Below are 57,543 nucleotides of genomic sequence, written 5' to 3'. Positions count from 1 at the left end.
ACGCTGGACACCGGCACCGGCCAGTTCGTCCACAACAACCAGACCTCGGTCGGCCGTGGTCTGAACGACATGGCCGGCTTGAACGGCACCGTCAGCTACAACCTGAACCAGACCGACACCCTGACCGGCAGCGCCTCGTACAACAAGCGCACCAACGACCAGCAGTCCAGCGACCATTACGTCAATGGCGCCACCAGCCTGATTCCGGCGGCCGACTACGTGCGCAGCACCTCCCGCACCGGCGACAGCAACAACTTCGGCTGGGGCGCGCGCTACGACCACAAGGGCGACCTGCCGAACGAAACGCTGAAAATCGACCTGCGCGTGTCGGCTTCGGAAAACGACAACGTCAACAACTACGCCAACGCCTACGCCACGCCGGGATGGATCGACACCCGCGCCAATCAGCGCAACCACAATGACACCCGCATCGTCGACTTCACCGGCGATTACGAGCGTCCACTGTGGGGCGGCACCGCCAAGACCGGCTACAAGATCGCCACCAACGACAACAACGTCAACACGCTGTACACCGACATCAATCCGATCAGCGGCGCGGCCACCGTCAACAACGGCCGCACCAATGCCTATGAGCTGGATGAAACCGTGTATGCGCTGTACGGCACCTACCAGATGCGCCTGAACGACCGCTGGGGTGCGCTGGCCGGCCTGCGCGCCGAGTATACCGACATGGACATCAACCAGATCACCGGCAGTGTCGAGGCGAAGAACCACTACATCAACTACATCCCGAGCGCCTACGCCACTTACAAGGTCACGGACAACGCCAACCTGCGCTTCGCCTATGCGCGCCGGATTCGTCGCCCCAACGCCAATGACCTCAATCCGTATGTGACCTACCGCGATGAGTTCAACGTCTTCTCGGGCAACCCGAACCTGAAGCCGACCAAGACCGATTCCTTCGAAGTGGGTTACGAGACCAAGATCGCCGGCCTGGAAACCAATCTGCGCGGCTACTACCGCAAGGACACCGACTCCATCGTCGACTACCGCTACTTCGTCGCGCCGAACGTGCTGCTGACCACCCGCGCCAACGGCGAAGGCAGTCATTCGAGCGGCCTGGAATTCACCGTGAGCGGCAAGCTGACGCCATCGCTGACGCTGAACACCAGCGGCAACCTGGCGCGCTCGCAGCAAAGCTTCTACGACGACAGCGGCAATCTGATCACGCGCACCGCCAACTCGCTGAGCGGCCGCGCGCGACTGAACTACTCGTACGACGCCGCCAATCAGATTCAGATGGCGTTGCAAATGATGGGCAAGACCTTGTCCGGCCAAGGCTACCGTTCGGCCAACCACACCTTCAACATGAGCTGGCGCCACACGGTTACGCCGCAACTGACGCTGGTAGCCAACGTGACGGACCTGTTCAACACCAACAAGATGCAGACCATCATCGACAGCGACACGCTGCGCGAAACCAGCACCCGCCGCTTCGACGGCCGCGTGTTCTATGTCGGCCTGTCGTACCGCTTCGGCGGCACCGCATCGAGCGGTGAGCATCGCGAGGAAGGCTGGGGCCCGCGTCCCGGCGGCCCGGGCGGTCCTGGCCCTGGCGCCGGCGGCCCGCCACCCGGCGCGTAACCCAAAACAAAAGGGTCAGACCCCGTACGGGGTCTGACCCTGGCCGCAGCGGTGTGCGGGTGACAGCGGTGCCGCGAGGATTACTTGATCACTGCCAGCTTCTGGCGGTGCCCGCCTTTGAAGGTGTAGATGGTCAGCAGGCCATCCTGCACGTCGCCGTTGGCGTCGAACGAGATATTCCCCAGCAAGCCTTTATGCTTCAGCTTTGCCAGTTGCGGCAGGTATTTGGCCGGATCGGGCGAACCGGCTTTCTGCATCGCTTCCACCATCATCATCAGCGCATCGTAGGCATACGGTGCGTAAGTCTGCACTTCGATACCATAGCGCTTTTTGTAGGCAACGCGGAAGTCTTCCATGCCTTTTTCCTGCGCCGGCTCGACGCCGCCCGCTTCGGCGCAGATCACCTGGCCGTCGCTCATGCCGTCACCGGTCAGGCGCGGTACCGAGTCCGAACACATGCCGTCGCCGCCCATGAACTTGACCGGGAAGCCCAGTTGCTTCATCTGGCGCAGCATCGGCGCGGCCACCGCGTCCATACCGCCGAAGAAGACCATATCCGGCTTGGTGGCCTTGATGGCGGTCAGGATCGCCATCAGGTCAGTCGCCTTGTCGTTGGTGTACTGGGTCGAAACGATGGTTGTGCCGGTGGCGGCGCCAGTGCGTTTGACGGTCTTGCTGAATTCATCAGCCAGGCCTTTGCCGTAGGACGTACGATCATCCACCACGGCGATGCGCTTGACCTTCATGGTCTGCATCGCGTAACGCGCCAGCGCAGGGCCGAGCTGCTCGTCGTTGGCGATATTGCGGAAGGTAGTGTTATAACGCTGGTGCGTGTACTGCGGCGCGCTGGCCGACGGCGTAATCTGCGGAATGCCGGCGTCATAATACAGGCGCGAGGCCGGAATCGTGGTGCCGGAGGTCTCGTGACCGATCACGCCCAGCACCTTGGCATCCACCAGTTTCTGCGCCACGGTGGTGGCTTGTTTCGGATCGCCGGCGTCGTCTTCGGCCTGCAACACGATCTTGTATTTTTTGCCACCAATGACCAGCCCCTTGGCATTCAACTCATCGACCGCCATGCGCGCGCCGTTTTCATTGTCCTTGCCCAGGTGTGCGATCGGGCCGGAAGTGGCGGCCACGTGGCCGATCTTGATGGTGTCTTCCGCTTGCACGGAGGCGGCACCCGCAGCGCCGATAAAGGCCAGCGCCAGTGCGCGGCATACTGTTTTTGTTGTGAACTGCATAAAGTCCTCGTAGGTTAACAGCGTTAGAATACCAGACACCGGCAGACGTTTGCCAATTCCCCCTTGCACAAAGGGCAGATTACAGTAAGATAACTGCCCATGGCCTTCCTGCTCTTTCAGCTCAATAGTCTGCGCAGCAGGTTGATTCTCCTGGTGCTGCTGGCGATCGCACCCAGCGCGATCATGACCGTGATTAACGGTGTGCGCGAACGCGCCCACGCCGTCGAGGTGGCCGAGGACAACCTCCAGCGGCTGACCAATCTGGCGGCCGCCAACGAGGCCCAGTCCATCGCCGGCGCGCGCCAGATACTGCGCGATCTGGCCAGCATTCCCGACCTGATGGGCGACCAGGCGCAATGCAGCCGGCTGCTGGCCAACATCCAGCGCCAGAATCCCGATTACGTCAATTTCGGCCTGATCCAGTTGAACGGCGATGTCACCTGCAACGCCGTGCCCTCCACCAACCTGGTCAACCTGGCCGACCGCTCGCATTTCCGCCGCGCCGTGCATCTGAAGCGTTTTGTCGCCGGCGGCTACATCTTCGGCCGCGTGATCCAGAAGCATACCGTCAACCTGACTTATCCGGTGCTGAACGACGACGACAAGGTCAAGGCGGTTGTCTTCGCCGCGCTCGACCTGACCAAACTGGATCGCTTCGTGGCCGACATCCAGCTGCCGGCCGGCTCGCTGCTGCTGACCGCCGATTCCGAAGGCAAGGTGATCTCGCGCAAGCCCGATCCGGAAGCCTGGTTTGGCAAGCAGGTATCGCCGGAGATGCGCACCGCCATGGCGGCGGAGCCGGGCAAACCTGTGCTGCTGACAGGGCCGGACGGCGTCGAGCGGCTGCACCGCTTCGCGCGCGTCGGCAACAATGGGCTGTCCGACTACACCGTCACCATCGGCATTCCGGTCGACGCCATCACCGCCAATGCGCGCCACGACCAGATGCTGGACTTCCTGGCCCTGTCCGCGACCATCGCCCTGGCTCTGGTGGCGGCGTGGTTCGTCGGCGACGTGCTGGTGCTGCGGCGCGTAAAACGCCTGGCCAGCACCGCCAACAGCATCGCCTCCGGCACGCTGGAAGCACGCAGCGGCATCCGCTACGGCAAGGAGGAAATCAGCGAACTGGCGCGGGCGCTGGACGCCATGGCGGCAGCGCTACAGGAAAAGGAACGCCAGCATCTCAAGGCGCAGACCCAGCTGCGCGAGGCGGACCGCCGCAAGGATGAATTCCTGGCCATGCTGGCGCACGAGTTGCGCAACCCGCTGGCGCCAATCAGTGCCGGCGCGCAGCTGCTGCAAAGCGGCCACGCCACCGACGCCGCCGTACAGCGCACCGCCGGCATCATCGTGCGCCAGGTGCACCACATGACACGCCTGGTGGACGACCTGCTGGATGTATCGCGCGTGACGCGCGGGCTGGTGACCTTGACGCGCGTGCCGCTGGACATATCGACCATCGTCGCCGACGCGATGGAACAGGCGGATCCCCTGTTCAAGGCGCGCCAGCACCGCTTTGAAGTCGCGCTGCCGCCAGCGCCGCTGGTGGTGGTCGGCGATCACAAACGGCTGGTGCAGGTGCTGGTCAATGTGCTCAACAACGCCGCCAAGTACACGCCGGCCGGCGGCGCCATCAAGCTGGCCGTGCGCGCCGATGGCGGCAACGTCCAGCTGACCGTCAGCGACAACGGCATCGGCATGTCGCCCGAGCTGCGCGGCCGTGTGTTTGAATTATTTGCGCAGGCCGACCGCAGCGCCGACCGCTCGCAAGGCGGGTTGGGACTGGGACTGGCGCTGGTCAAGTCGCTGGTGGAGCTGCATGGCGGCTCGGTGTCCGTCGACAGCGGCGGCGAACATCAAGGCAGCACCTTCACCATCACGCTGCCGGGTACCGCCCAGCAGCAGCCGTCCACGCCGGCCGCAAGCCAGGCCGTAAAGCCGGCGCGCAGACTGCGCGTGCTGGTGGTAGACGATAACATCGACGCCGCGCAAACCCTACAACTGCTGCTTGAAGCCGGCGGCCACCAGGTCAGCGTCAGCCACACTGCGCTGGCGGCGCTGGACATGGCCGAAGCCACATCACCGGAATTGTGTCTGCTCGATATCGGCCTGCCCGACATCACCGGCTTCGAACTGGCACGCCGCCTGCGCGCGCTGCCGCAGACCGCGCGCGCCACACTGGTGGCGGTGACGGGCTACGGCCGCCGCGAGGACCGCGCGCAAGCCGATCAAGCCGGCTTCGATCACTACTTTGTCAAACCGGTGGACGTGGATGCGCTGTTGGCGCTGATCGCCCGCCTGCCCTAATCGGAGCTTCATGAAACAGCTGCTACTCGGCCTCGCCATCGCCGCCATCCTGCCAGCGCAGGCACAGGACAAGGCGCAAGAACAAGCCATGGCGCGCATCGCCGCGCAGCCGTCGGTCAAACAGGCATTGGCCTACATCGAGAAAAACGAACCGGCCACGCAGACCGCTATGTTGGCGATCAACGCCATCCCGGCGCCAACCTTCGCCGAAGCCGCGCGCGCCAGGGACTATGCAGCGCGCCTGAAAGCCGCCGGCCTGGCAGACGTGCGCATCGACGACGCGGGCAATGTCATCGGCGCCTGGCGCGGCAGCGGCAAGGGCCCGGTGATCGTGCTGGCCGCGCACCTGGACACCGTCTACCCCGCTGCCACCGATCTCACCGTGCATGAAAAAGACGGCCGCCTGTACGCGCCCGGCATCGCCGATAACGGCCGTTCGCTGGCCGCCATGCTGACCATTGTCCACGCCATGCGCGACGCGGGCGTACGCACCGAAGGCGACGTGCTGTTCGTCGCCAACGTCGGCGAGGAGGGACTGGGCGATCTGAAAGGCGTGAAGTATCTGTTCAGCCAGCGCAAGGACATCAAGGCTTTCGTCGGCCTGGAACCGGCGCTGGGCACGGACGGCGATCCGGTGACCTACATCGGCACCGGCAGCCGCCGTTTTAAAGTTACCCTGCACGGACCGGGAGGTCACAGCTACGAAGGCTTCGGTCTGCCGTCGGCCGTGCATGCGGCCGGCCGGGTGATTGCCCATATCGACGATGTGCGCGTCCCTTCGCAGCCGAAAGTGACTTTCAATGTGGGCGTGGTCCAGGGCGGCCAGTCGGTCAACAGCATTTCCGCCGAAGCCTCGATGCTGATCGATATCCGCTCGGCCGACGCGCCGCTGCTGGCCAAGGTGGAACAGCAGATCAAGGCCGCTATCCAGCAAGGCGTGGATGAAACCAACCAGCGCTGGAACAGCAAGGCCATCACCGCAGACGTGGTGCTGATCGGCGACCGTCCGGCAGGCCAGATGGCGGCTGATGCGCTGATCGTCCGCACCGCGCTGGCGGCGGCCAAGGTGCAAGGCCGCCCTGCACTGCTGGACGGACCACACTCCACCGACGCCAACCTGCCAATGAGCCTTGGCGTGCCGGCGATTACCATGTCCGGCGGCGGCAGCTCCGGCGGCTATCACTCCGAAAAACTGGAATGGTGGTCGGCACAGAACGCCCACACCGGGCCGCAGAACGTCTTGCTAACCATCCTCGGCCTGGCCGGCGTGCAGGGTGTGGCCGCCCCGTTGGTCAAATAAATTTACAGCGCAGCGCGCAGTGCTAGCGTGACGATGCTAATACCGCCGGCCACCCAGCCGACACGCACCATGACGCGCGCGGCGTAGCTGAGCACCAGCATTAGGCCGATCGCGGAAGCGGTCAGCATGCCGGCCCAGGCGAGCCAGCCCTGAGACAGTCCCCAGACGGAAAGACACACCAGCAGCGACACCAGCAAGCCGCCACTGCCCGCCCAGCGCAGCCGGCGGCGCGTCCGGTCGCTCGGCAGGTTGCCGCGGCCATGCAGGGCCTCCCAGTGACGGTCCATGGCCAGGCTCAGGGACGCAAAGCCGCCGGCGGCGCTGGACAGCGCGGCGATAATCGCCAAAGCATTCATCAACGCCATCATGCCGCCACCTTCGCCATCTTCATCTTGACGGGCGCCTTGGCGGTGCCCAGTCGCTTGCAGGCCCACAGCAACGTGCAGCCGAACAGCAACGCGACCAGGTCGAAGCCCGCCACCGGCCACAGTCCTTGCGCCATACTGGAAAACAGTCCGGCGCCGCCGGTCAGGGGATTCAGCACCGGCAGCAGCGCAAACAGCACGCCCGCTACCGCCAGCTGGATGCGCCACATCCAGCGCACCGGGAACGCCAGCGCCAATACGGCGGCAATGCCCCATGCGGTGAAGAAGCACTGGATTTCGAGATCCGGCCGTCCTTGCAATCCCACCGGCACCAGACGATTCGCCCAAAAGAACACACTCATCGCAATCAGCAGGCCGGCGATGCCGCCGAGGTTCAGGCCATCCACCAGCCGCAGGCCGAAACCGATGCTGCCATTGGCGCGCGCTTTCAGATGCTTGGGGCGTTCCTTGACGGCCCACAGCAGCACGCCGGTAGCCACCATCGCGCAACCAGCCAGGCCGGAAAGGAAGAACAGGCCGCGCAGCAGCGAGCTGGCGAAGCGGCCGATGTGCAAGCCATACAGTACGCCGCGCGTTTCCACCGCCGCCCCGCCGGGTTTGGTCATGTCGGTCAGCAGGCCGCCGCTGACGCCATCGAAGGTCAGCGTTGGCAGGTTGTTGCTGATGCCGTGCGCATCCTGCTGCGTCAAGGTGACGCTGGCCGCGCTGTCGCCTGCAAGATTGACGGTGATGCGGCCAACCGGCGCGCCGTCCCACAGCTTGCTGGCCTGCGCCACCAGCGGCGCCAAAGGCGTCAGCGGCGCGTGGATGCCGCTGGCTTTGGCGTCGGCTTGGGGGCCGCCATTCAGGTCGGCGTAGAAGGCGTCGCGTTCCGGATAGACCGCGTTCAAGCCTTGTGGCAGGTACATGAACATCAGCGTCACCAGGCCGGTGTAGGTGATCATCAGGTGGTATGGCAGCGCCAGTACGGCGGTGGCGTTATGCGCATCCAGCCACGAACGCTGGCCTTTGCCGGGCCGGAAAGTGAAGAAGTCCTTGAAGATGCGCTTGTGCGTGACGATGCCGGAGAAGATCGCCACCAGCATGAACATGGCGCAGATGCCGACGATCCAGCGTGCCCAGATCACCGGCATGTAATGCATGTCGAAGTGCATGCGGTAGAAGAAATCGCCGCCGCGCGTTTCGCGCGCCGTGCTCATTTCCTGACCGGTGACCGGATCGACGCTGACGTTTTCAAAACGGCGACGGCCACGCGGCTTGGCGCCATCCTTAGCCGGCGCCGGGGCCCAGCTGGCGCGCACGCTCGGTTCGCGCTCGCTCGGCAGCGTAATGAACCAGCGCGGGCTGGTTGACGCGCGCTGCTCCAGCAATTGCTGGATGCGGGTCGCAGCCACGCCCTGCTCTACCACGACGTGCGACGCCTGGTGTAGCTCGGGTTTCATCCACAGCGTGACCTCGTCGCGGAAATAGCTGATGGTGCCGCAGCAGAACACCATGAACAGCACCCAGCCTACCAGCAGGCCGGACCAGGTGTGCAGCCATGCCATCGATTGACGGAAGCCCTCTTTCATACGCCGCCTGCGAGCCAGATGATTGCGCCCAGCAAGAGGCCGGCAACCAGCAGGCCCAGCCAGGCTTTCAATGCGGTGCTGGCGGCAAAGCACCACATCACGGCGCAGGGCATCACCACCAGTCCGGTCAGCGTCGCGGCCACCACGCGGTCGACCGCATGGCCAGGAAGTATCAGTGCAAGGGCAGTAACCGCCAGCGAGGAGACAGCGTAGCCGCCGCCGATGGCTGCCAGTGCGCGCGAGGCGACGGCAAGCCGGTAGTGCATCAGGATTTGCATCATGAAGAGGGTGTTACCTGATTGCCGGCGGGGGAAGGTAAGCTTAAATGTAATTGATAATTATTCTCATTCTATTGAGATGATGACGAATTTGTCAAGTTTGCGAGTTCACAATCTAGTACTTTTAGTAGAACACAGCGGTTACAATAGGAATGATAATAGCAATCATTCTCAACACAACCACACTATCATGCCTCGCCTCTCACCTTTGACGCTTTGCGTCCTGTCCGCAATTTATACCCTTCCCGCCCGCGCACAAATCGCCGATGAACCGGTACAGTCGGTCGTCATCAGCGCCTCTGCCGACGCTTCAGCAGCCGGCTTGTCCAAGACTTTTGGTGGCGGCCAGGTTGCCAAGGGCGGCCGCGTCGGCCTGCTCGGCACCATGGATTTGATGGATACGCCGTTCAACAGCACCAATTTCACTCAGCAATTCATCCAAGACCAGCAGGCACACAGCGTGGCCGACGTGCTGCAAAGCGATCCCGGCGTGCGCGTGGCGCGCGGCTTCGGCAACTACCAGGAGGTGTACATCATCCGCGGATTTCCGGTCAACTCGGACGACCTCGCCTACAACGGCCTGAACGGCGTGCTGCCGCGCCAGTACATCGCCGCCGAATTGCTGGAGCGCGTGGAAGTCTTCCGTGGCGCCAATACCTTCCTGAACGGCGCGACGCCGGGCGGCGGCGGTATTGGTGGCGCAATCAATCTGCTGCCGAAACGCGCACCGAACGCCGACCTCAACGAAGTGTCGGCTGGCCTGCAAACCGGCAAGCAGACCTATCTGGCCACCGACATCGCGCGCCGCTTCGGCGATGAAAAACGGTTCGGCGTGCGCGTCAACGCCGTGCAGCGCAAAGGCGGCTCCGGCGTCGACAACGAAGACCGCGACCTGCAAATGGCCGCCATCGGCGCCGATTATCGCGGCCGTGGCTTCCGCCTGTCGGCTGATCTGGGCTGGCAGAACAGCAAGCTGTACAACGCCCGTCCGGCTGTCAACGTCGGCGCCGGCCTGGCCGTGCCTGCGGCGCCGGATGCCGCGGCCAACTACGGCCAGCCATGGGACTTTTCCAGTGAGCGCGACGTCTTCGGCACGCTGCGCGGCGAATGGGACATCAGCAAGGACGTGGTGGCCTGGGCTGCCTTCGGCGGCCGCCAGGGCAATGAATTGAACCGCCTGGGCAGCACCTTGAACCTGACCACCGCCGCCGGCGCGGGTCAGCTGCGCCGTTTCGACAATGCGCGTGAAGATCACATCAAGACCGGTGAACTGGGCGTCCGCGCAGAACTGCATACCGGTCCGGTCAGCCACAAGCTGGCGCTGACCACCACCGGCTTCGACCTGGATTCGCGTAACGCCTACGCCACCTCGGCCTACCAGAACACCAGCCTTTACAACCCGTCGGTGCTGACGCTGCCCACTCTGACCACCTTCGGCAACAGCATGGCCGACCCGCGCACCACCAACAAGGTGACGCTGGTGAGTGAGGCGGTGGTGGACAGCATGGGCCTCTTCAACGATACGCTGCTGGCCACGGTCGGTGTGCGCCATCAGAACATCAGGCAGCAAGGCTTTGCCTACAACACCGGCAAGCAAAACGCCTACTACAACGAAGGCGCCAATACGCCGATCGCCGCCATCGTCTACAAGATCACGCCGCAGGTATCGGTGTACGCCAACCGTGTGGAGAGCTTGCAGCAAGGCGCGATTGCCGGCTCTACCGCCGTCAACGTCGGCCAGATTTTCGCGCCTTACAAATCGGTGCAGAAGGAAGCCGGCGTCAAGTTCGATGGCGGCCGCTATGGCGCCACCGCTGCATTGTTCACCACCAGCCAGCCTATGAGTGTGCTGAATCCGACCACCAAAGTGGTCGGCATCGAAGGCGAACAGCGTAACCGTGGCATGGAACTGACGGCCTACGGTGAACCGCTGCGCGGCCTGCGCGTGCTGGGCGGCGCCACCTTGCTCGACGCCACACAGCAGCGTACCGCAGGCGGTCTCACCGACGGCAAGGACGTGATTGGCGTGCCGGATACGCAGATGAACGTGGGCGTGGATTGGGATGTGTCGGGCGTGCGCGGTTTTAGCGTTTCGGCGCGCGTGCTGCATACGTCGTCGCAGTGGGCCAATGCAGCCAATACGCAGCAACTGCCGTCGTGGAATCGCCTGGACCTGAGCACGCGCTATGAGCTCAAGGTGGCCGATCACAGCGTGGTGCTGCGCGCCCGCGTGGACAACGTCACCGACAAGAACTACTGGGCCTCGGCCGGCGGCTCGCAAGGCACCGGCTATCTGGTGCTCGGCGCACCGCGTACTTTCGGCCTGACCGCGTCCACCGAGTTCTGATCCGCCGTACGCTGGCTGAGCATCCGGGCCGCAAGCGCCCTGCCGCTCAGCCACGCATCGCCCTCATGATCGCCGCGCAGCCAGCCGCCACACACGCCGACTTGCACTGCGGGCAGCCAGATACAATGTTCTGCCGATGGTTCCATGGACGCCACTTGCATCGCCGTCGCCGGCAACAGTGGCGCGAGCAAGGCCGACGCTTGCGCAGCCGGCAACGCCAGCATCAGTGCGTCAAACCTCTCACCGAGTGCGCCAGTCTCCAGCGACGCCAGCCGCCAGCCGCCTTCATGCCAGATGTCGTAGATCGTCATGCCCTGACGAATAGTCAAGTCAACGCCGCCGGGACTGAGCCGCTTGGCATCGAACATCGTCACTTTATATAGATCGCTTTGCAGATGCCGGGCGCATGACATGCCTGCCAGACCGGCGCCCACTACCCCTACATTGAATATATTCGCCTTCATATTTGCAAGTATATCGGCGCTTATCGCCGGTGAGCGCATCAAGGCCGGTTCAATCCCGGTTCATGCTAGCATTTGGGTATGGAGGATCGCTAGAATGAACCAGAAAATGACGAAGGGCTATCGCAGCGGCGTAGCCGCCCGCCTGGCAGGACTGCCGGTGGAAACGCTGCGCGTGTGGGAACGCCGTTATGGCGTGTCCGATGTGGACCGTTCGCCGCAGGGCCAGCGCCTCTATTCTTCCGAACAGGTACACCGGCTTGGGCTGCTGAAGCGCGTGGTCGATCAGGGCCACGCCATCGGCACCGTCGCCAGGCTGGATGCCGCCGAACTGGCCGCCCTCGCTGGCGTGCAGCGGGCCAGCGGCGTGCAGTCGTTAAAATTGGCCGTGGTCGGCGCCGCGCTGGCCCAACGTCTCAGTGCCACGCGTACCACGCCGTTGCTGGACATCGTCGCCGTCTGCGCACAATTGGACGACGCAGAACAGGAACTGGCCGGCGCCAGCGCCGACGTGCTGCTGATCGAAGCGCCTGAAATGACGGCCGACGCCATGCCGCAAATACGCAGCTTGCGCCGCGCCGTGCCCGCCAAGGCCACCGTAGTGCTGTACAGGTTCTGCGACAGCGCCACTGTGCGGCGCCTGCGCGAACACGGCTGCCTGGTGGCGCGCTCACCGTCGGATGCTTCGGAAGTAGCGGTGCTGTGCAACACCGCCCTCACCGGCGCCGCGCTGCCGCCGCCAGGGCCGACCAAGCCGGCCGCGCCGCGCCGTCTGAACGATGAAGAACTGGCGGCGCTGGCAGCTGCCTCGTCCAGCATCAACTGCGAATGCCCGCGCCACCTGGCCGACATCCTGCTGATGCTGACCAGCTTTGAACGCTACAGCGCGCAGTGCGCAAACCGCAACGCGACCGACGCTGCCATGCACGATGACCTGGCCCGCAGCGCCGGTCACGCCCGCATGCTGATGGAAGACGCACTAGAACGACTGGCGTACGCGGAGGGATTGCCCATGCCAGCCAGATGACAGGAAACGATGAGACTCAAACTACTACTTGGAGACCAGCTCAATCATGCACACAGCTGGTTCACCCACCCGCAGGACGATCAAGTCTTCGTCATGATGGAAGTCCGGCAGGAAACCGACTACGTGCTGCATCACGCACAAAAAATCATCGCCATCTTCGCCGCCATGCGCGACTTTGCCCGGCGCCTGCGAGACGCCGGCCACCGCGTGCACTACCTCTCCATCGACGACACCAACAACCGTCAGTCTCTGCCCGACAATCTGGACTACCTGCTGGCGCATTACAAGGCTACAGAATTCCACTGGCAAGCGCCGGACGAATGGCGGCTGGACCGCCAGCTGGCCGACTACGCCGCCGCCCTGTCGATCCCCGCATGGATGGACGACACCGAGCATTTCTACACCGCGCGCGACGAAGCCGCCCGCATCTTCGAAGGCCGCAATAGCTGGCTGATGGAGCACTTTTACCGCCGCATGCGCAGCAAGCACGGCATACTGATGTCAGAAACCGGCAAACCTGCCGGCGGCCAGTGGAACTTCGACCACGACAACCGCGAAGCCTGGAAAGGCCTGCCGTGGGAACCTTCCGACTGGCGCGGCCGCCACGATCACAGCGCATTGTGGGACACCATCCAGGCTTCCGGCGCCAAAAGCTTCGGTGAACCCAATGCGCAAAACTTCGCCTGGCCGCTGAACCACGAGGAAGCCTTGCAGCAGCTCGACAACTTCGTTGAACAGGCTTTGCCCCACTTCGGTCGCTTCCAGGATGCGATGAGCGTCAAGGCCTGGCGCCTGTTTCACTCGCTGCTGTCGTTTGCGATGAACGTCAAGCTGCTGTCACCGCGCACCGTGGTGGAACGGGTGGAAGCCGCATGGCGCGACGGCGCGGTGCCGGTGGCGTCGGCCGAAGGCTACATCCGCCAGATCCTAGGCTGGCGCGAATACGTGCGCGGCGTCTACTGGCACCGCATGCCGGGCTACGACAAACTGAACGCCTTCGGCCACAATACCCCGCTGCCATGGTGGTTCTGGGATGGCAAAACGCGCATGCGCTGCGTGGCGGCGGCCGTCGGCCAGTCACTGGAGCATGCGCACACCCACCACATCAACCGCCTGATGGTGATCGGGAATTTCGCGCTGCTGGCCGGCCTGTCGCCGCAAGAGCTGCATCGCTGGTATCTGGGGATTTACATCGACGCCTTCGAATGGGTGGAACTGCCCAACACGCTGGGCATGAGCCAGTTCGCCGATGGCGGCCTGCTGGCCACCAAGCCTTACGTCTCCAGCGCTGCCTATATCGACCGCATGAGCGATTATTGCAAGGGCTGTCATTACGACAAAAAGGCGCGTCTCGGCGAACGCGCCTGTCCGTACAACGCCTTGTACTGGGATTTCTTCGACCGCAACCGGGACACGCTGGAAAACAACCAACGTCTTGGCATGGTCTACCAGCAGCTGCGGCGCATGGATGACGGCGCGCTGGCCGCACTGCGCGAACGAGCGGCCGACCTGCGCGCCGGGGTGGCAGAACTCTAGGTGCTGCCGCGCTGGATCAGTTCAAAGCCGGTGTTGACCACGCGCTCCGCCTGCGCTGATTCGGCGCCGCTGGTTAGCCGGTCCAGCAAGGCTTGCGCCGACAATGCGCCAATCTTGGCGCCATCCACCTTGACAGTGGACAGCGGCGGATTGGTGTACTCGGAAAAATTCAGATCGCCGAAGCCCATGATGGCCAGGTCTTGCGGCACGCGCAGGCCGCGGCTTTGCGCCTCGATCAGCACACCGTGCGCCAGCGTGTCCGAGCTACAAAAAATCGCGTCCAGTTCCGGATGCTCGTCCAGCAGCTTGATCGCGCCGAGACGGCCCTGCGGCAAAGCGCCCGGCGCCTGCACCACATGCGAGGCGATCACGCTGGCGCCATGCTTCGCAATCGCTACCTGGAAGCCCTGCGTGCGCTGGCCGGCGCGCGGGTCGTTCGCGGTCAGCATGGCGAAGCGGCGGTAGCCCTGCTTCAGCAAATGCTGCGCGCACATATGGCCCACTTCTTCGTGCGAAAAGCCGATTGCCATGTCGATCGGATGCGGTGTCAGATCCCACGCCTCCACCACCGGCGTACCGATTTGCAGCAGGCGCTGTCGCGTGCTGTCGGTGTGCAGTGAACCGGTGAGGATGATGCCGTCCGGCCGCCGGCTCAGAATCGTCTCGACCAGAATCTCTTCGCGCCAGGTTTCATAGCCGACGATCCCCAGCAGCAGCTGGTAGCCGGCGGCGGTCAGGCGGTCGGTCGCGCCCTGCACCATTTCAGCGAACGTCTGCGTCGAGATGGTCGGCAGCACCAGCGCCACCAGCTTGCTGCGGCTGGAAGCCAGACCGCCGGCCAGCATATTTTTTACGTAGCCGGTGAGCTTGACGGCTTGCTGCACCTTGGCCAAAGTCGCCGGCTTCACCAGATGCGGCTCATTCAATGCGCGCGATACCGTGATCGGCGAAACGCCCGCCGCCTTGGCGACATCGATCAGTGTGACGGGGGTGGCAGGCATCGGTTCTTTCGTGATTGTTGATAGCGGAATCATTCTATCCAATTGACTTCGCCCTCACAACTACCTACACTCCAAAATGATTGCGCTACCATAACCATAAAAAGGAGACATCTTGAGACCGCATCGTTACCTGGGCCTGACGCTGGCAGCCCTGCTGCCACTGACGTCGCTGGCCGCCGACCGCCACGCCATCAACGATGGCTGGCGTTTCCAGCGCGGCGATCCGCAAGGCTATGCAGACCAGCTGCAATACGATGTGCGGCCCGAGATCAAGCAAAGCGCCGACGGCAAAGTGGCAGATGCGCGTCCGGACGAGGCGGAAAAAGTGCAGCGCTCCAGCGACGGCCTGCTGAAGCCGTGGATACTCCCGAGCGGCAACGCCTTCGTCGCCGACCCCGCGCGCCGCGCGCAACGGCCGGCTGCCGATCCAGCCAGCTCCACCACAACGCCACCGCCACTGCTGGTCGCCGGCTTTGATGACCGCGATTGGCGCGCGGTGACGCTGCCGCACGACTGGGCCATCGAAGGCCCCTTCCTCGCCACTGGCCCGTACGGCGGCATGGGACGTTTGCAGACTTGGGGCCCGGCCTGGTATCGCAAGAAGCTGGACATTCCCGCGCGCGACAAAGGCAAGTCCATCTTCCTCGACATCGACGGCGCCATGTCCTATGCCACCGTGTGGCTCAACGGCCGGCTGGTGGGTGGCTGGCCTTACGGCTACAACTCCTTCCGCCTCGACCTGACGCCTTATGTCACGCCGGGCGGCGTCAATCAACTGGCGATCCGTCTCGACAACCCGGCCGAATCGGCACGCTGGTATCCGGGGGCGGGCCTGTACCGCAATGTGTGGCTGACGGTCGCCGATCCGGTGCATGTGGCCCACTGGGGCACGGTAGTGCGCACGCCGCAGGTGTCGGCCGAATCAGCGCACGTCGAACTGGCGGTCACCGTCGACAACGACGGCAAGGATGCGGCCACGCTGGACGTCGGCACGCAGCTGTACGCGCTGGACGACAACGGCAAGCGCACCGGCTCGGTGGTCGCCACGCTGCCGGTCCAGCGCGTCAGCGTCAATGCGCGCAGCAGCGCCACCGCCAACGCCAGCACGCGCGTGACGCAGCCACGCTTGTGGGGACCGCTGCCGCAACAGCGTCCCAACCGCTACCTCGCCGTGACCACCATCAGCCGCAACGGCAAAGTAGTGGATACGCAGGAAACGCCGTTCGGCATTCGCTCGCTGCGCTTTGACGCCAACCAGGGCATGTTCGTCAATGGCGAAAAGATCATGATCAATGGCGTCAACAACCACCACGATCTGGGTGCGCTGGGCGCGGCCTTCAACGTGCGCGCCGCCGAGCGGCAGCTGCAGATACTGCAGCAGATGGGCGCCAACACGGTCCGCATGAGCCACAATCCGCCGGCGCCGGAACTGCTGGAACTCACCGACCGCATGGGCATCCTGGTCATGGATGAAGTATTCGATTCGTGGGAACGCAAGAAAACGCCGCTCGACTTCCACCTGATTTTCCCTGACTGGCACGAACAGGATTTGCGCGCCATGCTGCGCCGCGACCGCAACCATCCGTCCATCATCATGTGGAGCGTGGGGAACGAAGTCGGTGAGCAGTATACCGGCGACGCCGGCGCGGCCATCGGCAAAAAGCTGGTGGACATCGCGCACGAAGAAGATCCGACCCGCCCAGTCACCGGCGCCATGAACTACGCCAAGGCCGACATGCCCTTGCCCGCAACGGTGGACGTCATCAGCCTCAATTATCAGGGCGCCGGCATTCGCAGCCTGCCCGGCCAGTTCCCCAACTTCCACCAGAAGTTCCCGGACAAGATGATGCTGTCGACCGAAAGCGCGTCGGCGCTGAGCAGCCGTGGCGAGTACCAGTTTCCAGTGCCGGGCGTGATCAGCGCGCCGGTGCGGCCTGGCGCCGGCGGTGATCCCAAGCGCCAGCAGGTGAGCGCCTATGAATTGTTTGCCGCCGATTTCGGCAGCTCGGCCGACCGTTCGTGGGCGGCGCAGGACCAGAACCCTTACGTGGCCGGCGAGTTTGTCTGGACCGGTTTCGATTATCTCGGCGAGCCGACGCCCTACTACGGCGCGCGCAGTTCCTACTCCGGCATCATCGATCTGGCAGGCTTCCCGAAAGACCGGTACTACCTGTACCAGTCACGCTGGCGGCCGGAGCTGCCGCTCGCGCACCTGCTGCCGCATTGGACCTGGCCGGAGCGCGTGGGCGAAGTGACGCCGGTGCACCTGTTCACGTCGGGCGACGAGGCGGAATTGTTCGTCAACGGTAAATCGCAGGGCCGCCGCAAGAAAGCGCCGTATGAGTACCGCCTGCGCTGGGACTATGTGGTGTATGAACCGGGCGAGATCAGCGTGGTCGCCTACAAGGACGGCAAGGAGTGGGCACGCGATACGGTGAAGACGGCGCAAGCGGCAGCGCAGCTGGAAGCAAAAGCCGACCGCAGCACCATCGCCGCCGATGGCCAGGACCTATCCTTCATCACCGTGCGCGTGACCGACGCCAATGGCGTCACCGCTCCGCGCGCGGACCAGCGCATCCGCTTCACAGTGGAAGGCGCCGGCGAACTGGTGGCGACCGATAACGGCGATCCCACCAACCTCGAATCATTCAAGTCGCCCGAGCGCGCGGCGTTCAACGGCCTGGCGCTAGCCATCGTGCGCGCCAGGCCGGGACAGAAAGGCGCCATCACGGTACGCGCCAGTGCAGAGGGTTTGCGCAGTGCGGAGGTACAATTGCGTAGCAAATAACAAATAAATAACCAACCGGGGAATCGATGAAGAAAGCCATGTATGCAGCGCTGCTGTTGGCGGCGCTGTCGCTCACCGCCCATGCACAGCCGGCGCCCCGCACCTGGACGCCGGATAACGGCAACGGCACCTTCACCAATCCCCTGTTCTACGACGAGTTCTCCGACCCGGACATCATCCGGGTCAACGACTGGTTCTACCTCACCGGCACCACCATGCACGCCATGCCCGGCCTGCCGGTGCTGCGCTCCAAGGATCTGGTGAACTGGGAGTTCCTCGGCTATGCGGCCGACCGGCTGGACTTCGGCCCTGCCTACCGCCTCGAAGACGGCAAGAACATCTACGGCCAGGGCATCTGGGCGCCAAGCCTGCGTTATCGCAACGGCGTGTTCTACATCTTCACCAACGTCAATGGACGCGCCACGCAGATTTACTCCGCCATCAATCCGCGTGGACCGTGGGCACACTGGGAGATGAAGCGCAGCCTGCACGACCTGTCGGTGTTGTTTGACGATGACGGCAAGGCTTATGCTGTCTGGGGCCATCAGGACCTGCACATCGCCCAGCTCACCGATGACCTGCTGGACATCGTGCCGGACACCGAACAGGTGCTGTTCTCGAAGACCGACGGCATGGGCGAAGGCGCGCACCTGTACAAGATCGCCGGCCGCTATTACATCCTGAGTTCCAACTACGCCGGCGGCTTCCGCATGCCAGCCGCGCGCGCAAACCGCGTATTTGGACCGTATGAAGTCAATCAGGCGATCAGCAAGGACGAAGGCTTCGGCATGGTGGGCGGCTATCGTTTGAAGAACAAGCAGTATCCGTTTGAAGTTACGCCGCCCAATCCCGCCGCGCGCGACATCACGGCCATGCACCAGGGCGGTATTGTGGTGACCGAGGCCGGCGAATGGTGGGGCTTCTCGATGATGGACTATAACTCGGTCGGCCGCCTGCTCAGTCTTGCGCCGGTAACGTGGCAGGATGGCTGGCCATATTTCGGCCTGCCGGGCAACCTGGGACGCAATCCGCGCACCTGGATCAAGCCGCGCGTGGCGGAGCCGCAGCAGGTCAGGACGCCGTTTACGCGCAGTGACGATTTTGCCGACGCCACGCTCAAGCCTATCTGGCAATGGAACCACGCGCCGGTGGACGACAAATGGTCGCTGACCGAACGTCCCGGCTTCCTGCGGCTGCATGCGCTGCCGGCGTCGTCGTTCTGGGAAGCGCGCAACACGCTGACCCAGCGCGCCATCGGCCCGCAGTCCTCGCCCACGGTGGCATTGGACGCGGCGCGCCTGCTGGAGAACGATGTCGCCGGACTCGGCCTGCTTAACCTGCCCTACGCCACGATGGGCGTGGAAAAGAAGCAAAACAAGCTCTCGCTAGTGTTATTTGACCAGGCGCGCAACATGAGTACCCGCGTCCCCCTCAATGCCAGCAAGGTCTGGCTGCGCGCTGACTGCGACTTCCTGACCGAGAAGGCGCGCTTCAGCTATTCGCTCGACGGCGAGAACTACCGGCCGATCGGCGACGAATTCACCATGATCTTCCAGCTGACGACGTTCCAGGGCGTGCGCTACGCGCTGTTCGCCTACAACACCGGCAACCAGAATGGCGGCATGGCGGATTTCGCCAGTATCGACATCGCGCAGCCCAATCCGCGTGGCTTGATGCGGCCTATCCCTTATGGCCAGCAGATCCGCCTTGGTTCCAGCGCCGGTTTGCAAACGCCGCTAACGGTGGTGGACATGGGCTATGGCCGCGCCGCCCTGCAATCCGGCCCGAGTTATGTGACGGTGGCGGCGGATAGCAGCGTGTCGTTCCAGCAGGTGCGGCCGGGTGTGGCGCAAAGCTTCCAGTGGATGGAGACGCCGACCGGTGAGTTGATCTTGATGTCGCTGGCGACCAACCGCTATTTACGCATCGATCCGCAAAATGGCGCGGTGAAGGCCGACAGCCCCGGTCCAGCACCAGATGGCAAGGACGGGGTACGCTTCATCTGGACGCTGGTGAAATAGGCTAAGCCACTACGACGCTATCGGCGCAGTGGCGCGTTGCAGGTCCGCCAGCGTGGCCGGTTTGGTCAGATGCAGGTCGAAGTTGGCCGCGTAGGCGCGCTCCACGTCTTCTTTCTGACCGTAGCCAGTCAACGCCACCAGCCGCACCGGCGTGCCGGCGGCCTGCTGGCGCATCGCGCGCGCCAGCGCGTAACCGTCCATGTCGGGCAGGCCGATATCGAGAATCGCTACCTCCGGCATCTGCTGCCGCAGCGCTTCCAGTGCGCCGGCGCCGTTGTGCGCCACGCGGACTTGATGGCCCATCAGCTCCAGCAGCGCCGCGCCAGTGGCGGCGGCGTCGATGTTATCGTCCACCAGCAGCACGCGCAGACCGCCGGGGCCACTGGCATGTGCCGGCGAAGGCGCGTTCACTGGCGCGGCCACCAGCGGCAGCGTCACTTCAAAGCGGCTGCCCTTCCCGGCGCCATCGCTGCTGGCCGTCACCTGGCCGCCATGCAGCGCGACGATCTTGCGCACGATAGCCAGGCCGAGACCCAGGCCGCCAGTACGCCGCGCCAGCGATTGCGGCGCCTGCTGGAACGGTTCGAACACGCGCGCCAGCAATTCGGCGCTCATGCCGATGCCGTTATCGGTGACCACCAGCCGCGCGTTGTCGCCGTCCTTGGACAGCGTCACTTCGGTTGCGGTGCTGCCAAAGCGCGCGGCGTTGGACAGCAGATTATTCAGCACCTGCGTCAGGCGGCTGTCATCGCCCTGCACCCACAGCGACTCCGGCGCCGACAGTGATAGCGATTGTTCCGGCGCCGCCGCCACCGCGTGCCGCACCACCTCGGCCAGATTCACCGGCTGGGCGTCGATCTCGAATTTGCCGGAGGTGATGCGCGAGACGTCCAGCAGGTCATCGACCAACCGGCGCAAATGGCTGACCTGGCGCCGCATCATGCCCCGCTCCTTGCGGCTGGCCGGTTCATCGCGGCGGTCGAGCAGATCGAGCGAAGTGACGATGGGACTCAACGGATTGCGCAGCTCATGGCCCAGCACCGCCAGGAATTCATCCTTGGCGCGGCCGGCCTGACGCGCTTCGTCCAGCGCCAGGTTGAGCGAATCGAGCAGCGACGTGCGTTCGCGTTCCCGGGCGCTGCGCTGCCGTTCGGCCTGTTCCAGCCCCTTGCCGATGTCGACGATCTCGGTAATCGATGATGGCGCTATCACCAGCGGCGCGCCGGAGGCAAGCGCCGCAGCGCCGGCCTGCAGGCCCTCAATGGCGGACACGATGCGGCGCGACAGCAGCGACGCCAGGCCGAAACACAGCAGCAGCGAGACCAGAATGCCGGCGCCGTACATGCCCAGACTCTGGAACGCCGCATCGTGCCCCTGGCCGACCGGCCGCGCCACCACCGCCGCCCAGCCATAGTGCGAGTTGGTGGTATAAGCGGCCGTCATATCCTGCCCTCGCGGGTACTGGCGAGACCGACCCCTTCCTCGCCGTGCGCGCGCATCAACTGCACCAGCGATGGGCTGGGCGCCAGCCCGACCGAACTTTCCTGGTTCTGCGAGCGTGCCACCACCGCCAGCGCGCCATCGCGGATCGCGGTAATCGCGCCGCCGGGCGCCTGCTGGCGCTCCACCAGCCGCGACATGCGGTCCGGGCGTATCACCGCCGTCAGGGTGTACAGCTTGCCGTCGGCGGCGGTTACCGGCACCCGCACAGGAAACGCAGCACGGCCGCGCACGCCCCGGGCGATGCGGCCGGCGACCGGCCGTTGCGACGACAGCGCCGCGCGCAGACTGTCCGGATCGACGATCGCCCCGGTCGGCGCGCCGTAGTCGTCCATGGTACGAAACAGGATTTTGCCGGCGCCATCGGTCAAGATGATGCCCACCCAGTCCGGTTGCGCTTTGACCTGGGTGGTCGCCACCTGATAGAAGGCCCGCAGGTCGCCGTCCTGCAGCGCAGGAGAATGACCGAGGCCGGTCAGCGTCGACACCACGCCGTCCAGTTCAGCATCGACAGCGCTGGAGACCGCGCGCGCCAGGTCCAGCATCAGCCGTTCCTGCTCGCGCTGCTGGTATCCGCTGGCGGTATGGATACCCCACGCCCCCAGCAGCGCCAACGGCAGCAGTCCGATCGCGGTCAGCATGATCAACAAGTACCGCAAAGGGAACAAAAACCGGGGCCGAGTGGGCATAGATGTAAAGAATCAGAAGAAAAAGAGCCGAACCGACGGCATAAGCTTTTGATTATATCCTTTCATGAGCAACGTTTATTGGAACACACATGAAACTTCTGCGCGACCGGCCTGTCGGCCGGCGATGCGGATGCGGTGGCCCGCGACGAGGGCTGCAATTAGCTGCGGAACAGGTGTGGATACTGCTCGGGCTGGCAACGCTGGTACTGATTCGCCGCCCGCACATGGCCGCCCAACTCGGCGGCCGCATGCCACGGCCAGCGCGGGTCGTACAGCACGGTGCGGGCCAGGGCGATCAAGTCGGCGTCGCCGGTGGCGATGATCGCTTCGGCCTGGGCCGGCTCGGTAATCAGGCCGACCGCCACCACCGGCACATTCACCACGCTGCGCACCGCGCGCGCCAGCGGCACCTGGTAGCTCGGCCCGACCGGAATCTGTTGGCTTGGATGCAGGCCACCACTGGACACGTGGATCGCATCGACGCCACGCGCTTCCAGCAACTGCGAAAACACCTGCGCCTGCTCGATGTCGAAGCCGCCTTCCACCCAGTCGGTGCCGGAAATGCGCATGCTGACCGGACGCTCGGCCGGAAACACCTCGCGCACCGCCTCAAACACTTCCAGCGGGAAGCGCACGCGGTTCTCCAGCGAGCCGCCGTATTCATCCGTGCGGTGGTTGGACAGCGGCGACAGGAACTGGTGCAGCAAATAGCCATGCGCGCCGTGCAGCTGGATCAGGTCGATGCCGATATCGGCGGCCCGGCGCGCGGCGGCCACAAAGGCTTCGCGCACTTCCCGCAGACCGTGCTTATCCAGCGCGACCGGCGGCACATAGTCGCCACGCCATGCCACGGCGGACGGCGCCATCGTCTGCCAGCCGCCCGGGTGGCCCGGTGGCACCTGCAAGCCACCCAGCCACGGCGCGCGCACCGAGGCCTTCCGCCCGGCATGGCTCAACTGCACGCCAACCGGCATGTTCGACCAGCGCCGCACCGATTCGATCACACTGCCCATGGCAAACGTGGTGGCGTCGTCATACAGGCCAACGTCGCCGTCGCTGATGCGGCCTTCCGCCAGCACCGCCGTCGCTTCGATGGTCAGCAGCGCGGCGCCCGATTGCGCCAGCTGGCCGAGGTGCATCTGGTGCCAGTCGTTCATGCAACCATCGACCGCCGAGTATTGGCACATCGGCGCGATAACGATGCGGTTTTCCAGCGTGAGACCGCGAATCTGCAGCGGCGTAAAGAGTTTTGGATGGGCCATGCTTGTTGCTCCTTGTAGTACCGATGTGGAAAGATCCGCCGCGCAGCGCAGAAACGCGCTCATGACGCCGACGCTGACCGCGATGATTGCGTAGACTGCATGCTTCTGCGAACCTTGATTGTCTGACCGGGCTGTAGTCTAGCCCGGTCAGGCGATGGACTCCACCACCGAATGGCCTATGTCTGCCGCAGCGGGTCGCGCCCCCTGAGCCTGGGGAGCGCCGGACTCGCCAAAGGACATAGCACCGCGCCTCCCCTATGCGAATATCGCAACGCAGCATCCGTCTCTATGATGGCAGTTGATCGTGCGGCAGGGCGTAACAGACGCCCGCCGCCCGACATCCATCAACGGCGACGTCGCCGCTCATGCCGGCACGGCGCATTGGGAGAATACTTATGTCAGGTTTTACGGCCCTGGACTTGGCCCGCATACAGTTCGGCTTCACGGTCTCCTTCCACATCATTTTTCCGGCCCTGTCGATCGGTCTGGCCAGCTACCTGGCGGTGCTGGAACTGTGCTGGCTACGCACCAAGCGCGAGGTGTACAGCGATTTATACCATTTCTGGCTGAAAATCTTCGCCGTCAACTTCGGCATCGGCGTGGTGTCCGGCATCGTGCTGGCGTACCAGTTCGGCACCAACTGGAACTTTTTCTCGCAGTTCGCCGGCGGCATCACCGGACCGCTGCTGACCGATGAAGTGCTGACCGCGTTCTTCCTCGAAGCCGGTTTCCTCGGCGTGATGCTGTTCGGCTGGAACCGCGTCGGCCCCGCCCTGCACTGCTTCGCCAGCGTCATGGTGGCGATCGGCACGCTGATTTCCACCACCTGGATCCTCGCCTCCAACAGCTTCATGCAGACACCGCGGGGCTACGCCATCGAAAACGGCGTGCTGGTGCCGGCCGACTGGCTGGAAGTGATCTTCAACCCATCGTTCCCGTTCCGCCTGCTGCACATGAGCGTGGGCGCCTTCCTCGCGACCGCAATGGTGGTGGCCGCCGTCGGCGCCTGGCACCTGCTGCGCAAGAACGATATACCGGCGGTGCGCACCATGTTCTCGATGGCGATGTGGATGCTGCTGGTGACCGCGCCGCTGCAAGCGCTGCTGGGCGACGCCCACGGCATCAACACGCTGGAACACCAGCCGGCCAAGATCGCCGGCGTGGAAGGCCACTGGCAAAACCAGGGCGACGAGCCGCTGCCGCTGATCGTGTTCGCCATTCCCGACATGGAAAACGAAACCAACCACTTCCAGATCGCCATTCCGCGCATGGGCAGCTGGATCCTGACCCATACCTGGGGCGGCCAGATCAAAGGCCTGAAGGACTTCCCCAAGGAAGATAGGCCTGACGCCACCATCATCTTCTTCACCTTTCGTGCGATGGTGGGGCTGGGCATGGCGATGATTGGGCTGGCATTGTGGGCCGCATGGCAGCGCCATCGCCATGCCATGTATTCATCGCCGTGGCTGCTACGCGCAACCACGGTGATGGGACCGGCCGGCCTGATCGCCATTCTGGCCGGCTGGTACACCACTGAAATCGGCCGCCAGCCGTGGGTGGTGTACGGCCTGCTGCGCACCAAGGATGCGGTCTCCGCCCATGCGGTGGGCACGCTGGCGCTGTCGCTCGGCCTGTTCATCGTGGTGTATGCGTTTGTGTTCGGCGTGGCGATTACCTACATCTTCCGTCTGATGCGCAGCGGCCCGGCGCGCTACGACGCCGCGCATGCCGCTACCGGCGGTCCCGGCCAGGCCCACACGCCGAGCCGGCCGCTGTCGGCCGTGCCGGACCAGATTTCCACCAATGGGAGTGCACAATAATGGGCATCGATCTTTCCAGCATTTGGGCGGTCATCATTTTCATCGGCGTCTTCATGTACGTGGTGATGGATGGCTTTGACCTGGGCATCGGCATGCTTTACCCCTTCGTGCCGGACCGCCACGAGCGCGATGTGATGATGAATACCGTGGCGCCGGTGTGGGACGGCAACGAGACCTGGCTGGTGCTGGGCGGCGCCGCGCTGTTCGCCGCCTTCCCGCGCGCCTATGCCATCGTGCTGAGCGCGTTGTACCTGCCGCTGATCTTCATGTTGCTGGGGCTGATCTTCCGTGGCATCGCCTTTGAATTCCGCTTCAAGGCGCTGGACCATGAGCGCCACATCTGGGACAAGGCCTTCATCGGCGGCTCGCTGACGGCGGCGTTCTTCCAGGGCGTGTCACTGGGCGTCTATGTGCACGGCATTGCCGTGGTCAGCACCCCGGCCGGGCCGCAATACGCCGGCGGCGCGCTGGACTGGCTGCAACCTTTCCCCATCATGTGCGGCCTGGGTGTGATGGTGGCCTATACGCTGCTGGGCTGCACCTGGTTAATCTTGCGCACCGAAGGCGCGCTGCAAAAACGCATGCTGACCACGGCGCGGCCGTTGGCGCTACTGCTGGTGGTGGCCATCATCGCGGTCAGCATCTGGACCCCGCTGGCCGATCCCGACGTGGCGGCGCGCTGGTTCACCATGCCGGGCATGCTGTGGTTTGCGCCGGTGCCGGTGCTGGTGGTGGTCGGCGTGGTGTTGCTGCTGCGCTCGCTGGCGGGCGACGCGCCGCTGCACGGGCCGTTCCTGGCGTCGCTGGGCCTGATCTTCCTCGGCTACACCGGGCTGGCGATCAGCATCTGGCCGAATATCGTGCCGCCGACCATCTCGATCTGGGCCGCCGCCTCGCCGCCGGCCAGTCAGGGCTTCACGCTGTTCGGCACGCTGGTGATCCTGCCCATCATCCTCGGCTACTCATGCTTCTCGTATTACGTCTTCCGCGGCAAGGTCAAGCTTGGCGAGGGTTATCACTGATGGCGGCGCGCCTGTGGATGGGCCGGCTGGGATGGCTGGCGCTGATCTGGACCCTCAGCGTGGCGGCGCTGGGCGTGGTCGCCACGCTGCTGCATTGGCTGATGCGCGCGGCCGGCATGCATTAAAGGAGCAATCATGACTACTACTATCGACATCACGTCGGACTTCATCTGCCCATGGTGCTGGATCGGCCACACCAACCTGAAGGCGGCGCTGGCGCTGGCCGGCCAGCCGCACGTGCAGCAGCGCTTTCTGCCGTTTGAACTCAATCCCGGCATGCCGCCGGAAGGCCTGAACCGCCAGGCCTACCGCACCGCCAAGTTCGGCAACTGGGCACGCTCGCAGAGCATGGACGAGGATGTTACGCAGGCCGGCAAGCAGATCGGCCTGGACTTCCACTACGACCGCATTACGCACACGCCCAATACCCGGCTGGCGCACAAGCTGATCGCCTACGCGCAACTGCAGGGTGACAGCGACAAGAGCGAACGCTTGTTCGAGGCGCTGTTCGTGGCCTACTTCTCGCACGGCCACAACATCGGCGACCCGGCGGTGCTGGCCGACCTGGCCGCCGCGCAGGGCCTGGATACGCAGGCGGCGCTGGCCTATCTGCACAGCGACACCGCCGATACCTTGCTGGACGCGGCACTGGAGCAGGCCCACGCGGCGCACCTCAACAGCGTGCCCAGCCTGCTGATCGGCAATCACCGCATCGTCGGCGCGCAGTCGGCGGAATCGATGGCCGCGATTCTCGTAAAGCTAAACCATCATGAATGATACCCAACGCCCTGCCCCGCCGCGCCACGCGATCATCATCGGCGGCTCCCTCGGCGGCCTGTTCACCGCCATCACGCTGCGGGCCATCGGCTGGACCTTTGAAATTTTCGAGCGCTCGCCTCACGAACTCGACAGCCGGGGTGGCGGCCTGGTGCTGCAGCCTGACGTATTGGCAGCGCTGCGCTTCGCCGGCATCCGCATTCCCGACAACATCGGCGTGCCCTCCGCCGACCGGATTTATCTCAATGAGCATGACGAGGTGGTCTACCGCAACTTCATGCCGCAGACGCAAACCTCGTGGGGCATGCTGTACACGCTGATGAAAGACACCATCCCCCCGAGCAGATCCACACCGGCGAAGAGTTTGTCGGCTACGAGCCGGGCAGCAAGGGCAAGGTGCGCGCCTTCTTCGCCAGCGGCCGCAGCGCCGAGGGCGATTTGCTGGTCGGCGCCGACGGCCCACACTCCACCCTGCGCGAACTGGTCCGCGCCGACAGCGCGCCGACCTATGCCGGCTACGTGGCCTGGCGCGGGCTGGCGCCGGAACTGCGGGTTGCGGAACGCGCGCGCCGCCTGCTGGAAGGGACCTTCGCGTTCCAGCAAGGCCCCGGCCACATGCTGCTGGAATACATGGTGCCCGGCGAGGACGGCTCGGTCAAACCGGGCGAGCGGCGCTGGAACTGGGCGTGGTACCGCAAGATCGATGCAGCGACGCTGAAAAACGTGCTGATCGACCGCAACGGACACCAGCACGGCTTCTCCCTGCCGCCCGGCACCGCCAGGAAGGAATACACCGACGCCTTGCGGGCCGACGGCCACGCCATGCTGGCGCCGGCATTCCAGGAACTGATGGCAGCCACCGACGACATCTTCATGCAAACCATCCAGGACTTGCAGATGGACCAAATGGTGTTTGGCCGCGCCATCCTGCTAGGCGACGCCGCCTTCATTCCGCGTCCGCATACGGCCGGCGGCTCGGCCAAGGCGGCCGCCAATGCCCTGGCCCTGGCGCTGGCCTTGCGTAACCATCAGGCCGGCATCGACGCCGGCTTGCAGGAGTGGCAACAGCAGCAACGGGACGCCGGGTACCGCATGACCGACTCCGGAATTTCTATGGGCCAACAGATCATGGGTCTGTAAGAGAGAGGCCAGGGGTGTGACGGTCGGCTACAATTGGCCAATCGTCAATCCGCGCCGCCGGCGCCCCTCCGGAATCTCTATGGAAGAACATGGTTTTCTGCTGCACGCAACGTTTTATCTGATCGCCGCCGTGGTGCTGGTGCCGCTCGCCAAGCGCGTCGGCATGGGTGCGGTACTTGGTTACCTGATCGCCGGCGCCCTGATCGGCCCCTGGGGGCTGAAGCTGATCGGCAACGTGGAAGATGTACTGAGCATTTCGGAATTCGGCGTGGTGCTGATGCTGTTCCTGATCGGTCTGGAGCTGGAACCGAAAAAGCTATGGGAATTGCGGCGGCCGATTTTCGGCTGGGGCGGCGCGCAGGTGCTGATCGTCAGCGCGACGCTCGCCGGCATTGGCGTCGCGTTTGGCGTGGACTGGAAAGTCGCGCTGGTCGCCGGCCTCGGCCTGTCGCTATCGTCGACCGCCATCGTCCTCGCCACGCTCGGCGAGCGCAAGCTGTTGTCCAGCCCTGCCGGCTCGGCCAGCTTCTCGATTTTGCTGCTGCAGGACATCGCCGCGATCCCGATGATCGCGCTGGTGCCCCTGCTGGCCGGCGTGGCCGCCGAACACGGCAGCGGTGGCTGGCTGCGCGTCATCAAACTGGTGGCGGTGTTCCTGACGCTGATTGCTTTCGGGCGCTGCCTGGTTAATCCCATCATGCGCTACCTGGCGCGCACCGGCCTGCGCGAATTGTTCACCGGCTTCGCGCTGCTGCTGATCATTGGCATCTGCCTGCTGATGGAATGGGTCGGCTTATCGCTGGCGCTGGGCACCTTCGCCGCCGGCGTGCTGCTGGCCGACTCGGAATACCGTCACCAGCTGGTGAGCGACCTGGAGCCGTTCAAAGGACTGCTGCTCGGGCTGTTCTTCATGGCGGTCGGCATGTCGGCCGACTTCGGCATTCTGCTTGCCCAGCCGCTGCTGATCATCGGCCTGACCTGCGGCCTGTTGCTGGTCAAGGGCGCCCTGCTCTACGGTATGGCCTACTGGTTCGAGATTCCGCGCAGCCAGCGCCTGTTTTTTGCGCTGCTGATGTCGCAAGGCGGTGAATTTGCGTTTGTGGTGTTCGGCACCGCCGCCGACACCAAGGTGCTGGCGCCGGAAACTTCGGCCATGCTGGTGATGGTGGTGACCTTGTCCATGGTGGCCACGCCGCTGCTGCTGTTACTGCACGACCGCCTGGTCGCGCCGCACCTGCGCGCCGCCAAAAAGCAGCGCCAGGCCGATACCATCGAGGTCGAGAATCCGGTAATCATCGCCGGCTTCGGCCGCTTCGGCCAGATCATCGGCCGCCTGCTGGCCGCCAACCGCATCGGCGTGACCGTGCTCGACCACGACCCGGATCAGATCGAATTGCTGCGCAAATTCGGCTATGAAGTGTTTTATGGCGACGCCACCCGCGTCGATTTGCTGGAAGCGGCCGGCATCGGCAAGGCGACCGCGCTGGTGATCGCCATCGACGACGTCGCCGATAGCCTGGCGCTGGTCGACGCGGTGCGCGAGCGCTATCCCGAGTTGACCATCCTGGCGCGCGCGCGCAACGTCAGCCACTACTACGACCTGCTGGATCGTGGCGTGACGCTGATTGAACGGGAAACCTTCGAGGCGGCGCTACAACTGGGCGGCAAGGTGCTACAACAGCTGGGCGTGAGCGCTGAACGCGCCGCGCACGCCACCAATATCTTCCGCACGCACAACCTGAAAACGCTGATGGAAGTCTATCCGCATCAGCAGGACCAGGAAAAAATGGCGTCGCTGGCCCGCAAGGGCCGGCTGGAGCTGGAAGAAATGATCGCCGGCGACGCCGAGGCGTTCAAGGATGTGGAGATACTGGCCGGCGATCGCGCCGACCCGGACTCAATCAGGCAGCCGCAGCAGCCTTAGGCTTGCGCGGGGCGCGGGGTTTCTTTGGCGTCTCGGCCACGTCCGCCTGGCCTTTGCCCTTGACCGATTCGATCAGCGCAGCAATGTAAGCGTTGCGGGCGGTCTGGGCAATCGCGACCTGCTGCTGCAAGCGCGCCAGTTCCGCATCCACCACCTGTACGTTCTGCGCCTGCATTTTTGCGGCGTCGCTCAGGTTTTCCGAAGCATACGAAGTGCCATTGATCGTGATGTATTGCGGCAGACTCATGATTTTCCTTATTTAAATATACTTTGCAGATCAGTAATAATCTGCGGCAGCATTATGGCTTTCAAGGTCGGCACTGTCAACGCAAGGCACCGGGCGGCGCGGATGCGCTAGAATACCCGCTGCTTTTAACGACGTAAAACTGATGAACGATATTGATACCTGCGCGTTATGGAACCGTCGCCGCACGGGACTGGCGGCGGCCTCGCTGGCGCTATTGTTGCATTCCGGAGTAACAGGGGCGCAAGCACCGAAGCCGGCGGAGGCGCCGCAGCCGGCCGCCGAGGTCAAGCTGGACACGGTCACGGTGCAGCGCGGCGATCTGCAGCAAACGGTCGAGGCCATCGGAAAATTGCAATTTCATCGATTTGCGGACGTCAATGTCCAGGTCGCGGGTCAGATCAAGGACGTGCCGGTGTCCATCGGCGATGCAGTACAGGAAGGCAAGCTGGTGATGGAGATGTCGCCGGCGGTCAAGGCCAATCAGGTCGAGAGCAACCGCGCGCAAATGGCGCGCTTGCAGGCCGAACTGGCGGACCAGCAGGCCCAGACCGATTTCGCCGAGTTGCAGTTCAAGCGCCAGACCCAGCTTAAGGCGCAAAATGCCACCCGCGAAGAAAGCTATGAGTCGAGCCGGATGACGCTGTCGTCCGCCCGCGCCCGCATGGACGCCATCAACGCGCAGATTCAGCTGCTCCAGGCGACGCTCAAATCCGACGAAGAAAGCCGGCAGCATACGCAAGTGCTGGCGCCGATCACCGGCACTGTGGTGGCGCTGAATGCGCATGCCGGCCAAACGGTCAGCATCGGCCAGGCCGGCGGGCCATTGATGCGCATTGCCGATCTGTCGCAAATGACGGTGCAGGCGCGCGTGGCGGAAGTCGACGTGACGCGCCTGCGGCGCGGCATGACGGCCAATTTCAAGACGCCCGGCTATCCCGACCGCACCTGGTCCGGCAAGCTGCGCCAGGTAATTCCGGTGCCGGCCGAGGGCACCGGTGAGCAAGGCAAGCAGACGTTTTATAATGTCCTGTTCGAGGTCGACAATCCGGAACAGGCGCTGATGAGCGGGATGACGGCCCAGGTGCAGTTCATCGTTGTGCAGGCCAAGGATGCGGTTCTGCTGCCGGTCGCCTTGCTGGGCAAGCGCAATGCGGACGGCACGTATGAAGTCCACGTCGTGACCGCCAACCGGCAGGTGGTGCCGCGCACGCTGAAAATCGGCGTCCGCACGCAGCAGCAGGCACAGGTGCTGTCTGGCCTGGAGGCCGGCGAACAAGTGCTGGCCGGCCCCGTGCCGGCGGTCGCATTGCGCGCCAAGCTGGCAGCGCCGATCATCAAAGCAGCGAACACGACGACGGGAACGCCATGAAACGACGCTCCCTGCCGGCGTTATGCCTCGCCGGCGCACTGCTGGCAGGCTGCGCGCACACGATTCCGGTGGAGCAACCGGTGCCAACAATGGACTTGCCGGCCGGCTGGTCGCAGGCAGCAAAACCAGCGGGTCAGGAATGGCCCGACGCCCAGTGGTGGCAACACTTTGGCAGCGCCGAGCTGAGCCAGCTAGTGCAGGACGGGCAAGCCAGCAACCTGGAACTGGCCGCCGCACTGTCACGGGTGCGTCAGGCCGAGTCCCAGGCCCGCATTGCCGGCGTTTCACTGCTGCCATCGGTCGATCTGTCAGCCGGCGCCAGCCGGGATCTGCCGCTGGCAGGCCATCGCAATGCCAATGTGTCGTCGAGCGGCGTGTTGCAGGTGTCGTACGAAGTCGATTTCTGGGGCAAGAACAAGGCTGGCGCCGCCGCAGCCGAAGCGTCGCTCAGGGCCAATGTCTATGATCGGCAGACCGTCGCCCTCACCGTGACAAGTGGCATCGTAGCGACCTATCTGCGCGTCCTGTCGCTGCACGACCGCCTCATCGTCGCGCGCGACAACACCAAAAACGCCGAGCGGGTATTGTCGCTGGTCGAGGCCCAGAGCAGCGTCGGCGCCGCCACCTCGGTCGATCTGGCGCGTCAGCGGTCCGCCGTGGCCAGCCAACGCGCTGCCATCCCCGATTTGCTGCAACAGCAGCGCGAGGCGCAATCCGCCCTGGCGATCCTGCTGGGCCGACCGCCGCAAACCTTCAGCCTGCCCGATAGCGGACTCGACACCATCAGCCTGCCGGAGGTCACGCCGGGCATGCCGTCGGAATTGCTGTCGCGGCGCCCCGATATCCGCCGCTCGGAAGCGATGCTGGCGGCCGCCAGCGCCAACGTCGACGCGGCGCGCGCGGCATTGTTTCCCAGCATCCGTCTGACCGGGTCGGCCGGCACGCAGAGCAGCGCCCTGGTGTCGCTGCTGAACGGTCAAAACTTGTTCGCCAATGTCGGCGCCTCGCTGGTGGCGCCGATTTTCGACGGCGGCCGCCTACGGACCGAGCGTGACCTGGCGATCGAACAAAAACAGGAACTGGTGCAGGCCTATCGCTCGACGGTGCTGTCGGCCTTGGCGGAAGTGGATACGGTACTGGGCGAAATTAAGAGTCTCGATGAACAGCGCCGCTTGAAGATGGTCGAAATGGAGCAGGCTCGGGTGGCCTTCAATTTGTCGGAGATCCGCTACAAGGCGGGGGCGGAAGACTTGATGACCGTGCTCGATACCCAGCGCAGCCTGGCGGATGTGCAAAATGAGTTGGGTATATTGAAGCTCAAACGGCTACAGGCCACGGTGTCGCTGTACAAAGCCCTCGGCGGCGGCTGGCAGGCCAGCTAATTTCTGCAAAGACTGGTGACGCGCATCCAGCAGCACTGCCTGCAATTAAATGAGATTTTGGTGGGGGACGGTGTGTCTCTGCCAACCATGGTGGGACGGGGAGTTTAGAAAGTGATGGTCCATTCGCCGGCAGCAGTTGCCTGGCGGATGGCGGCGGCTTGGGTCGTGGTGCTGTTGGCCGCAACGGCCTGGGTGCGGGTCATCGCGTACGGGCTTTTCAGCTGGCAGGCGACGGCCGGGGTGGTTTTGGTGGCAGCAGCGCTGGCTACAGCCGATCTCTGAACGTTGCAAGACTCTTTCACCTCAAAGCTGACTTGCATGGAAGCGGTCGAGACTTTCCCGGTGGCGCTGGCCAGCAGTGGCAGGCTAAACAGAACGATGGCAAATGCTTTAGTAAAAGTTTTCATTTTCACACAATTCGTTGGGGTGGATGTCATTCGCATGGCTTCGTTAATCGGGTAGCCAACAAGTTTCGAAGTGTTGATCTACGGGAAGAATTTTATCCCAAAGAAACAATCTATCGAATATTCACAATTCGAACAAAAATTTCCGTGTGGAAATTGGTGATTTTTGGTGAGTTTTCCGCGTCATTTTTTACTCTATTTATGAAGGAAAAGGCATGCCCTCATTGCGAGGTTTTCATAGGGAAAATCAGTGAAACCTTGGCGCAGTAGAGGCACCCGAATAGACACGTGAAAATACGCACATTGTCACAGCAGTCCCCTCACACTCAAAAGTCACACTTTCTTGCATCGAACATGCAAGTTACTCTACCTGAGGCAGAGTCACTTCAGGAATTTTGTAGCTTAAAGGCATAAGAAATTAAAAAAATGAAACGTACAGATAGAAGTGATCTATACCAATCGTTGCGAACGTGCAGACAACGCAGTGATATATCCACTTTCAGGTGGAAGCTCGGAGGACGGTGTTGGATAAGATGTAACAGCTTGTGATGAAGGAAATCACACCCAACAAAAAAGCCGATCTTTGAAGAGATCGGCTTTCTGTGTCGTGATTGAAATCACTTGGAATTCTGGTGGGAAGTGCAAGTTTCGAACTTGCGACCCCTGCAGTGTGAATGCAGTGCTCTACCCCTGAGCTAACCTCCCGTTGAGTGCGAGCATTATAGAGCTTGCCCGCACGAAGCGCAAGTCCAGTTTATGCCGGCACCGGCGGATTGAGCGAGGCGGTCCAGATGCACTGCCCCTTCACCGCCTTATCCAGCCCGGCCAGCGTGTCGGCGTGGGCCGCCAGTTCCTCTTCCGAGGCCGGCACAAAGATAATGTCGGCCATGGCCACCGGCTCCAGCATGTCGCCGATGTTGACCACTTCCTCTTCCACATCCATGCCCAGACTGTTCTGGCCGCGCGTCATGGCCAGGTAGACATCGGCCAGCAGTTCCGCATCCAGCAGCGCGCCGTGCAATTTACGGTGCGAGTTGGAGATGCCGTAGCGGTCGCATAGTGCGTCCAACGAGTTGCGCTTCCCTGGATGCAGTTCTTTGGCCTGCACCAGCGTGTCGATCACGCCGCCGATGTGGCTGGAGAAGTCCGGCAGGTTCAGCAGTTTGAATTCGTGATTCAGAAAGCCCAGGTCGAACGGCGCGTTATGGATGATGACTTCGGCGCCCTGGATGTACTCGCGCAGCTGCTCGACTACCTCATGGAACTTCGGCTTGTCGCGCAGGAACTCGGTGGTCAGGCCGTGGACGTTCAGCGCCCCCTCTTCCGAGTCACGTTCCGGATTGATGTAGAAGTGGAGATTATTCCCCGTCAGCATGCGGTTGTTCAGCTCAACGCAGCCAATTTCCAGGATGCGGTTGCCGAGCTTGGGGTTGATACCGGTCGTTTCAGTATCGAGGACGATTTGGCGCATAGTGTTCCGTAATGAATTTCAACGTGCAGTATATCAGCGGCCGCGCGCCACTTCCACGCCGCGGTTGGCCAGCATGTCGGCCCGCTCGTTGCCCGGATGGCCATTGTGGCCGCGCACCCAGCGCCATTCGACGTTGTGCATCTGCTGCGCGGCGTCCAGCGCCTTCCACAGGTCTTCGTTCTTGACCGGTTCCTTGCTGGCGGTTTTCCAGCCGCGCGCCTTCCAGCCGTGGATCCATTCGCTAATGCCTTTTTGTACATACTGGCTATCGGTATGCAGCACTACCGTGCACGGCCGCTTGAGCACGGTCAGCGCTTCGATCACCGCCTGCAACTCCATGCGGTTATTGGTGGTGTCGCGCGCGCCGCCGCAGATTTCCTTTTCGGCGTTGCCGGCCACCAGCAAGGCGCCCCAGCCGCCCAGGCCCGGGTTGCCCTTGCATGCACCATCGGTAAAAATTTCGACCTTATCTTCCATCCTGCTGTTCCCGTTGTTTGTTTGTAACCGGCACCGCCACCGGGGCGTTTGCCGTTTTCCGGCTCCAGGCCGGGCCGATCAGGCGCATGCCTTTGACGCGCTTGATGGCTTGTACGATGTAGACGCCGCCCAGGTAGGGCCACCAGCGCGACCCGGCATTATCCATGAAGGCGTAGCGGTTGAGCCATTTTTCTGTGCGGCAGGCCGGCGCGTAGCAGCCGAAGTGGCTTTGGCTGGCGCTCATATTCAATAATTTTAACCAGTCTTTCATGCGCGGCATAGAGATCAGTTCCTCCGTGCGCGGCAGGAACGAGGTGCCGCCGACGCGCCGCAGCACATGGCGCGCCCCCCACAGGCTGGCCGGATTGAAACCGCAGATGACCACCTGCCCTTCCGGAATCAGCACCCGCTCGACCTCGCGCAGCACTTGATGCGGGTCGGTGGAAAATTCCAGTACGTGCGGCAACACCACGAGGTCGATGCTTTGGGAGGCGAACGGCAACTCGGTGTAATCCAGCGTTACCGACACCGCCCGCGCCGGCTCATCCGCGCTGCGCACCTTGCGGTCGGCGAGGATTTTATAGGGCATGCGGCTAGCCGCCAACGCGTCCATTTGCGGCATGCCGATCTGCACGGCGTTGTAGCCGAAGATATCCGCTGTTAAATTATCGAGACAGCTTTGTTCCCACGCACGCAGGTACACGCCTGCAGGCGTTTGCAGCCAGCCTTCCAGCGCTATAATGGATTTCTCCGACCCCGCCTTATCCATGCTTAGCCTTTTGCAATCCAATGACCATATCTTCTACTCAAGCTCTCACTGTTCTAACGGTTCCAGCATTCCGCGATAACTACCTGTGGTTGATACATGATGGCACACATGCCGCGGTAGTCGACCCTGGCGACGCCAAACCGATCCTGGCGGCGCTGAAAGCGAACGGACTCAAGCTCACCGCCATTCTACTCACCCATCATCATGCTGACCACATTGGCGGCGTTCCTGAATTATTACAGCATTATCAGGTTCCTGTTTTCGGTCCGCGCAACGAGACCATCGCCACCGTCACGCTGCCGGTGGGTGAAGGCAAGACGTTCGACGTGCCGGGCCTGGCGCTCAAACTGACTGTGCTGGATGTGCCTGGCCACACCATGGGCCACATCGCCTACGTGCGCGAGGCATCTGCCGATGCGCCGACCTGGCTGTTCTGCGGCGACACGCTGTTTGCCGGTGGTTGCGGCCGTCTCTTTGAAGGCACGCCGGCGCAGATGATCAGCTCCCTGGGCAAGCTGGCCGCGTTGCCGGACGATACGCTGGTGTATTGCGCGCACGAGTACACGCTGTCCAACCTGCGCTTCGCGCGCGTGGTGGAGCCGGAGAATATGGCGTTGCAGGAACGGGTAAAGGTGGAAACCGACAAGCGCGAGCACGATGTGCCGACGGTGCCCAGCACCATCGCGCTGGAAAAGGCGACCAACCCGTTCCTGCGTTATCGCGAGCCGGCGATTGCGGAGCAGCTGGTGAAGGCCGGGCGTCTCGATCGCATCGACACGCCGCTGGCGACCTTCACCGCGCTACGTTTGTGGAAAAACGACTTCTAAAGAAAACGGCCCTTGCGGGCCGTGGTGCTTAGATTTCTTCGTACAGCGGCAGCGTCAGGAATTCTTCAAACGCCTCGGACGTCGACATCTGCTCGAAGATCTGCGCGGCGCGCGGATAGGTCGGACCGTCGCCGCCCGGCGCGGCGGCCTGCACCTTGGCCAGTTCCTCCGGAATCATCGCGCGCACCATGTCGGCGGTGACGTTGCGGCCGTCGTCCAGCACGCCCTTGTCGGACCGGATCCACTGCCACACTTGCGAACGGCTGATTTCCGCCGTGGCCGCATCTTCCATCAGATTATGGATCGGCACGCAGCCATTACCGGTCAGCCAGGCGCCCAGGTAGTGGATGCCGACGTTGATGTTGTAGCGCAGGCCGGCTTCGGTAATCGGCGCTTCCGGCTTGAAGTCCAGCAGTTGCGCGGCGGTGACGTCGATATCCGGACGCTGCTTTTCGATCTGGTTCGGCTTGTCGCCCAAGACCTTGGTGAATTCGGCCATGGCCAGGTCGACCAGGCCCGGGTGCGCCACCCAGCCGCCGTCGTAGCCGTCGGTGGCGTCGCGCGCCTTGTCGGTACGCACGCCGCCCATGGCGATGTCGTTTTTCTCCGGATCGTTCTTGATTGGAATCAGCGCCGCCATGCCGCCGATGGCCGGCGCGTTACGCTTGTGGCAGGTCTTCAACAGCAGCAAGGCGTAGGCGCGCATGAACGGGGCAGTCATGGTCACCTTGGCGCGGTCGGCCAGGCAGAAATCCTTGTCCAGCTTGAACTTCTTGATGCACGAGAAGATGTAATCCCAGCGGCCGGCGTTCAGGCCAGAGCTGTGTTCACGCAGTTCGTACAGGATTTCGTCCATCTCGAAGGCGGCCAGGATGGTTTCGATCAGTACGGTCGCCTTGATGGTGCCTTGTGGCAGGCCCAGTTCCTGCTGCGTCAACACGAAGATGTCGTTCCACAGCCGCGCTTCGATGTGCGATTCCATTTTCGGCAGGTAGAAGAACGGGCCTGCGCCGCGTGCGATCTGCTCCTTGGCATTGTGGAACATGAACAACGCGAAATCGAAAATGCCGCCCGAAATGCGCTTGCCATCCACCAGCACGTGTTTTTCATCCAGGTGCCAGCCGCGCGGACGCACCACCAGCGTCGCGACCTTGTCATTCAGCTTGTAGGATTTGCCGTTCTGCTCCAGCGCGATGGTGCCGCGCACGGCGTCCTTCATATTGATCTGGCCGGTGATCTGGTTGTCCCAGTTCGGCGTGTTGGAATCCTCGAAGTCGGTCATGTAGCTGTCGGCGCCCGAGTTCAGGGCGTTGATCACCATCTTGCGCTCGACCGGACCGGTGATTTCCACGCGGCGGCATTCCAGCGCCTTCGGAATCGGCGCGATTTTCCAGTCGCCGCTGCGGATGTGGGCGGTTTCGGCCAGGAAATCCGGGCGCTCACCGGCATCCAGTTTCTTGGCGCGTTCAACCCGTACTGCCAGCAATTGCTGGCGGCGCACTTCAAATTCGCGGCTCAGTTTGGCCACCAGCGCCAGTGCGTCCGGGGTCAGGATTGCTTCGTAGCCGGGCTTGATTTCGCCGGTAATTTCCATGCCTGCTGGCAGAGTGATGGTGGTCATGCGCTAGTCTCCGTAAAAAAATATTAACGAATCAATCTCATTATAAGCTTGTTGCATTGCGGTGTTTTTATAAAGTATATTCACTCGTTAGTTATACAAACAAGACTAAAAATCACTTCATCTATGCGTTTTAGTAAAAAGTGACGGAGACGAGACTTTATGGGGCAGTTCAGGCAGATTTCCACCTTTGTCGAGGTGGTTGCAAGAGGTAGTTTATCGGCGGCCGCGCGCGCCGAGGGCATCGCGCCGGCGATGATCGGGCGGCGGTTGGATGCATTGGAGGCGCGGCTGGGCGTCAAGCTGTTGCAACGCACCACGCGCAAGCTGGCGCTGACCGATGAAGGCGCCGCCTTCCTCGAAGATTGCCAGCGCATCCTGGCCGAATTGGAAGAGGCGGAATCGGCCGTGGCCGAGCGCAGTTTGCACGCCACCGGGCATTTGATGATCTCGGCGCCGGCCGGTTTCGGCCGCCAGCACGTGGCGCCGCTGCTGCCCTCCTTCCTGACCGAGCACCGCGACGTCACGGTCACGCTGAACATGAGCGACCGCGTGGTCGATATCGTCGGCGAAGGCATCGATGTGGCGATCCGCATCGCCAGCCTGCCCGATTCCAACCTGGTCAGCGTCAAGTTGGCCGACAATCAACGGGTGGTGGTCGGCGCGCCGTCCTATCTGAAGCGCCATGGCGAGCCGAAAACGCTGGCTGATCTGAGCAAGCACAATTGCCTGGCGATCAGCAGCGAAGGCAGCCAGCGCGGCTGGACCTTCCGCGAAGACGGCAAGAATACGGTACTCAAAGTGAATGGCAATATGGCCAGCAACGACGGACAGGTGCTGCACGAGTGGGCCTTGGCCGGCAAAGGGCTGGCGTGGCGGTCGATGTGGGAAGTGGGCAGTGCGATCGAGGCCGGCAAGTTGCAGACCGTGCTCGACGACTATTCTGCGCCGGGCAATGACATCTACGCGGTGTTTGCGCAGCGTCGCCATTTACCGTTGCGGATACGGGCGTTTGTGGACTTCTTGCGTCACAGCTACGCGCAGCAGGACTACTGGCGCAAAGTGAACAGGTAAAAAAAAATCCTCGAATAACGAGGATTTCTTGATCGTTAGATCCAGCGTATTAGATTGGCTGAATGTTCGAAGCTTGCTTGCCTTTAGGGCCAGCGGTTACTTCGAAGGAAACACGTTGGTTCTCTTGCAGCGACTTGAAGCCAGCCGACTGAATCGCCGAGAAGTGAGCGAACAGATCTTCGCCGCCTTCGTCAGGGGTGATAAAGCCGAAACCCTTCGAGTCATTGAACCATTTTACGATACCAGTTGCCATTACAATTCCTATTTCAGTTAATTTGGGCTTGCGCCCGTGATATCGTTTTTGAGGCAAGAAAGACAAACTGTACTACTCTTGAATCTAAACGATGCCGTATTATACCCATTTACGAGAGAAAAGCACGTTTTCGTAAAAATAAATGCAAACCGCTGTTTTTCTTAGTAAAAACCGCTCGCGTTGGGCAGTGAATGTCACTATAGACATCTTAATACTATCGTGTTTGATCCACATCAAGCGCACGGCTCATTCGAACGTCGTTGCCTTGGCGTCACGCGTGGCCCACGCCAGCAGTTTCGCTACTTCCGGCGCCACCGGTGGCCAGCCGCTATGACTAGACAGCACCGCGCGCACCAGCTGCTCGACGCGGCGCGCCTCCTGTCCAAAGACCGTGAAGCCAAAGGTGCCGGCCGATCCTGCCACGCCATGCAGCACTTCGTGCAGCTGATGCAGCGCCGCCTGCGACGGCTGATCACCACCGGACTGGCACTCGTCGAGCGCGGCGCGGATCTTGGCCAGGGTGCCGGGCACGGTGGCGGCGAACTTCTCGTTCAGGGCCGCAAGGCGGGCGCGGAAATCGGGATCGACAGGCGTAGCCATATTATTTTGTGCCGAAAATACGGTCGCCAGCGTCGCCCAGGCCAGGCACGATGTAAGCGTGGTCGTTCAAATGCGAATCCAGCGAGGCGCAGTAGATCTTTACGCCTGGGTGGGCTTTCTGGAACACTTCGATGCCTTCCGGCGCCGCCACCAGCGACAGGAAGATGATCTGTTCATCGGTGACGCCGCGCTTTTTCAACACGTCCACGGCGTGTACCGCCGAATTGCCGGTCGCCACCATCGGGTCGCACAGGATGAACGTCCGTTCGGCGGTATCAGGCAGGCGCACCAGGTATTCGACCGGCTGGTGGGTTGCCGGATCGCGGAACACGCCGATGTGGCCGACGCGCGCCGACGGCACCAGGTCCAGCAGGCCGTCGCTCATGCCGATGCCGGCGCGCAGGATCGGCACGATGGCCAGCTTGCGGCCGGCGATCACCGGTGCGTCGATGGCCATCAACGGGGTTTCGATGTTGCGGGTAGTCAGGGGCAGATCGCGGGTGATCTCGTAACCCATCAGCAGCGTGATTTCCTTGAGCAGGTCGCGGAAGGTACGGGTCGACGTATCCTTGGCGCGCATGTGGCTCAGTTTGTGCTGGATCAGTGGATGGTCGGTGATGAACAGGTTAGGAAAGCGCGGATCTTGTTTCATTAGGTAGCTCTTGTTCAGATAGTTATATGCGCATTATACAAGCCGGATGCCCTATTCCACCAACGCCCGCGCCAGAATTGCCGCACAATCCAGGCCGCCCGGCAGCCGCCCATACGTGCCGCCGGGCTCGCGTTTCAGGCGCGACGCCACGAATGCCGACGACACATACGGCGGCGCATGCCGCAGCAGCAATGCCGCCTGCACCGCCAGCACCACCCGCTCGGCCAGCACGCGCGCGCTGAATTCGTCAGCCTGCTGCTGCGCGAGGTCGGCCAGCAGCGTGCTACGGTAGGCGACGAAGAAAATATCGCCGCTGCCGGCCAGCGCCAGTTCGGCCGCCAGCGCTTCGCGCGCCTCGGGCGACTTGTTGAACGCGCGCAGCAAGTCCAGGCACATCACATTGCCCGAGCCTTCCCAGATTGAGTTGACCGGCAACTCGCGGTACAGCCGCGCCAGCGGACTATCCTCGACATAGCCGCTACCGCCGATCACTTCCATGGCCTCGGCGCCGAAGCCCGGCCCGCGCTTGCAGACCCAATACTTGCCGGCCGGCGTCAGGATGCGCGCCAGCATCGCCTGCGCCGGATCGGCGGACTCATCGAAGCAGCGCGCCAGCCGCATCGCCAGCACGGTGGCGGCCTCGGATTCCAGCGCCAGATCGGCCAGCACATTTTGCATCAGCGGCTGCTCGGCCAACGGACGGCCGAACGCTACGCGGCGTCGGGCGTGGTGCAGCGCATGCGTCAAGGCGGCGCGCATCGCCCCGGCGCTGCCCAGCACGCAATCGAGCCGGGTATGGCTTCCCATTTCCAGGATGGTCGGGATGCCGCGTCCCGGCTTGCCGATCAGCCAGCCGTAGGCGCCGGTGAACTCCACCTCAGACGACGCATTCGAACGGTTGCCGACCTTGTCCTTGAGCCGCTGCACGCGGATGGCGTTGCGCTCGCCGTTCGGCAGATAACGCGGCAGGAAAAAGCACGACAGGCCGGCGCTGCCTTCGGTATCGGTCTGCGCCAGAATCAAGTGCGCATCGCTTTGCGGCGCCGAGAAAAACCACTTGTGTCCGACGATACGGAATACGTCGTCGCCCTCCTTGCCAAACAAGGCATGCGCCTCGGATGGCGGCACCGGCTCGGCGCGCGTGGTATTGGCGCGCACATCGGAACCGCCCTGCTTCTCGGTCATGCCCATGCCGATCAGCGCGCCGTGTTTCTGCTCGATCGGCAGCGAACGCGGGTCGTACTGGCTGGACAGGATTTTCGGCAGCCACTTCTGGGCAATGCGCGGCACCTGCCGCAGCGCCGGCACCGAAGCGTAGGTCATCGTCACCGGGCATTGCGAGCCATTCTCCACCTGGCCGAACAGCAGATAGCGGGCCGCCCGCGCCACCTGTGCGCCGGCGCCACCCTGCCACGGCGAGGCATGCGTGCCGTGGCCAATCAGCAATCCCATCAGTTGATGCCATGCCGGGTGAAATTCCACCTCGTCGATGCGATGGCCTTCGCGGTCGAAATTGTGCAGCTTGGGGGTGTAGAGGTTGGCAAGGCGCGCCAGGTCCAGCGTTTCCGCCTTGCCCAATTCGGCGCCAAGCACATGCAGCGCGGCGGCCGCGTCGCCAGCGCCTTCGCGCGCCAGCGCTTCCTGCAGGGCCGGATCGGCTGCAAACAGGTTGATATTCTCAAACGGCGCAACAGTATTGCGCACTTCGTGGGTCTCGAAAGCCTGCATTTTGTCTCCGTTCAAACTGCTATTGTCAGTTTTCTTGAACAATGCTCAGACTAGCATATTCAAAAGGAGATGCCATGAGCGACGCGTATCTTTATGAGGCGATCCGCACCCCGCGCGGCCGCGGCAAGCCGGACGGCAGCCTGCACAGCATCAAGCCGATTTCGCTGGTCACCGGGCTGATGCGCGAACTGCAGGCGCGTCACCAGATCGACACCGCCCTGATCGACGATGTGCTGCTCGGCTGCGTCACGCCGGTCGGCGACCAGGGCGCCAATATCGCCCGCATCGCCGCGCTGGCCGCCGGCTGGGACTGCAAAGTGGCCGGCGTCCAGCTCAACCGCTTCTGCGCATCCGGGCTGGACGCCGTCAATCTGGCGGCGCAGAAAGTGCGTTCCGGCTGGGACGACCTGGTGGTGGCCGGAGGCGTCGAATCGATGTCGCGCGTACCGCCCGGTGCCGACGGCGGCGCCTGGTCGCTGGACCCGGAGACCAGTCTGCTGACCGGCTACGTCCCACCGTGTATCAGTGCCGATTTGATCGCCACGCTGGACGACTGCCAGCGCGAACAACTGGACGCCTACGCGCTGCGCTCGCAGCAACGCGCCGCCGCTGCCCGCGCTGCCGGCCGCTTGCGCGCCGTGGTACCTGTGCGCGATCAGAATGGCGTGCCGGTGCTGGCCGAAGACGAATGCCTGAAACCGGCCACCAGCCTGGAAGCGCTGGCCAGCCTGAAGCCGTCGTTTGATGCGTACGGCGAATCCGGCTTCGACAGCGTGGCGCTGCGCCAGCACCCACGACTGGAGCGCCTGCGCCACCCGCACACGGCTGGCAACGCCGGCGTCAACGCCGACGGCGCGGCGCTGGCGCTGGTCGGCAGCAAGGCCGCCGGCTCCCGGCTGGGGCTGGAACCACGCGCACGCATCGTGGCGGCGGCCGTGACCGGCGCCGATCCGCTGCTGATGCTGGCCGGTGCGGCGTCCGCCGCCCGCAAGGCGCTAAAAAAGGCTGGGCTGCCAATCAACGCCATCAGCCTGTTTGAGGTCCACGAAGCTTTTGCCGCCGTGGTGCTGCGCTTCGTGCGCGAGCTGGACATCGCCGAAGACAAGGTCAACGTCAACGGCGGCGCCATCGCGCTGGGCGATGCGCCGGGCGCCACCGGCTGCATGCTGGTCAGCACCCTGCTCGACGAGCTCGAAGCGCGCCGCCTGCGCTACGGCCTGGTGGCGATGGGCGTGGGCGGCGGCATCGGCATCGCCACCATCATCGAGCGGCTATGAGATGATCACCACGCACCAAAACGGCGCCGCGCTAGGCGTTCTGATGAAGGCGCGCACCATCAATCCGCTAAGCCGCCTGTTCCAGCGCGAGCTGGCGACGCTGCTGGACAAACTGGAACTCCAGCGCGACAAGCTATCCGCCGTCATCATCGGCTTCGACGCCGATCAGGGCGCCACCAGCCACGAACTGGAACACCTGCTGGCGCTGACGCCGGCCCAGGCCGCCGACTGCATGCACATGCTGACAGCCTATAACGCGCTGCTGCTGCGCCTCGAAAGCCTCGGCATTCCCGTGGTCGCCGCCCTGGCGGGCGAAGTCAGCGGCCATGCGCTCGGCCTGGCGCTGGCCTGCCCGCACCGCATCGGCCTGCATGATACGCGCATCAGCCTGCCGCAGGTGCAGCTGGGACTGGCGCCGGTGGCCGGCGAAATCACCCGTACCGTGCGGCTGGCCGGCGTGCAGGCCGCAATGCCACTGCTGCTCGACGGCGCGGTATTGGGTGCAACACAGGCGCAGCAAGCCGGTCTGCTGCACAACATCGCCGCCGGCGAACCCGAACTGGCGCAGCTGGCCAGCCATGTCCAGGACACACGCGCCAGCCGCCAGCCATGGCAAGCCCGACACTACCGGCTGCCCGGCGGCACCATCGATTCGGCGCCGCTGCGGGCACTGTTGCAGGCGGCGCCCGCCAAGCTGCGCGAACGCGCCGGCGGCCCCCATCCCGCAGCCGAAGCCATCCTGTGCGCGATGGTCGAAGGACTGCAAGTGGACTTCGAGCATGCGCTGCATATCGAGAGCCGGTATTTTTGTCAAACCGCCATCAATCCAACCCCGCGCAAAGGCGTTTTTCCCCTCTAGAAAGTGGTTTTTAGACCGAACTCAAGAGTTTTATACAAAAGTCGCTGGAATGTTGTCTTTTTTCATGTAATTTCAGTGGCATCGGTGATACATTGCGTTCTGGTTTTGCAAGACAAGCGCCACCAAACTGTTACATGCATAAATTGAAAGAGTAAATCTTCGCGATGCCAACCAGTGTTCTGCCCCAGCCGCGTCATGAATTGGATAACCTCATGGAAGAGGCTGGCGATGTTGTGTTTCGATTGAACCAGCTCGGCCAACTGCTATTTGCCAGCCACCGCGCGACTGCCCGCATCGGCAGCACGGCGCCGCTGGCGGGCACGGCACTGGTGAAACTGCTGGCCGACGGCGACCAGCCGCTGCTGCCACCCGTGCTGGCCGCCGCGCTGGCCTCGCGCGCCCCGCAGTTGCTGGAAGCGCGCATCAAAACCCCCGATCTCGAAATCTGGCACGAGCTGCGGATCTCCTGCTACGCCAATGCCGACGGCGCGCCGGAACTGCTGGTGGTCGGCCGCGACATGACGGTGCAGCACGCCACCGAAGAACGCCTGCGCCACATGGCCACGCACGACGCTTTGACAGAACTGCCAAACCGCCTGCTGCTGTCGGACCGCATGCGCATGGTGATCGCCAACTCGCGCCGCTCCGGTCAGGGTTTCGCTGTCGCCTCGATCGGCCTGGACGGCTTCAAGAAAGTCAACGATGGCCTCGGGCACCCGATCGGCGACGCGCTGTTGCGCATGGCCGCGCAACGCCTGCGCAAGACGCTGCGCGACAGCGACACGCTGGCGCGCGTGGGCGGCGACGAATTCGTCGCCATTCTGCCCGGCACTGCCACCGAAGCGCAGATCAAACTGGTTACCGGCCGCCTGATCGCCACCTTGCAGTCGCCGTTTGAAATTGACAGCCACACGATTTACGTCGGCGCCTCGGTCGGCGTCTCGGTCTATCCGCAGCACGGCGAGGACGACATCCGCCTGCTGGCCCTGGCCGATGCCGCCATGTCGCGCGCCAAGGAAACCGGCAAAGCGCGCGCCGTGGTCTACAGCCAGGATCTGGCCGGCCCGCCGCAACACGACATTTCGCTGGAAGCGGCCATGTTCCAGGCCGTGCGCGAAGGCGAATTCCTGTTGTACTACCAGCCGATCGTCGACGCCCACACGCGCGAAATCCAGGGCTTTGAAACGCTGATGCGCTGGAAGCATCCGACGCTGGGCATGGTGCCGCCGGCGCGCTTCATCCCGATCGCCGAGACCAATGGCCTGATCAATCTGCTGGGCGCGTGGGCCTTGAAGGCGGCCTGCGTGCAGCTCAAGCAGTTCGAAGAGGTGGCCAAGCGCAGCCTGTACATCTCTGTTAATATCAGTCCCCGACAATTCCGCAACGATAAATTTTTGGATGTGCTGGATGACGCAATTGCTTTTTCCGGCCTACTTGGTGAGCAATTGGTTTTAGAAATCACAGAAGGCACGCTGATGATCGACCCGGTGCACGCCGAGTCCATCCTGTCTAAAATGGCCGAACGCAAGGCGCGCATCGCGATTGACGATTTCGGCACCGGCTATTCCTCCCTGGCTTACCTGAAGCGCTTCCCGATCTCGGTATTGAAAATCGACCGCACCTTCATCCGCGACCTGCCCGGTTCGCAAAAGGACGGCGCCATCTGCAATGCCGTGCTGGATCTGGCCAAGCACCTGGATTTGTCGGTGGTAGCGGAAGGCGTGGAAACCGAAGAGCAGCTGCACTACCTGGAACAGCGCGGCTGCCAGTACATTCAGGGCTACCTGACCGGCAAGCCGATGGCGGCCAATGTGGCGCTGGCGGCGCTGAAGGAAAGCATCCACGCCAACGTGGTGCCGGCCGAACTGCGGCAGGTGCATCCATGATCAGCAGCTACAAGGCCAGCACGGCCCTGGGCAACAAGACCCTGAGCGAGCTGGGCGACTGCACGCGCCGGCGCGGCGATATGCCAGGCTTTGCCAAGGCAATCACCGCCATTCTCGGAGCCATGCGCGGCGAGGATGAGCAGGAATTCAACATGACGCGCACCGTGCTGTCCGATCCGGTGCTAACGCAAAAGGTGCTGCGGCTGGCCAACAGCGGCATGTACTCGGCCTTCGGCCAGCATGTGAACACGGTATCGAAAGCGGTGCTGGTGCTGGGCACGGAAGCCATCGGCCACCTGGCGCTGGGCCTGAAGCTGATTGAAGAGCTGGCGACGACGTCGACCGACACCACAGTCGCCCACATCGAAATGGAGAAGGCCGTGCTGGCCGGGCTGGTGGCGCAGCAGATCGCCTACACCGCCGAAAGCCGTCATGGCGAAGAAGCCGTGGTGTGCTCGATGCTGCACACGCTGGGCCGCATGATGCTCACCTACTACATGCCGGAGCGCTGGAACGAGCTGCAGCGTCTGGCCGACCAGGACGGCCGCACGGTGGAAGACGTGGCGCCCGAACTGCTGGGCGTGACACTGGAAGAAGTCGGCCATGCAGCGGCGGCGCACTGGGGCTTGCCCAAGTCGCTGCTGAACGGCATGCGCACGCTGGCGCCGGTTGAAGCGGGCGAGGAAATTTCGCCGGCCGACTGGATCGCCGCCCTGTCCACCATGGCGGCGCGTTGCGCGGAATCGCTGTGGCACGACGACGCCGACGGCGCCGAAAAAGTCAGGCAGCTGACCGAAAGCTACGCCGGCATGCTGGGCGTGGAAGCGCCGAATCTGATTCACGCCATCGAACAGGCCAAGGTCATCGCCGCCAACGATTTGAGCATCGCACCACTGTCGCGCCCTGCCGAGCGCCGCGCCAAGGCGCTGGCCAAGACGCGTCAGCGCGCGGCCGGCAACAAGATCCTGCTGAGCGGCCTGTCCGACATGCGCGATGTGCTGGATAGCGCCAGTCCGGGGCAGATGGTGCAGATCGCACTGGAAACGGTGTACAAAGGTCTGGACTTCTCGCGTGCAGTGGCGTTTGTGCGCAACCGCAAGGAGAACAAATATGCGGCCAAGATCAGCTTCGGCGAAGGCACCCGCGAGTTGTTGTCGGCGATGACGTTCGACGACGCTTACGAGCCCAATGTGTTTCATGCGGCGTTGAACAGCGATCGCGTGATCTTCATCGAAAACGCCCACGACGCCAAGTTCTCGGCCAAGCTGCCGCTGTGGTGGCGCAGTTCGCTGGCCGAAGCACGCAGCTTCGTCATCCTGCCGCTGTCGGCCAACGGCCAGCCGGCCGGCTTCCTGTATGGCGACTGGGACGAATCCTTCCCCCCGATCCAGCTGAGCCAGACCGAGTTTTCGCTGCTGAACGACATGCGCGCAATGGTGGTGCGCGCCGTCGAGCGACGCCATGGCGTAGTATCGGAAGCAGTCGCGCGCTAAGGCTGACGAGCCGCTACACGAACACCTGCTTCAGCGATTGCGCGTCCACCAGCGCATCGCTCCAGGCGCCGAGTTGCTCCATGCTGGCCTGCGTTAGTTTCTTGCGCACAGTTTGGGGCAGCGGTCCAAAACGTTGGGTGAGCAGACGTTCCAGCACCAGTGCCGCACCTTCTCTGCGGCCTTTTTCCAGGCCTTGTTCCAGACCTCGCTCCAAGCCTTGCCTCAGGCCCTTCTCCATTCCGTCGTCCATGAACATCTGTTCCAAAGGGTTGAGCAATTTCATGTTGCGCTCCTTTTCCAGCTGGAGAACCGCTTGCCAGTAGCGCCGCTGATGGACTTCCGGCAGAGCCATCATCCAGTTAATCACGTTAAACAGCGTAATTATGCGCTGCTTGCGCCAACCATGTTGATACAGAAGCTTGGTCAGCTGCCATTTGGCGGCGTAGAGCGCATCGGGGTCGCGGTGCGCCTGCTGTGTCCGCAGATGAGCCAGCGTGACCCAGGCAAACGGGTTGTGCGATGCCAACAGCGCATCACTACGGTTGGCATAGTCCAGCAGCTTGGCAGTGGTGAATGCGATCCCCATTTCCGTACCCAATACCTTGTTATGGAAAGCCTGCGGGCGCCACTGAGGATCGTCGTCGGCCAACAGCACCAGGCTGGCGACTGGCTGGCCATATTGCTTGAAAATCCGGTAGTTGTAGTCAAGCACGCGGCGAGCCAGCGCGGCATCGCGTTGAGCCTGCACTTCGACGTGGATCAGAACCCACTGCACGACGCCGTTGCGCAGCAACACCTCCACCAGCTTGTCCGCCACCAAACCGCCAGGGGCGTCGCCGAAACCTAAACCAGCCAGTTCCTTGTCCCGGAAGCGTGGCCTTTTCGACCACTCGATCTGTTCAGCAAGCTCAGCGAAGAAGAACGTCATGAAAGCGCGAAACGCATGCGTCAATGCGCTCTTCCAAGGTAAATCGTAGCGGGCAGCCGGAGCGTTGGACATTCGCCCAGTCTACGCCGGCGCCCTGCCGGGCCGTATTGATGCGCTACAAAGTCAGGCCTGATTGATAGCCGTCGTTGCGCTGCCAGCGGAATGACAACGTTGCCGCCACTGCAGACAAGCACACCAGCACCGCTGCCACGAAGTACACGCTCTCGGCGCCGGCGCGCTCCCACCACTGCGCCAGGAACAGTCCGCCCACTGAACCGCCGATGCCGTACGAGATGCTCATGTACAACGCCTGCCCGCGCGCCTGCAACGGCCCGGAGAACCAACGCTGCAAAGACATCACCGACGACGAATGATGTAGCGCGAAGGTGGCCGCATGCATCAGCTGCGCCACCACCAGCAGCCAGACATCATGCGATCCCAGTCCGATCATCAGGAACCGCACCACGCCAACGCCCAGCGCCAGATACATCATGCGCATCGCGCCCCAGCGTTTGAACAGCGGCGCCTGGAAATAAAACAGCATCACCTCAGCCAACACGCCCAGCGACCACATGGCGCCAATCACGGTCTTGCTATAGCCGCTGCGCTCCAGGTACAGCGAATAAAAAGTGTACAGCGATGTATGTGCCGACACCATCAGCGCGGTGGATGCGAAGAAGGCAAGCACCTCGCGTCGGCGCAGCAGCGACAGCAATGGCGGCGGCGCCACCGCATGCGTGCGGCGCGGCACGTCGCGCAGACGAAACGCCGCCACAATGGTCGCCACCAACAGCGCCGCCGCCACCCACGGCAGCGTGACGATGCCGTAATGCTCCAGCGCCACCGACGCCAGCGTCACCGAGACGATAAAGCCGATCGAACCCCACATGCGGATGCGGCCATAGTAAGTCAGGTCGCCCTTCATCTCCGACAGCATCAGCGCTTCGCAGATCGGCGCCTGGCCGCTGGTGAACAGATTGAGGATGACCATGGCCAGCATGAAGTGGCCAAAACTGCTGCCGAAGAAAAAGCCCGAGAAGCCAACCAGCGCGGCAAACCCGGCCATGCGCAGCACCAGCACGCGGCGGTCGTAGTGATCGGCCACGTAGCCCCACACATTGGGGCCGACGATACGCAGCACCTGGATCATCGACATCAGCACGCCGATCTGCGCGACCGTCATGCCCTTATCGGCAAAGAACAGCGTCGCGTAGGTCGACCAGGTGCCCGCGTGGGCGTAGTAACAGAAGAGGAATAAAGCGAAGCTGAGCGCTTGTGCAGGAACCAATTACAGCGCGATGTTGGGGGTCGACACTTTCACGTCGCCGCACTGCGCGCGGTGCATCAGCGCATGATCGATCAGCACTAGTGCCAGCATGGCTTCCGCAATCGGCGTGGCGCGAATGCCCACGCACGGATCGTGACGACCGAAGGTCTCCACCATCACCGGATTGCCTGCCTTGTCGATCGACGGCCGCGGCGTGCGGATCGACGACGTCGGCTTGATGGCGATCGACACCGTGATGTCCTGGCCGGTCGACAGCCCGCCCAGCACGCCGCCGGCGTTATTGCCGACGAAGCCCTGCGGCGTCAGCGGATCGCCGTGCTCGGTGCCTTTCTGCTCGACCGACTTGAAGCCGGCGCCAATTTCCACACCCTTGACGGCGTTAATGCCCATCATGGCGTAGGCGATGTCGGCATCCAGCTTGTCGTAAATCGGCTGGCCCAGGCCAACCGGAATATTCTGCGCCACCACATCGATGCGCGCGCCGATCGAGTCGCCGGCCTTGCGCAACTCATCCATATAGGCTTCCATGCGCTCGATGACGGCAGCGTCGCCCGTAGCGGCAAAGAACGGATTGTCCGGCACGTGCGACCAGTCCTGGAACGGCACCGCAATCTCGCCTAGCTGGCTCATACAGCCCTTGAACACCGTGCCATATTGCTGGTGCAGCCACTTCTTGGCGATCGCCGCCGCGCCGACCACCGGCGCCGTCAGACGCGCCGACGAACGGCCGCCGCCGCGCGGATCGCGCACGCCGTATTTGTGCCAGTACGTGTAGTCGGCATGGCCGGGACGGAATGTGTCGGCGATATTGCCGTAATCTTTGCTGCGCTGGTCCTCGTTGCGGATCAGCAGCGCGATCGGCGTGCCGGTGGTCACGCCCTCGTACACGCCCGACAGAATCTCTACCGTATCCGACTCCTGGCGCTGGGTAACGTGGCGCGACGTGCCCGGTTTGCGACGGTCCAGCTCCGGCTGTATGTCGGCTTCGGACAACGGCAAACCTGGTGGGCACCCATCGATCACACAACCAATCGCGGGACCGTGCGACTCACCAAAAGTAGTTACAGAGAACAATTTGCCAAAAGTATTACCGGACATAGGAAAAGAATCTTCGGAAAATGGGGAAAGTACCTCATTTTACCAGCCCACGCACCGTGGCGGGCAGCCCACACAATAATTTCCACAAAGCAAGTTTCGCTTGGTAAAATATCATTCTTTTGATACAAGTATGCTGCAAGTTGAACACGGCTTGCCTGCCGGCGCCCGGGCGGCTACTGAAAGCGCTGGAAAACCGCATTCATTTTGACAATTCGCTATATACTTGAACGCAAGAACACCGAGTAATCCTGGAGAAGCTACACATGCCCCACCGGTCACACCCCTTGAGCAGTCCAAGGATGATCAAGACGATTTGGTATTCTTAGAAGAGCATCCGGCAGCGCCAGCAGCCCCGGGCGGCCGCAACGTGTGGCGTGTCATGATCATCGACGACGACGAAGACGTCCACTCGACCACCACCTTTGCGCTCGGTAATCTCGACATGCAGCACAGGCCGTTGGAATTTGTCCACGCCTACTCGGCCGGGCAAGCGCGCGAAATGCTCAAGCATGAGGCGGAGATTGCCGTCATCCTGCTGGACGTGGTCATGGAGCAAGACGACGCCGGCCTGCACCTGGTGCGCTACATCCGCGAAACGCTGAAACTGCACGATGTGCGTATCATCCTGCGCACTGGCCAGCCCGGCTACGCGCCGGAAATCGACGCCATCCGCGACTTCGACATCAACGATTACAAGACCAAGTCCGAGCTGACCCGCATCAAGCTGTTCACCACGGTGACGGCGGCGATCCGCTCCTACGAGCAGATCCGCAAGATCAACGACAGCCGCCGCGGCCTGAACCAGATCGTCCACGCCAGCACGCAACTGATGGCGCTACACGGCGTGCAGAACTTTGCGGCCGGCGTGCTGGCGCAAATCGGCGACCTGCTGGGCTGCGAAGCCAATGGCGTGCTGTGCGTGCAGGAATGCCCGGACGACGGCTGCCACGAGCTGATGGTGATGGCCAGTGCCGGCACCTTCCGCCACCTGAGCAATATCACGCTAACCGTGCGCGAAGACCAGCGTATCCATGAAGCGCTGGAACTGGCGCTGGCGCAACGGCGCAACATCTACGGCCCGGATTACATCACGCTCTACTTCGCCGGCAAGGCCAGCCGCGACTTCGTCGGCTTCCTTGAAGTCAAACGGGCGCCGACCGAAATCGACGAGCGCCTGCTGGAAGTGTTCTGCAGCAACGTCGCAGTCGGCCTCGACAACGTCGAACTGGTCACTCACCTGCATAACGCGGCGTTCTATGACCAGTTGTCCAAGCTGCCCAACCGTACCCGGCTGGTGGAAATCCTCGACGCCACGCTAGCCGGTCCGGCGCGCGACGAGGCCACCTTGTCGCTGGTCGATCTCGACCACTTTGCCGAAACCAACGATGCCCTCGGCCACCAGTTCGGCGACCTGCTGCTGGTCGCCGTCGCCGGCCGCCTGCAAACCGAGCTGGGCGAACGGGTGACCGTGGCCCGCATCGGCGGCGACATTTTCTGCGTGCTGGGCGATTCGGCCCAGGTCAATCCGGGCAATATCCTGGCGCTGTTTCAGCGCGCCTTCAGCATCGACGGCCAGGACGTGCAACTGTCCGCCACGCTGGGCCTGGTGCGCCTGAATGAGCACGAAGGCAGCGGCGCCGATGCGCTGAAAGACGCCGACATTGCGCTCAAGCGTGCCAAGTCGCAACAGCGCGCCGGCCACTTCTACTTCTCGCGCTCGATGGGCGTGGAAATCCGCGAACGGGTGCGCATGATGCACGCGCTGCGCACGGCCTTCGGCCAGAACCAGCTGTTTGTGGTGTACCAGCCGCAGATCGACCTGACCACGCGCCGGCCGGTCGGCGCCGAGGCGCTGCTGCGCTGGCAAACGCCGGACGGCAAGTTCATCTCGCCCGACCGCTTCATCCCGATTGCCGAGTATTCCGGCCTGATTATCGACCTCGGCGAGTGGGTGATGCGCACCGCCTGCCGCGAATTGGTGGACCTACGCAAGGCCGGCCATCACGACTTCATGATGTCGATTAACGTCTCGCAGGTACAGTTCCGCCATCCGCTGTTCCTCGACATGCTGAAGCGCGCGCTGGAAGACACCGGCGCACCACCTCAAAACATCGAGCTGGAAATCACCGAATCGATGGCCATGGAAGAGCCGGACTTGCTGATCAAGATGCTGGGCCAGATCAAGCAGACCGGCGTCAGCATCGCCATCGACGACTTCGGCACCGGCTTCTCGTCGCTGTCCTACTTGCAGCGGCTGCAAATCGACCGTCTGAAGATCGACCGCGCGTTCGTCACCGAGATTACCGGTTCGGCGCGCGGCAGCAGCATTGCGGAAATGGTGATCCAGCTGGGCCGCAACCTGGGCCTGGCGGTGATCGCAGAGGGTGTGGAAGACGAGCGCCAGGCGCAGATCCTGCAAGCGCTGGGTTGCCCGTTGGCGCAGGGATTCCTGTTCGCCCGGCCGATGACGGCCGCCGCACTGGACGTCTGGCTCAGCAACGACGCCCTGGAGGGCGCCGCTTGATACGGTGACTAATCCGCGGCTTGTTCGGCTTCGGCCGGCCAGTCGCGGATATAGGCTTTGAGCATGCGATTTTCAAAACTTTGCGCTTCCAGCACCGCGCGCGCAACGTCGTAGAACGAAATCACGCCCAGGATGGTTTTGGCGTTCATCACCGGCAGGTAGCGCGCGTGCTTTTCCAGCATGATGCGGCGCACCTCGTTGACTTCCGTGTCCGGCGTCACGGTAATCGGGTGGTCATCCATATGCTTGCGGACCGTGCCGCCGCCCACAGTGCCCTGATTGTCATGCAGCGCCCGCAGCACTTCGCGGAACGTGAGCATGCCCACCAGATCGCCAAATTCCATGACCACCAGCGAGCCGATGTCTTTCTCGGCCATGGTGTTGGCGGCGTCCACCAGCGGTTGATCGGGGGAGATGGTGTAAAGGATGGAACCTTTAACTTGCAGAATTTCGGAGACTTTCATGTTGGGCCGTCCTGTTCGCTGATATGCGCTCTGTGAATGGGAGTTCTAGTTGTTCTAAGCCTTGTTGCGAATGTAGCGTATGCCCGCCAAAAAAGCCAGTGCTTCGGATAAGCAAAACATAACATTCTTGTCTTGGTGCGTATTACTGTAGGATAGCCGCAAAAAACGGAGACCGACATGCTGCATATGCCTACAGTGGTTTTTATCCACGGCGCGCTGAACGACCATACCGTGTGGACAGCGCAAAGCCGCCACCTTGCGGATCTGGGCTATCCCATCCTCGCGATTGACCTGCCGGGCCACGGCCCCGATACTGGTCCGGCGCTGGCCGGCGTGACGGCCATGGCCGACTGGCTGCTCGCCACGCTGGACGCAGCCGGCGTGCAACACGCAGCGCTGGTGGGCCACAGCATGGGTTCCCTGATCGCGCTGGAAGTCGCCAGCAAGGCGCCGCAGCGCGTCACGCATCTGGCCCTGCTGGGCGCCGCCTTCCCAATGAAAGTAGCGCAAGCGCTGCTGGACACCGCGCGCAACGACGAAACCCGCGCCATCGACATGGTGACTAAATGGTCGCACGCGCAAGGCTATGCAGACACCGACACCTTGCGCCAGTTGATGCTACGCCTGGCGGCCGCCAATCCCGCGCAACTGCTGTACACCGACCTCGCCGCCTGCAACGCCTACGACAACGGCGAAATCGCCGCCCGTGCGGTGCGCTGCCCTACCCTGTTCATCTTCGGCGCGGGAGACGTCATGACGCCATCCAAGGCCGCGCGCCGGCTGATCGAAGCCATCCCGCACGCCCAAACCGTGACACTGGAAGCCGGCCACGCGATGATGGCCGAGCAGCCGCGCGCCGTGAGCAGCGCACTGGCCGGCTTTATCGGCAGTCGATAGGACCGAAGTGGTCGGCCAGGGTCTTGCCCAGGCCTGATTCCACCGCAGTTTCCACCTCGCGCGCCAGCGAGGCGGCTTCGCGCGCGGCCTGCAGGTCGCGCTCATCGTCGCCATCCGCGACCACGCCGGCGTTGACCGGCATGCCAGCAAAGACGAACAGGCGGTAGACTTCGGCCAGCGTCAGTTTGTCGGTATTGGCGAGGATGACCCAGTTGTCGGCGCCATCGCTGACCCGCTTGCCCCACTGGACGCGCGGCGGCGCGGCCACCGGCACCCGGCCTACCCAGCCTTCCGCCACCATGCGTTCCAGCAGATTGTCCATTTCATCAAAGCCCAGGCGCGTGCGTTCGCGGATCTGCCCTGAGCTGACCAGCGCCGTATCGCCGCACATCGAGGCCACGTGCAGCACGCGCAGGATCGCCATGGCGTCGACAAACTCGCCGCCCGGCTGCGCCTCGTGCCACCAGCGCTCATACTTCACCACCGGCAGAGCGGCCGTCAGCAAGGCGCCGAACAAGGTAATCATCCACGACACGTAGACCCACAACAGGAACAGCGGCAAAGCCGCCAGCGCGCCGTAAATCTTGGAATAAGTCGGGAACTGCGTGATGAAAATGGCGAAACCGCGCTTGGCGATTTCAAACGCCAGGCCGGCCACCAGCCCGCCCCACGCGGCGTCGTGCCAGTCGACGTCGCGGTTCGGCACCACGACGTACAGCAGCGTAAAGGTGGCCATGGTCAGCGTGAACGACAGCACGGTGTAAATCAGCGCACCGAGGATCGGCACATCGCCAACCAGGTCGCTGGTGGCCATGAACACCTGCGACGACAGCGTCAGCGAGACACCGATGAGCAGCGGTCCGAGCGAAATTAGCGCCCAGTAGACCAGAATGCGCTTGGTCCACGAACGCTGGCCGCGCACCCGCCAGATGCGGTTGAACACGCGCTCGATCAGGTTCATCATGGCGATCGAGGTGAAGATCAGCGCCACCGCCCCCACCGCCGACAGCCGCGTGGCCTTGGACGCGAACATGGTCAGGTAGTTAAGAATGGTGCTGGAAATCGTCTTCGGCATCACGCTTTGCACAAAGTACGCCTCCAGCGAACTACGGAAGGTGTTAAAGATCGGGAACGTGGTGAAGATAGCCAGCGCGATGGTCAGCAGCGGCACCAGCGCGAACACCGTGGTGAAGGTCAGGCTGCCGGCCACCTGCGGCACGCTCTCCTCCTGCAACCGGCGGCGGGCGAACAGGAACAGATCCCGCACCTCCGGCCAGGACAGCGACCGGACGGTCTGGACGCCGCTGCGGCAGGTGCGGAAGAGATAAGAGAAAACGGGACGAATATATTTTTGGTACATGGACGCTATCGTATTACAACAGTGGCAATGATGCCATCCGCTAAAGCGCCCTATAATAACGCCGATGAACCATCCTAATCTGACTATTCTTGTACTGTTTTACTCTCGCCATGGCGCCACCCGCAAATTAGCGGAGCTGATCGCCCAGGGAATCGAGAGCGTGCCGGGTTGCGATGCGCGCTTGCGCACGGTGCCGGCGGTGTCCACCGTGACCGAAGCCACGGAGCCGGAAGTACCGGCCGGCGGTGCGCCTTACGTTGAATTGGACGACCTGACCGAATGCGCCGGCATCGCGGTTGGCTCGCCTACCCGCTTCGGCAACATGGCGGCGGCGATGAAGTATTTCTGGGACGGTACCGCCAGCCAGTGGCTGTCCGGCACCCTGGCTGGCAAGCCGGCCTGCGTGTTTACCTCGACCGGCAGCCTGCATGGCGGCCAGGAGTCGACGCTGTTGTCGATGATGATCCCGCTGTTCCATCATGGCCTGATGGTGCTCGGCCTGCCCTACACCAATCCTGAACTGATGACTACTTCCAGCGGCGGCACGCCGTATGGCGCCAGCCATTGGTCTGGCCTCGACGGCAAGAAGGTC

49 protein-coding genes, 1 tRNA gene and 1 pseudogene (2 of these 51 cut by a window edge) are annotated in these 57,543 nt (G+C 63.1%); 25 read left to right on the top strand and 26 right to left on the bottom strand.

The window, feature by feature from the left end:
- A protein-coding gene (locus HH213_RS24875) for an outer membrane beta-barrel family protein (protein WP_169114035.1) crosses the window boundary here: on the top strand, positions 1–1,605 show its 3' portion. 663 nt of this gene lie to the left of the window's left edge; only the last 1,605 of its 2,268 coding nucleotides appear in the window; its start codon lies beyond the left edge, outside the window; it ends in the stop codon at positions 1,603–1,605.
- A gap of 80 nt (positions 1,606–1,685) precedes the next feature.
- Here HH213_RS24875 and HH213_RS24870 read toward each other — a convergent pair whose 3' ends face one another.
- A complete protein-coding gene (locus HH213_RS24870; protein ID WP_110847759.1) occupies positions 1,686–2,849 on the bottom strand; it encodes a branched-chain amino acid ABC transporter substrate-binding protein in 1,164 nt (387 codons plus the stop codon).
- A 99-nt stretch (positions 2,850–2,948) separates the two neighbouring features.
- Here HH213_RS24870 and HH213_RS24865 point away from each other — a divergent pair, with 99 nt between their 5' ends.
- Together HH213_RS24865 and HH213_RS24860 are read left to right on the top strand one after the other, a co-directional pair.
- Positions 2,949–5,156 (top strand): hybrid sensor histidine kinase/response regulator, encoded by a 2,208-nt coding sequence (locus HH213_RS24865; protein WP_169114034.1) that lies wholly within the window; start codon positions 2,949–2,951, stop codon positions 5,154–5,156.
- Between the two features lie 10 nt (positions 5,157–5,166).
- On the top strand, positions 5,167–6,456 hold the full coding sequence (locus HH213_RS24860; protein ID WP_169114033.1) for a M20/M25/M40 family metallo-hydrolase: 1,290 nt from the start codon (positions 5,167–5,169) through the stop codon (positions 6,454–6,456).
- 2 nt (positions 6,457–6,458) lie between these two features.
- On the opposite strand, the gene HH213_RS24855 is transcribed toward HH213_RS24860, so the two are convergent.
- From HH213_RS24855 to HH213_RS24845, 3 genes are read right to left on the bottom strand one after another with little or no spacing between them, the layout of a single operon-like run.
- Positions 6,459–6,824, bottom strand: coding sequence for a DUF3325 domain-containing protein (locus HH213_RS24855; protein WP_169114032.1), 366 nt, complete (start codon positions 6,822–6,824; stop codon positions 6,459–6,461).
- A complete protein-coding gene (locus tag HH213_RS24850) occupies positions 6,821–8,413 on the bottom strand; it encodes a PepSY-associated TM helix domain-containing protein (protein ID WP_169114031.1) in 1,593 nt (530 codons plus the stop codon). Before HH213_RS24850 ends, HH213_RS24855 begins: the two co-directional genes overlap by 4 nt.
- The gene (locus HH213_RS24845) at positions 8,410–8,694 is read right to left on the bottom strand and encodes a DUF3649 domain-containing protein (RefSeq protein ID WP_371875683.1); all 285 of its coding nucleotides are present in this window, start codon (positions 8,692–8,694) and stop codon (positions 8,410–8,412) included. Before HH213_RS24845 ends, HH213_RS24850 begins: the two co-directional genes overlap by 4 nt.
- Positions 8,695–9,013: 319 nt before the next feature.
- On the opposite strand from HH213_RS24845, the gene HH213_RS24840 reads away from it, so the two are divergent.
- Positions 9,014–11,038 (top strand): TonB-dependent receptor, encoded by a 2,025-nt coding sequence (locus tag HH213_RS24840; RefSeq protein ID WP_308494512.1) that lies wholly within the window; start codon positions 9,014–9,016, stop codon positions 11,036–11,038.
- On the opposite strand, the gene HH213_RS24835 is transcribed toward HH213_RS24840, so the two are convergent.
- Positions 10,981–11,367 carry a hypothetical protein gene (locus tag HH213_RS24835; RefSeq protein ID WP_229263144.1) on the bottom strand — a complete coding sequence of 129 codons (387 nt, stop codon included), beginning with the start codon at positions 11,365–11,367 and terminating at the stop codon, positions 10,981–10,983. The two genes, HH213_RS24840 and HH213_RS24835, sit on opposite strands and share 58 nt — an antisense overlap.
- Before the next feature lie 15 nt (positions 11,368–11,382).
- A pseudogene (locus HH213_RS30710) lies at positions 11,383–11,502 on the bottom strand (NAD(P)-binding protein); the annotation flags it as partial.
- 94 nt (positions 11,503–11,596) lie between these two features.
- Between HH213_RS30710 and HH213_RS24830 the strand changes: the two are divergent.
- Complete coding sequence (locus HH213_RS24830; protein ID WP_169114028.1) at positions 11,597–12,526, top strand: MerR family transcriptional regulator; 930 nt, start codon at positions 11,597–11,599, stop codon at positions 12,524–12,526.
- A gap of 9 nt (positions 12,527–12,535) precedes the next feature.
- Positions 12,536–14,062, top strand: coding sequence for a cryptochrome/photolyase family protein (locus HH213_RS24825; RefSeq protein WP_169114027.1), 1,527 nt, complete (start codon positions 12,536–12,538; stop codon positions 14,060–14,062).
- Here HH213_RS24825 and HH213_RS24820 read toward each other — a convergent pair.
- The gene (locus HH213_RS24820; protein WP_169114026.1) at positions 14,059–15,063 is read right to left on the bottom strand and encodes a LacI family DNA-binding transcriptional regulator; all 1,005 of its coding nucleotides are present in this window, start codon (positions 15,061–15,063) and stop codon (positions 14,059–14,061) included. The genes HH213_RS24825 and HH213_RS24820 overlap by 4 nt on opposite strands.
- Positions 15,064–15,175: 112 nt before the next feature.
- Between HH213_RS24820 and galB the strand changes: the two genes are divergently transcribed.
- Together galB and HH213_RS24810 are read left to right on the top strand one after the other, a co-directional pair.
- Positions 15,176–17,851 carry a beta-galactosidase GalB gene (gene galB / locus HH213_RS24815; RefSeq protein ID WP_169114025.1) on the top strand — a complete coding sequence of 892 codons (2,676 nt, stop codon included), beginning with the start codon at positions 15,176–15,178 and terminating at the stop codon, positions 17,849–17,851.
- Positions 17,852–17,877: 26 nt separating this feature from the next.
- Positions 17,878–19,872, top strand: a complete 1,995-nt coding sequence (locus HH213_RS24810) for a glycoside hydrolase family 43 protein (protein WP_169114024.1) — start codon at positions 17,878–17,880, stop codon at positions 19,870–19,872.
- Between the two features lie 9 nt (positions 19,873–19,881).
- Here HH213_RS24810 and HH213_RS24805 read toward each other — a convergent pair whose 3' ends face one another.
- The 3 genes from HH213_RS24805 to HH213_RS24800 form a co-directional block, all read right to left on the bottom strand.
- The gene (locus tag HH213_RS24805; RefSeq protein ID WP_229263143.1) at positions 19,882–21,315 is read right to left on the bottom strand and encodes a hybrid sensor histidine kinase/response regulator; all 1,434 of its coding nucleotides are present in this window, start codon (positions 21,313–21,315) and stop codon (positions 19,882–19,884) included.
- Positions 21,312–22,013, bottom strand: a complete 702-nt coding sequence (locus HH213_RS30305) for a hypothetical protein (protein ID WP_229263142.1) — start codon at positions 22,011–22,013, stop codon at positions 21,312–21,314. Before HH213_RS30305 ends, HH213_RS24805 begins: the two co-directional genes overlap by 4 nt.
- Positions 22,014–22,219: 206 nt before the next feature.
- The gene (locus tag HH213_RS24800; RefSeq protein ID WP_169114023.1) at positions 22,220–23,323 is read right to left on the bottom strand and encodes an NADH:flavin oxidoreductase/NADH oxidase; all 1,104 of its coding nucleotides are present in this window, start codon (positions 23,321–23,323) and stop codon (positions 22,220–22,222) included.
- A 395-nt stretch (positions 23,324–23,718) separates the two neighbouring features.
- On the opposite strand from HH213_RS24800, the gene HH213_RS24795 reads away from it, so the two are divergent.
- The 6 genes from HH213_RS24795 to kefC all read left to right on the top strand — a co-directional run bounded on the left by HH213_RS24795 (position 23,719) and on the right by kefC (position 30,006).
- The gene (locus HH213_RS24795) at positions 23,719–25,143 is read left to right on the top strand and encodes a cytochrome ubiquinol oxidase subunit I (RefSeq protein ID WP_169114022.1); all 1,425 of its coding nucleotides are present in this window, start codon (positions 23,719–23,721) and stop codon (positions 25,141–25,143) included.
- Complete coding sequence (cydB, locus tag HH213_RS24790) at positions 25,143–26,165, top strand: cytochrome d ubiquinol oxidase subunit II (protein WP_169114021.1); 1,023 nt, start codon at positions 25,143–25,145, stop codon at positions 26,163–26,165. Before HH213_RS24795 ends, cydB begins: the two co-directional genes overlap by 1 nt.
- Entirely contained in the window at positions 26,165–26,290 is a 126-nt protein-coding gene (locus HH213_RS24785) for a DUF2474 domain-containing protein (protein WP_169114020.1), read from the top strand. The genes cydB and HH213_RS24785 overlap by 1 nt, the downstream gene beginning before the upstream one ends.
- A 10-nt stretch (positions 26,291–26,300) precedes the next feature.
- Positions 26,301–26,942, top strand: coding sequence for a DsbA family oxidoreductase (locus HH213_RS24780; RefSeq protein ID WP_169114019.1), 642 nt, complete (start codon positions 26,301–26,303; stop codon positions 26,940–26,942).
- A gap of 297 nt (positions 26,943–27,239) precedes the next feature.
- On the top strand, positions 27,240–28,082 hold the full coding sequence (locus HH213_RS24775) for an FAD binding domain-containing protein (RefSeq protein WP_308494511.1): 843 nt from the start codon (positions 27,240–27,242) through the stop codon (positions 28,080–28,082).
- A gap of 79 nt (positions 28,083–28,161) precedes the next feature.
- Complete coding sequence (gene kefC / locus HH213_RS24770) at positions 28,162–30,006, top strand: glutathione-regulated potassium-efflux system protein KefC (protein WP_169114018.1); 1,845 nt, start codon at positions 28,162–28,164, stop codon at positions 30,004–30,006.
- Here kefC and HH213_RS24765 read toward each other — a convergent pair.
- Complete coding sequence (locus HH213_RS24765; RefSeq protein WP_110847739.1) at positions 29,984–30,253, bottom strand: DUF6447 family protein; 270 nt, start codon at positions 30,251–30,253, stop codon at positions 29,984–29,986. The two genes, kefC and HH213_RS24765, sit on opposite strands and share 23 nt — an antisense overlap.
- Positions 30,254–30,395: 142 nt before the next feature.
- Between HH213_RS24765 and HH213_RS24760 the strand changes: the two genes are divergently transcribed.
- Complete coding sequence (locus HH213_RS24760) at positions 30,396–31,622, top strand: efflux RND transporter periplasmic adaptor subunit (RefSeq protein WP_169114017.1); 1,227 nt, start codon at positions 30,396–30,398, stop codon at positions 31,620–31,622.
- Positions 31,619–33,004: an efflux transporter outer membrane subunit gene (locus HH213_RS24755; protein ID WP_169114016.1), complete on the top strand. Its 1,386-nt coding sequence runs from the start codon at positions 31,619–31,621 to the stop codon at positions 33,002–33,004. Before HH213_RS24760 ends, HH213_RS24755 begins: the two co-directional genes overlap by 4 nt.
- Positions 33,005–33,108: 104 nt before the next feature.
- Here HH213_RS24755 and HH213_RS24750 read toward each other — a convergent pair whose 3' ends face one another.
- The 5 genes from HH213_RS24750 to HH213_RS24730 form a co-directional block, all read right to left on the bottom strand.
- Positions 33,109–33,441, bottom strand: coding sequence for a hypothetical protein (locus tag HH213_RS24750; protein WP_169114015.1), 333 nt, complete (start codon positions 33,439–33,441; stop codon positions 33,109–33,111).
- A 597-nt stretch (positions 33,442–34,038) separates the two neighbouring features.
- Positions 34,039–34,113: transfer RNA gene (locus HH213_RS24745), tRNA-Val, on the bottom strand.
- A 49-nt stretch (positions 34,114–34,162) separates the two neighbouring features.
- Positions 34,163–34,879: a DNA polymerase III subunit epsilon gene (gene dnaQ / locus HH213_RS24740; RefSeq protein ID WP_110847735.1), complete on the bottom strand. Its 717-nt coding sequence runs from the start codon at positions 34,877–34,879 to the stop codon at positions 34,163–34,165.
- A 33-nt stretch (positions 34,880–34,912) separates the two neighbouring features.
- The gene (gene rnhA / locus HH213_RS24735; RefSeq protein WP_161045375.1) at positions 34,913–35,356 is read right to left on the bottom strand and encodes a ribonuclease HI; all 444 of its coding nucleotides are present in this window, start codon (positions 35,354–35,356) and stop codon (positions 34,913–34,915) included.
- Positions 35,346–36,125 carry a class I SAM-dependent methyltransferase gene (locus HH213_RS24730; protein ID WP_110847733.1) on the bottom strand — a complete coding sequence of 260 codons (780 nt, stop codon included), beginning with the start codon at positions 36,123–36,125 and terminating at the stop codon, positions 35,346–35,348. The genes rnhA and HH213_RS24730 overlap by 11 nt, the downstream gene beginning before the upstream one ends.
- Positions 36,126–36,145: 20 nt before the next feature.
- On the opposite strand from HH213_RS24730, the gene gloB reads away from it, so the two are divergent.
- Positions 36,146–36,952, top strand: a complete 807-nt coding sequence (gene gloB / locus HH213_RS24725; RefSeq protein ID WP_169114014.1) for a hydroxyacylglutathione hydrolase — start codon at positions 36,146–36,148, stop codon at positions 36,950–36,952.
- A 28-nt stretch (positions 36,953–36,980) separates the two neighbouring features.
- Here gloB and aceB read toward each other — a convergent pair whose 3' ends face one another.
- Complete coding sequence (aceB, locus tag HH213_RS24720) at positions 36,981–38,573, bottom strand: malate synthase A (RefSeq protein WP_169114013.1); 1,593 nt, start codon at positions 38,571–38,573, stop codon at positions 36,981–36,983.
- 159 nt (positions 38,574–38,732) lie between these two features.
- On the opposite strand from aceB, the gene HH213_RS24715 reads away from it, so the two are divergent.
- Positions 38,733–39,644: a LysR family transcriptional regulator gene (locus HH213_RS24715; protein ID WP_169114012.1), complete on the top strand. Its 912-nt coding sequence runs from the start codon at positions 38,733–38,735 to the stop codon at positions 39,642–39,644.
- Positions 39,645–39,693: 49 nt separating this feature from the next.
- On the opposite strand, the gene HH213_RS24710 is transcribed toward HH213_RS24715, so the two are convergent.
- The 4 genes from HH213_RS24710 to HH213_RS24695 all read right to left on the bottom strand — a co-directional run bounded on the left by HH213_RS24710 (position 39,694) and on the right by HH213_RS24695 (position 42,877).
- Positions 39,694–39,897: a cold-shock protein gene (locus HH213_RS24710; protein ID WP_020703630.1), complete on the bottom strand. Its 204-nt coding sequence runs from the start codon at positions 39,895–39,897 to the stop codon at positions 39,694–39,696.
- A gap of 246 nt (positions 39,898–40,143) precedes the next feature.
- Positions 40,144–40,497, bottom strand: a complete 354-nt coding sequence (locus HH213_RS24705; RefSeq protein ID WP_169114011.1) for an Hpt domain-containing protein — start codon at positions 40,495–40,497, stop codon at positions 40,144–40,146.
- A gap of 1 nt (position 40,498) precedes the next feature.
- The gene (upp, locus tag HH213_RS24700) at positions 40,499–41,149 is read right to left on the bottom strand and encodes a uracil phosphoribosyltransferase (protein ID WP_169114010.1); all 651 of its coding nucleotides are present in this window, start codon (positions 41,147–41,149) and stop codon (positions 40,499–40,501) included.
- Positions 41,150–41,200: 51 nt separating this feature from the next.
- Entirely contained in the window at positions 41,201–42,877 is a 1,677-nt protein-coding gene (locus tag HH213_RS24695; protein WP_169114009.1) for an isovaleryl-CoA dehydrogenase, read from the bottom strand.
- 74 nt (positions 42,878–42,951) lie between these two features.
- On the opposite strand from HH213_RS24695, the gene HH213_RS24690 reads away from it, so the two are divergent.
- The 4 genes from HH213_RS24690 to HH213_RS24675 all read left to right on the top strand — a co-directional run bounded on the left by HH213_RS24690 (position 42,952) and on the right by HH213_RS24675 (position 48,392).
- Positions 42,952–44,154 carry an acetyl-CoA C-acetyltransferase gene (locus tag HH213_RS24690; protein WP_169114008.1) on the top strand — a complete coding sequence of 401 codons (1,203 nt, stop codon included), beginning with the start codon at positions 42,952–42,954 and terminating at the stop codon, positions 44,152–44,154.
- Position 44,155: 1 nt separating this feature from the next.
- The gene (locus HH213_RS24685; protein WP_169114007.1) at positions 44,156–45,013 is read left to right on the top strand and encodes an enoyl-CoA hydratase-related protein; all 858 of its coding nucleotides are present in this window, start codon (positions 44,156–44,158) and stop codon (positions 45,011–45,013) included.
- A 212-nt stretch (positions 45,014–45,225) separates the two neighbouring features.
- On the top strand, positions 45,226–46,899 hold the full coding sequence (locus tag HH213_RS24680) for a putative bifunctional diguanylate cyclase/phosphodiesterase (RefSeq protein ID WP_169114006.1): 1,674 nt from the start codon (positions 45,226–45,228) through the stop codon (positions 46,897–46,899).
- Positions 46,896–48,392: an HDOD domain-containing protein gene (locus tag HH213_RS24675; RefSeq protein WP_169114005.1), complete on the top strand. Its 1,497-nt coding sequence runs from the start codon at positions 46,896–46,898 to the stop codon at positions 48,390–48,392. Before HH213_RS24680 ends, HH213_RS24675 begins: the two co-directional genes overlap by 4 nt.
- A gap of 13 nt (positions 48,393–48,405) precedes the next feature.
- Here HH213_RS24675 and HH213_RS24670 read toward each other — a convergent pair whose 3' ends face one another.
- The 3 genes from HH213_RS24670 to aroC are packed head-to-tail and all read right to left on the bottom strand — an operon-like array spanning position 48,406 to position 51,706.
- Positions 48,406–49,392, bottom strand: coding sequence for a DUF4351 domain-containing protein (locus HH213_RS24670; RefSeq protein ID WP_169114004.1), 987 nt, complete (start codon positions 49,390–49,392; stop codon positions 48,406–48,408).
- A gap of 43 nt (positions 49,393–49,435) precedes the next feature.
- On the bottom strand, positions 49,436–50,608 hold the full coding sequence (locus tag HH213_RS24665) for an MFS transporter (protein ID WP_169114003.1): 1,173 nt from the start codon (positions 50,606–50,608) through the stop codon (positions 49,436–49,438).
- A complete protein-coding gene (gene aroC / locus HH213_RS24660) occupies positions 50,609–51,706 on the bottom strand; it encodes a chorismate synthase (protein ID WP_110847721.1) in 1,098 nt (365 codons plus the stop codon).
- A 379-nt stretch (positions 51,707–52,085) separates the two neighbouring features.
- Here aroC and HH213_RS24655 point away from each other — a divergent pair, with 379 nt between their 5' ends.
- Positions 52,086–54,230: a putative bifunctional diguanylate cyclase/phosphodiesterase gene (locus HH213_RS24655; protein ID WP_229263141.1), complete on the top strand. Its 2,145-nt coding sequence runs from the start codon at positions 52,086–52,088 to the stop codon at positions 54,228–54,230.
- Positions 54,231–54,238: 8 nt separating this feature from the next.
- Here the strand turns inward: HH213_RS24655 and HH213_RS24650 are convergent, their stop codons facing one another.
- Positions 54,239–54,694 carry a CBS domain-containing protein gene (locus tag HH213_RS24650; RefSeq protein WP_110847719.1) on the bottom strand — a complete coding sequence of 152 codons (456 nt, stop codon included), beginning with the start codon at positions 54,692–54,694 and terminating at the stop codon, positions 54,239–54,241.
- Positions 54,695–54,871: 177 nt separating this feature from the next.
- Between HH213_RS24650 and HH213_RS24645 the strand changes: the two genes are divergently transcribed.
- Positions 54,872–55,591, top strand: coding sequence for an alpha/beta fold hydrolase (locus HH213_RS24645; protein WP_169114001.1), 720 nt, complete (start codon positions 54,872–54,874; stop codon positions 55,589–55,591).
- On the opposite strand, the gene HH213_RS24640 is transcribed toward HH213_RS24645, so the two are convergent.
- Positions 55,575–56,951 carry a YihY family inner membrane protein gene (locus tag HH213_RS24640; protein WP_169114000.1) on the bottom strand — a complete coding sequence of 459 codons (1,377 nt, stop codon included), beginning with the start codon at positions 56,949–56,951 and terminating at the stop codon, positions 55,575–55,577. The two genes, HH213_RS24645 and HH213_RS24640, sit on opposite strands and share 17 nt — an antisense overlap.
- 64 nt (positions 56,952–57,015) lie before the next feature.
- On the opposite strand from HH213_RS24640, the gene wrbA reads away from it, so the two are divergent.
- A protein-coding gene (gene wrbA / locus HH213_RS24635; protein ID WP_169113999.1) for an NAD(P)H:quinone oxidoreductase crosses the window boundary here: on the top strand, positions 57,016–57,543 show its 5' portion. 78 nt of this gene lie beyond the right edge of the window; the window shows 528 of its 606 coding nt (coding positions 1–528); its start codon is at positions 57,016–57,018; its stop codon lies beyond the right edge, outside the window.

Origin of the sequence: Duganella dendranthematis, assembly GCF_012849375.1 — a bacterium.
Classification (GTDB): Bacteria; Pseudomonadota; Gammaproteobacteria; order Burkholderiales; family Burkholderiaceae_D; genus Rugamonas; species Rugamonas dendranthematis.
Note: the sequence above shows the minus strand (reverse complement) of the source record. Positions and strands in the feature narration are given on the sequence as shown.

Coding starts and splice junctions, on each gene's coding strand:
- HH213_RS24870 (WP_110847759.1), bottom strand. CDS start 2,849: ATGCAGTTCACAACAAAAACAGTATGCCGCGCACTGGCGCTGGCCTTT.
- HH213_RS24865 (WP_169114034.1), top strand. CDS start 2,949: ATGGCCTTCCTGCTCTTTCAGCTCAATAGTCTGCGCAGCAGGTTGATT.
- HH213_RS24860 (WP_169114033.1), top strand. CDS start 5,167: ATGAAACAGCTGCTACTCGGCCTCGCCATCGCCGCCATCCTGCCAGCG.
- HH213_RS24855 (WP_169114032.1), bottom strand. CDS start 6,824: ATGATGGCGTTGATGAATGCTTTGGCGATTATCGCCGCGCTGTCCAGC.
- HH213_RS24850 (WP_169114031.1), bottom strand. CDS start 8,413: ATGAAAGAGGGCTTCCGTCAATCGATGGCATGGCTGCACACCTGGTCC.
- HH213_RS24845 (WP_371875683.1), bottom strand. CDS start 8,694: ATGATGCAAATCCTGATGCACTACCGGCTTGCCGTCGCCTCGCGCGCA.
- HH213_RS24830 (WP_169114028.1), top strand. CDS start 11,597: ATGAACCAGAAAATGACGAAGGGCTATCGCAGCGGCGTAGCCGCCCGC.
- HH213_RS24825 (WP_169114027.1), top strand. CDS start 12,536: ATGAGACTCAAACTACTACTTGGAGACCAGCTCAATCATGCACACAGC.
- HH213_RS24820 (WP_169114026.1), bottom strand. CDS start 15,063: ATGCCTGCCACCCCCGTCACACTGATCGATGTCGCCAAGGCGGCGGGC.
- HH213_RS24810 (WP_169114024.1), top strand. CDS start 17,878: ATGAAGAAAGCCATGTATGCAGCGCTGCTGTTGGCGGCGCTGTCGCTC.
- HH213_RS24805 (WP_229263143.1), bottom strand. CDS start 21,315: ATGACGGCCGCTTATACCACCAACTCGCACTATGGCTGGGCGGCGGTG.
- HH213_RS30305 (WP_229263142.1), bottom strand. CDS start 22,013: ATGCTGACCGCGATCGGACTGCTGCCGTTGGCGCTGCTGGGGGCGTGG.
- HH213_RS24800 (WP_169114023.1), bottom strand. CDS start 23,323: ATGGCCCATCCAAAACTCTTTACGCCGCTGCAGATTCGCGGTCTCACG.
- HH213_RS24795 (WP_169114022.1), top strand. CDS start 23,719: ATGTCAGGTTTTACGGCCCTGGACTTGGCCCGCATACAGTTCGGCTTC.
- cydB (WP_169114021.1), top strand. CDS start 25,143: ATGGGCATCGATCTTTCCAGCATTTGGGCGGTCATCATTTTCATCGGC.
- HH213_RS24785 (WP_169114020.1), top strand. CDS start 26,165: ATGGCGGCGCGCCTGTGGATGGGCCGGCTGGGATGGCTGGCGCTGATC.
- HH213_RS24780 (WP_169114019.1), top strand. CDS start 26,301: ATGACTACTACTATCGACATCACGTCGGACTTCATCTGCCCATGGTGC.
- kefC (WP_169114018.1), top strand. CDS start 28,162: ATGGAAGAACATGGTTTTCTGCTGCACGCAACGTTTTATCTGATCGCC.
- HH213_RS24765 (WP_110847739.1), bottom strand. CDS start 30,253: ATGAGTCTGCCGCAATACATCACGATCAATGGCACTTCGTATGCTTCG.
- HH213_RS24760 (WP_169114017.1), top strand. CDS start 30,396: ATGAACGATATTGATACCTGCGCGTTATGGAACCGTCGCCGCACGGGA.
- HH213_RS24755 (WP_169114016.1), top strand. CDS start 31,619: ATGAAACGACGCTCCCTGCCGGCGTTATGCCTCGCCGGCGCACTGCTG.
- HH213_RS24750 (WP_169114015.1), bottom strand. CDS start 33,441: ATGACATCCACCCCAACGAATTGTGTGAAAATGAAAACTTTTACTAAA.
- dnaQ (WP_110847735.1), bottom strand. CDS start 34,879: ATGCGCCAAATCGTCCTCGATACTGAAACGACCGGTATCAACCCCAAG.
- rnhA (WP_161045375.1), bottom strand. CDS start 35,356: ATGGAAGATAAGGTCGAAATTTTTACCGATGGTGCATGCAAGGGCAAC.
- HH213_RS24730 (WP_110847733.1), bottom strand. CDS start 36,125: ATGGATAAGGCGGGGTCGGAGAAATCCATTATAGCGCTGGAAGGCTGG.
- gloB (WP_169114014.1), top strand. CDS start 36,146: ATGACCATATCTTCTACTCAAGCTCTCACTGTTCTAACGGTTCCAGCA.
- aceB (WP_169114013.1), bottom strand. CDS start 38,573: ATGACCACCATCACTCTGCCAGCAGGCATGGAAATTACCGGCGAAATC.
- HH213_RS24715 (WP_169114012.1), top strand. CDS start 38,733: ATGGGGCAGTTCAGGCAGATTTCCACCTTTGTCGAGGTGGTTGCAAGA.
- HH213_RS24710 (WP_020703630.1), bottom strand. CDS start 39,897: ATGGCAACTGGTATCGTAAAATGGTTCAATGACTCGAAGGGTTTCGGC.
- HH213_RS24705 (WP_169114011.1), bottom strand. CDS start 40,497: ATGGCTACGCCTGTCGATCCCGATTTCCGCGCCCGCCTTGCGGCCCTG.
- upp (WP_169114010.1), bottom strand. CDS start 41,149: ATGAAACAAGATCCGCGCTTTCCTAACCTGTTCATCACCGACCATCCA.
- HH213_RS24695 (WP_169114009.1), bottom strand. CDS start 42,877: ATGCAGGCTTTCGAGACCCACGAAGTGCGCAATACTGTTGCGCCGTTT.
- HH213_RS24690 (WP_169114008.1), top strand. CDS start 42,952: ATGAGCGACGCGTATCTTTATGAGGCGATCCGCACCCCGCGCGGCCGC.
- HH213_RS24685 (WP_169114007.1), top strand. CDS start 44,156: ATGATCACCACGCACCAAAACGGCGCCGCGCTAGGCGTTCTGATGAAG.
- HH213_RS24680 (WP_169114006.1), top strand. CDS start 45,226: ATGGAAGAGGCTGGCGATGTTGTGTTTCGATTGAACCAGCTCGGCCAA.
- HH213_RS24675 (WP_169114005.1), top strand. CDS start 46,896: ATGATCAGCAGCTACAAGGCCAGCACGGCCCTGGGCAACAAGACCCTG.
- HH213_RS24670 (WP_169114004.1), bottom strand. CDS start 49,392: ATGTCCAACGCTCCGGCTGCCCGCTACGATTTACCTTGGAAGAGCGCA.
- aroC (WP_110847721.1), bottom strand. CDS start 51,706: ATGTCCGGTAATACTTTTGGCAAATTGTTCTCTGTAACTACTTTTGGT.
- HH213_RS24655 (WP_229263141.1), top strand. CDS start 52,086: ATGATCATCGACGACGACGAAGACGTCCACTCGACCACCACCTTTGCG.
- HH213_RS24650 (WP_110847719.1), bottom strand. CDS start 54,694: ATGAAAGTCTCCGAAATTCTGCAAGTTAAAGGTTCCATCCTTTACACC.
- HH213_RS24645 (WP_169114001.1), top strand. CDS start 54,872: ATGCTGCATATGCCTACAGTGGTTTTTATCCACGGCGCGCTGAACGAC.
- HH213_RS24640 (WP_169114000.1), bottom strand. CDS start 56,951: ATGTACCAAAAATATATTCGTCCCGTTTTCTCTTATCTCTTCCGCACC.